Consider the following 57,671-nt stretch of genomic DNA (forward strand, 5'->3'; position numbering starts at 1 on the left):
TAATGATCGAAACAAGGTGTTGGCTTCTTGTAAATACCGAAACAACTTTAACACCCGAAAAATGCGCAGCACCCTAAGGATCCGGATGATCATTAAATAGTTGGCACCCGGGAACAGCAAAGAGATAAAGGCGGGTAAAATGGAGAGTAAATCAATCACGCCGTAAAAGCTGAAAGCATAAACGCGGGGTTTAGGTGACACATACAAGCGCAATAAATACTCTGCGGTGAACAAGATGGTGAAACCCCATTCAGCCATATAAAAGTAGTCGTGATATTGGTTGGATAACGAGGTAACAGAGTCCAGTAACACCACGAGCACGCTGGCGAAAATCATAATGATGAGAAAGATATCGAAGTTTTGAGCTGCACGATTGTGGGTACCAAAGATAATTTCGAAAATTTGCTGCTTATTCATTGTTTTCCTGAGCGGGGTTGATTTTGCTACGCTTGTATCAGGTCTGCAGGCGCGTCATCCGATGGGACTCACGGTGATAGCAGACAAAATGAACAAGTTTGATAAATATTTTGCCTCGAGGCAAGTATTTACTGAATCTTGGATGATGATATGACTAAGCATCTGTAATATATGATTTTTACTTTCTTGCTGAAAAAGTTTTTAGCTTCTTTATGTCAAACTTTGTGAGGTTAACCGGCATCCGTAAAAGCAAAAATTATGAGTTTCATCATAAACGACCACTTAGTGCCTTGTAACTTAAGGGCAGTTAGAGTCACACTAGTACTATATACCCAATCAAGCTGTATTTTTGCTGAAATCATGCATATCTAAGTTGATTGGGTATAAAGCTTGCTATCCACGTCAATAAATGGAGTAAATTGAGTGAAAATCATCTTGATGCTAGCGGCATTGTTTACCTCTTTGGTCTCGCTTCAACTTTGGGCTACCCCTAGTAAAAGCGAACAATTGATCATTGTATTGCCAGCTGACGTAAAAAAGGACTATGAAATCTATATTGATGGCCGCGACCCGTTGACCATGACCACCTATGAAGGTGTTGGTGCAAGGCGTGATGTGGTGGAAGTGGTATTAGTACAACAAGCATTGCATTTTGGCGGTATCGATACGCCGATCCGATTTATTACCGCCGATTCTCATGCTCGAATCATCAAGCAAGTGTTGGCTGGACGTGCGGTGTTAGCAGGTAACTCCATCTGGTTGGATCTACTCACCAGCAGTGAAGAGCTCTTGTATGTATCAACGCCAATTATTGAAAATGGTCAGTTTGAAGCGGGCTTGTATACCATTGAAAGTAATAAAGAAGCGCTCAAAGCGAAAAGCATGGATGAAATTCGCAGTTTGATCGCGGTGTCGAGTAAGGCTTGGATAATCGACTGGCAAACCCTAAATGCCATGAAGATGCGTAAATTGATCAACACCGTAAAATGGTCTTCGATGGTCAAAATGGTTAACATTGGTCGAGCGGACTTTTTACTCGCCCCGTTTCAACCTACGCCAGATTTATCTTTTGAACCAGAAGGGGTACGCCTGATCCCCATTCCAAACCTAAAGATTGGTTTGCAGGGCTCGCGTCACTTTGCCATCTCTAAACGCCACCCACAGGGTAAATCCGTTGCTCAGGCATTAGACAAAGGCATCGCTATCATGAAAGAGAAAGGGCTAGTTGAACAAGCTTACGAAGATTCGGGCTTCTTTAATACTAAGGTCAAAGACTGGCAAAAGTTACTGTAAATCTTTCCTTGCTAAGTTAAAAAAAAGCCAGCGCAGTGCTGGCTTTTTCGCTTTTTCATCCATTCAATCCCGCTTTAGCCCCTCAAAAGCTAACGAAATGTAACAGAGTTGTTCTGCTTGACCTGTTTATTTCGCGATCTAGCTAACACAAAATTGCATCGCAAACCAATAAATGGCTGAAAATTAACGCTTTCTACTAAAGTCTAAGTTTCTTATCTCAATTTTAGATTTAATGTTAACAGTGCAACAACCTATTAACATTTAAGGAGAGCGCAATGGCTTTCGAAAATCAAGACATGGCAAAACGCTATTGGAGCGAAAACCTCAAGATCATGGGCGTCCTGCTAGCTATCTGGTTCGCAGTCTCTTATGGCTTCGGTATTTTATTGGTTGAGCCTCTTAACCAAATTTCTCTAGGTGGCTTTAAGCTCGGCTTTTGGTTTGCCCAGCAGGGAGCAATTTATACCTTTGTGGTTCTTATTTTTGTCTACGTAGTCAAAATGAACCAACTCGACAAAAAATACAACGTAGAAGAGTAGGAGTTAAGAAATGGATATTCAAACTTGGACCTTTATCCTCGTCGGCCTTACCTTCGCTTTGTATATCGGTATTGCTGTGTGGGCCCGTGCGGCCTCAACGGGTGAGTTCTATGTGGCTGGTGGTGGTGTACACCCAGTAGCCAATGGTATGGCAACGGCAGCCGACTGGATGTCAGCGGCTTCGTTTATCTCAATGGCAGGTATCATTTCGTTTATTGGTTACGATGGCGGGGTGTATCTAATGGGGTGGACCGGTGGTTATGTACTGCTTGCCCTTTGTTTAGCCCCTTACTTACGTAAATTTGGCAAATTCACGGTGCCAGATTTCATAGGTGACCGTTACTATTCACAAACTGCACGTATGGTAGCTGTTTTCTGTGCAATCTTTGTGTCGTTCACTTACGTGGCAGGCCAAATGCGCGGTGTGGGCGTGGTATTTTCACGTTTCCTCGAAGTTGATATCAACATGGGTATCATCATAGGCATGTGTATCGTGTTTTTCTACGCTGTAATGGGCGGCATGAAAGGCATTACCTATACTCAAGTAGCGCAATACTGTGTGTTAATTTTTGCCTTTATGGTACCGGCTATTTTCACTTCAATCATGATGACAGGAAACCCTGTTCCACAACTTGGTTTTGGTGGCACCGTTGCTGACGGTTCGGGAATGTATCTACTCGACAAGCTTGACGGTTTATCCGCTGAGCTCGGGTTTAATCAATACACCGATGGCTCCAAATCCATGGTAGACGTGTTCTTTATTACTGCTGCACTCATGGTGGGAACAGCAGGCTTACCTCACGTTATCATTCGTTTCTTCACGGTACCTAAAGTGAAAGATGCGCGTATCTCTGCAGGTTGGGCACTTATCTTTATCGCCATCCTATACACCACAGCACCAGCGGTTGCAGCATTTGCTCGCGTAAACATGATTGATTCGATTAACGGCCCTGAGCTTAAAGGTGTGCCTGCGGAGCAAGCACCAAGCTGGGTAACAAACTGGGAGAAAACGGGCCTAGTTAAATGGGAAGATAAAAACGGTGATGGTCGTATGTTCTACTCAGGCGATGCGCGCAATGAGATGGACATTAACCGCGATATCATTGTATTGGCTTCACCTGAATTAGCGAACTTACCAAACTGGGTGGTGGCATTACTGGCTGCAGGTGGTTTAGCGGCGGCGCTATCAACCGCAGCAGGTCTGCTACTGGTGATTTCAACCTCGGTCGCCCATGATTTACTGAAAAAAGGTCTCAAACCCGACATGACCGAGAAGCAAGAGCTACTGGCAGCGCGTTTAAGTGCCGTTGGTGCGGTGATTGCAGCCGGCTACATGGGCATTAACCCACCGGGCTTTGTGGCTCAGGTGGTGGCATTCGCCTTTGGCCTGGCGGCGTCATCTTTCTTCCCAGCGATTATCTTGGGTATCTTCTATAAGAAGATGAACAAAGAAGGGGCGATTGCCGGTATGATTGCAGGTATTGTTTTCACTACCGCTTACATTGTGTTCTTCAAGTTTATCAACCCAGAAATGAACACGCCTGAGAACTGGTGGTTTGGTATTTCACCGGAAGGTATCGGTACCTTAGGTATGATCTTGAACTTCGTGGTTGCCATTGCGGTTAACAAGGTTACGGCCGAAACCCCACAAGAAGTACAAGAAATGGTTGAAAGCATCCGTTATCCAAAAGGAGCGGGCGCGGCTATCGACCACTAACAGAGAGATAATTCTGATACAGTCAAAACCCAGCGAAAGCTGGGTTTTTTTGTATGCCGCCTATTTAGCTATGTGATCATCACTCTGGTAGGTTAAGTCTTTCTTGCTCGCTGTCAAATTGACGTTTTACACGTCCTACATCGTGTTTTAGAACGTACTAAATCAGGTTTTGCGTCTCTTTTTACTTCGCTAAGCAGCAAAATTAATTTGAATTAAATACTTAACGGAGTAAAAAATGAAAATAAGAAATTTGCTAATGTTGGCGTTAGCGTTCCACTTAATGATAAATAATGCGCATGCTAACTCGGTTGGCTTTACCCAGTTTAGTTTTTTAACCGATGCAACGCGCAAGGCTAAGGCGTCGGTTTGGTTTCCGACTTTAGATAATGCCCCCAAAATATGGATTGGTGAAAATCTGGCTTTTGTGGGCACCGAAGTGGTTGAAAATGCATCTCTAGATGTGGAGCAATCTCCACTCGTTTTGTTATCTCATGGCTATGGTGGTAATTGGCGTAACTTGAACTGGCTTGCTACTGCGCTAGCCCAGCAAGGCATGATAGTCGCGGCCGTGGATCATCCTGGGACAACCAGCCTTGATAGATCGCCCTTATCCGCATCAAAATGGTGGCTTCGCGCCGCAGATATTTCGGCCTTACTTGATCTACTGCTCGCCGACGAAAAATGGAGAATAGCTATAAATCCAAAGGATATTTCTGTAATAGGTCACTCATTAGGTGGCTGGACGGCAATGTTATTGGTCGGCGCGAAGTTTGATCGAGATACATTTCAAGTCCAATGCAAGCACTACGCCAATCCTCGCACCTGTGGCTTAGCAACAGAGCTCGGCTTAGATAAGCGCCAACCCAATGAGCCTGCTGATGTTGTATTGCTGGATAAACGAATCAAAAAAGCCATTACTTTGGATTTAGGGTTAGCAAGAAGCCTATCGATTCAAAGCCTTAATCAAGTTACCACGCCTACCTTAATTCTAGCAGCAGGGGTGGATATCGGCGATCTACCACAAGCCTTTGAGTCTGGGTACTTAGCTGAGCATATTGCGCTAGCGCAACGCCGCTACAAGGTTTATGAGCAAGCGGCCCATTTTAGCTTTATACAACTGTGTAAGCCCCAAGCTGGTCAGATTTTGGAACAAGAGCAAGTAGGTGATGGCATCATCTGTGTTGATGCTAAAGGTGCACACCGAGAACAGCTACATACTCGATTTTTTAAGGACATAACCGACTTCCTTAAACAGACGCTTTAGCTGACTGTTGCCGGTAAGCACTAGGAGTGGTAGAAGTGATCCGGCTAAACTCGCGGTTAAAATTAGATTTAGTGTAAAAGCCGGACTGGAGAAAATATCGGTAATACTCAGTTTTGTGCTACTGAGTAAATGCTGCGCATGCTTAATTCGATACTCGTTGATCACTTTGGATACATTGCGTTGATAGACTTGGTTCACTGCCATTGAAAGTTGTCGGCTGGGCAGTGAAAGTTTTCGAGCTAATCGTTCTAAGGTTAAATCTGGATCCAGATAGCTCTGATTATGGGCTAATAAATGGCATAATTGCTCAATTATCTCATTGGCTTGCTCTATTTCTAAATTGTTCGAGCCAACGCCAGTCTCTTCTAATGATATAGGCTCATTGATTGTGGTCAAGGAGCCTACCATGACGACAGCGATGGCGAGTAGGGGGAGCAGGATCAAATAACTGATGGATAAAATAGATGTCGTGTTGATGCCGTTAAAAAAGGCAAAATCCAGCGATAAGGCGGCATCTATGAGAGCAGAAAACAGCAACATACCGCCCGCGATATACCTTAGATGTTTAACACTGGCGACATCAATAAGACGCACCCGCTGTGGCTCTAGCCGAGCCGAAACGATGAGCTTGATACCATAAAAGACCAAGAGGCTTACTAGCATTACATCAATCGGGGCTGCCCACCAAGGGTAGATGAGGGAACAAAATAAAATGATGCAGGGAGCTGCTGCGTGTTTAAGGGAAAATGCGTTAGCATTTTGGGTTAATTCAAAGCAATACCAAGCGATCACCGGCAAGGTCGCCGCGAGCACGGGTTGAATAAATCGAATCAGCTGAATATCGAAGCTCCAGCGAAGTCCCACCACAAATGTGGTCGCACTGCACAAGAACAAAAAGCTGACAATGCGTTTTACACCGGCTCCTTGTTTAACCCAGACCAGGCAGGCAAGGAGGAGAAAAAGCAGAGCAGCGATAAAAGGAAGCGGAACACTTAACATCGAGTTAGTGATTCCCATACAAGCTTTGATATAAACCGGGCTGATTAACTAAGGCGGCATGTTGGCCGGTTTGACTTATCTTGCCGTCTTCAAATACAAAAATGCGGTCGGCTTGTTTTACCGACGATAACCGGTGAGCCACAATAATAGTGGTGCGGTCCTTTAAAAAATCCGTCAAGGCTAAGTGCAAATTAGCTTCGGTTTGGGTGTCTAAGGCAGACGTCGCTTCATCCATGATTACCAGTTTAGGATCTGATAACACCATTCGGGCAATGGCGATGCGCTGTTTTTGTCCGCCAGATAATTTAACCCCGCGCTGACCCACTTGTGTGTCTAATTGCTCATCTAATGCGCGCACAAAGTCGTCCAATTGGGCAATTTTTAGGGCCTGCCAGATACGATCGTCTGTGACTTCTTCACCTAGAGTGAGGTTGTTACGTATATTGTCGTTAAATAAGCATGGGCTTTGTAACACGGTGGCTGTGTGGCTGCGGATAAGCTCAAAACCACATTGATTCACATTAACGCCATTAAATAAGATTTCCCCGTGGTTGAGCGGATATAAACCGAGTAATAATTGAACCAAGGTAGACTTACCGCCACCGCTGGCTCCAACAAAGGCGACTTTTTCACCGGGTTGAATATCCAGGGAAATACCGCGAATCACCTCTACTTCTTCGTTATATGAAAAGTGTAAGTCACGTAGGCTTAAGGCGAGCTCTGACGTTTGGGTGAAAGGCGATTGCTGAGCGGGCAGGTCGGGCTCAACGGATAAGGCGAGTACCGAATTTAAGCGCTTTAATGATGCCGATGCAGCAAAATAGGAGTATTGCATATTCAGTAGCTCTTGCACCGGTCCCATCATAAACCACAGATACCCGAACACAGCAAATATCTCGCCCACGGTTAAATCAGTGAATAGCACCATGATCATGGCAACGGCGCGAAATACCTCAAACCCAATCAAGAAGATCAAAAAGCTGGCTCGACCAGCGGCTTCGCTGCGCCACGAGTAATCGATGGCGCTGTTACGCAGCCCTTTAGCGCGATCAATGATGCGATTAATGTAATGGCGCTCTTTGTTAGCCGCGCGGATTTCATATATGCCATCTAAGGTTTCAACGACCGCTTGTTGAAACAACTCAAAGGCACTATTTTCGTTGCGTTTAAGGTGCTTGACCTTACTACCCAGCTTGGTCGAGAAAAAAATCACCACTGGGTTTAGCAGCAGAATAAACAAGCCTAATTGCCAGTTAAGCCAAAGCAAGATCGCGGCCGTACCTAACACCGCAAGCAAGCTTACCAAAAAACGGCTCAAGGTATCGCCAATAAACTTATCTAGGGTTTCAACATCGGTCACAAAATGCGAGCTTAAGCTGCCCGAGCCCAGGTTTTCGTATTCACGAATAGCGATAAGACGCATTTGTTTAACCAGTACCTGGCGGATTAAAAAAGTGATGTGTTTGGCAATAATGGTAAATTGACGAGACTGTAATACCGTTAGGGCCACGCTCAAGGTACGCAAAAAAACGGTAAATAACAGCACACAAACAATATAGCCAACAGGGCCTTGCCATTGCGCTGGTAAGATTTGATCCATTACCTCAATAGCCGTGCCTGGTGTGTTTAGCAGCACTTCATCAACCATCAAGGGCATTAACAGTGGCACCGGAACCGACGCCAAGGTGGCGAGAATAGCGACCACATTGGCAATGATAATTTCTTTTTTATAGGCTTTGGCGGCGTTAAAAATACTCTGCCATGAAAATTGCGAAGAAGCGTTTAAAACCATGGATAACTACTAGTTAACAAAAGCGCGTATTTTAGCGCTTGACCCATAGGGTGCAACCGGAAACTTCAAAGGACTTGAACTGGCTTGATATTTGAGGCGTATTAACCAATAAATGAGCTGATACAAACCGTCATTAGTGCCGTCTACGCTAATACCGCTGAACAGGCTTTTTCAGGTGGGGGGGCAATAAAGGGGAATGGGTGTCTTAAAGATGCCAAAAGTTGCCTAAAATTGAGGCAACCAGAACAAAATCAGTCATACAAGTCTAATTATTGTTCGATTTACGCAGCGGGATCGGGTAGGGTTAGCGAACTTTCGCGCAAGCATGGTCGAATGAGAATAATTTTGTTAGCATTCGGTTAAACTGGCTAGGCAGAAGAATAGCCAACAGCTAATATCCAAACGTAGTGAGATTTAGGTTTTACATGGAAAACTCTGAAAAATTGACAAACAACAAGCAAATTATCGCTTACCTAGTAGAAATGTTCCCTCTTTGTTTTATCGCCGAAGGTGAAGCAAAGCCCCTTAAAATTGGTATTTTCCAAGACTTAGCAGAACGTTTAGGCGATGATGAAAAAGTCAGTAAAACCCAATTACGCTCAGCACTACGTCAATACACCTCAAGCTGGCGTTACCTACATGGCATCAAACCCGGCGCTAAACGTGTAGACCTAGACGGTGTTGAAGGTGAAGAGCTACAAGCTGAACACATTGAACATGCGCAAAAAGCGTTAAAAGAAAGCAAGGCTAAAGTATTTGCTGAGCGTAAAGCTGCCGCTAAAGATAAGCCAGCTAAAGGCCCTAAAGCCGCTGCTAACAAAGCAAAACCGGCCCGCACCAGCAAGCCAAAAGCAAAAGCTGAAAAGCCAGCAGAAAAAGTAAACTACGTTCCTGCAGAGATTGATCAACTAAAAGTGGCTCAAGAAGTCAAAGTGATAGTCGGAAAAGCACCAGTGCCTGCTACTATTGTAGATATCAACAAAGATGAGGTGCAGGTTCAATTAATGTCGGGTATGACATTGAAAGTAAAAGCACAACACCTGATTCTTTAATTCAAGGATGCCTTTATGAAGAAAGTTTTTCGTTTAACGCTTCTTACCACTAGCTTATGTGTGGCAAGCTTAGGTTTTGCCGTTCAACCCGCCATTAAGGTTGAAGACCTACCTAAACTGGAACAAGAGCCACAACACGCCACCGTAAGTAAGCGGGTAACTCAGCTGTTTAGTCGCAACCACTACAAGCCGATGTTACTTGACGATGCACTTTCTTCAGAAGTGTTTGATCTATACGTTAAGCAGTTAGATTATAACCGCAATATCTTTATCGAATCGGATATCACTCAGTTTGAAAAATACCGATTACAGCTCGATGAAGATCTCAGCAAAGGCCGTCTTGCGCCCTTATATGACATGTTTGCCCTTAATCTTCAGCGCCGTTACGAGCGTTTTCAGTATGCACTGACCTTGCTCGACGAAGAAATCACGTTTGATACACCGGACGAATATACCTTTGATCGCAGTGAAGCGCCGTGGGCAAAAAATACCGCAGAGCTGAATGAAATCTGGCGTCAAAAAGTAAAATATGATGCGCTGAACCTTAAGTTAGCAGGCAAAAAGTGGCCAGAAATTAAAAAAGTGCTCACCAAACGATACGATTATGCCATTAAGCGCTTAACGCAATCGCAAAGTGAAGACGTGTTTCAAACCATCATGAACGCCTATGCGCGTACCATTGAGCCTCACACGAGCTATTTATCCCCCCGTAATGCCGACCGTTTTAACATGGAAATGAACCTATCCCTAGAGGGCATAGGTGCCGTGTTACAAGGTGAAGACGATTACACGGTTGTGCGCAGTTTAGTGCCGGGCGGCCCAGCGGATAAAACCAAAAACCTTGCCGCTGACGACAAAATTGTCGGTGTAGCACAAGGCGATGAAAAAATGGTGGATGTCATCGGTTGGCGTTTAGACGATGTGGTTGATCTGATCAAAGGCCCCAAAGGCACCACCGTTCGTTTAGAAGTACTGCCCGCTAAAGCAGGCAGCGATGCGGGCACTAAAATTGTTCACATAGTGCGTGAGAAAGTTCACTTAGAAGATCGCGCCGCCAAATCTGAAGTCATTGAGATTGATGGTAACAAAATTGGCGTAATCGATATACCGAGTTTTTACGTCAATCTAAGCCAAGATGTTGATAAAGAAATCACCAAGTTAAAACAAGACAAGGTCAAGGGCATCATTATCGACCTACGTGGCAATGGTGGTGGAGCATTGACGGAAGCAAGCCTACTTACGGGTTTGTTTATCAAGTCTGGCCCTGTGGTTCAGGTGCGTAATAATCGCAATCGCATCGAAGTCAATGGCGACGAAGATGGAAAAATTAGCTACGACGGCCCTTTGACGGTACTTGTTGACCGCTACAGCGCCTCTGCCTCTGAAATCTTTGCGGCAGCACTGCAAGATTATGGCCGCGCCTTGATCTTAGGTGAAAACACCTTTGGTAAAGGCACGGTACAGCAGCATCGCAAGTTGTCTCGCATTTACGACTTCTATGAAAAACCCATGGGTAACGTGCAGTACACCATCGCTAAGTTTTACCGTATCGACGGCGGCAGCACTCAAAATAAAGGGGTAGTGCCTGATATCTTGTTCCCGACGCCCATCGAAGCCAGTGAAACGGGCGAAAGCGTGGAAGAAAATGCACTGCCTTGGGATCAAATCAAGCCAGCCAATTATAACCGCTTAGGTGATTTTAGCTCGTTAGTGGCCAAGTTGGATGAGGCGCACAAACAAAGAATGCAGGCATCGCCAGAATTTGCTTACATCTATCAAGACATAGAAACATACAAAAAAGAAAAAGATCGTAAAACCATTAGTTTGGTCGAATCTGAGCGCATTCGTCTACGCGAAGAGAAAGAAGCATTAGAGCTAAAGCGCACCAACGAACGCTTACAACGTTTAGGTAAAAATCCGATAACCAAGCTCGATGAGTTACCTGACGACTTTGAAGAGCCAGATGTTTACCTCGAAGAGGCGGCAGCCGTGACCTTAGATCTCGCTAAGTCATAGCCTCAAGTCATAACCTCATCAATGCCATCATACTAAGCCCAGTTTTCACTGGGCTTTTCTTTGCCTCACGCTTCCCAACCGCTATCGCTCTGTTATGACAAGCTAAGTTCAATAGGGCGATGGATACGCCTCACTGCCACCAAAAAGAGACAAGGTGTTATGGGTTAAATCAGCAAAAACACAGTGATAGCTACTGCAATATTTAATTCATGCATGATTTCTAAGTGTTGTTAACTGAATTAACAATATTTCACAAATAAGCAATGTAAAATATATCTCATTTTTAAACATTTCGAGCTGTGAGCATAATTGCATGAAAGTGCGAGGCAATCAGTCAAAAATCAACCAATGCAATATATTGTAAAGAAATTCGAATTCAGTGATAAACACTGCTTTTTCGATTAAGTAGTGAATTAAATAAAGATAAAGTTCGGCTTAGTAGAGCCATAATTGTAGCTGGTAAGAATAAATAGTCATATTGGATGACTATTTAGTCGCATTTATCGGCTGTGGCCAGCATAATTACCTAAAAATATGCATTATTATGATCTCTATCTGTTGTCAGACGTTTGTTTTTTATGATTATATTGCGCTGGCAAACACAACTATACCCATACTCAGACGATATAACCCTGCAACGTTAAGCCGACATCGACAAGGACTTTAGTCGAAGACGAGCAAGAGGTATGCATGGAGTTAATTGCTGAGTATGGAACAAAAACAAAACAATAAGAGTTATTAATAATGAGTACAAACACAAGTGTCACAGGAAGGTGGTCCAGCCGCTTTGCCTATATATTGGCAGCAACAGGGGCAGCGGTTGGCTTAGGAAACATTTGGAAGTTCCCTTACATCATGGGTGAAAACGGCGGCGGTGCATTCGTTATCGTTTATCTGTTATGTATTTTGTTTATCGGTATCCCAGTCATGATGGCGGAAACCTTCATCGGTAAACGCGGGCGTTCAACGCCAGCCAATGCCGCGGCGAAGGTGTCCCAAGAATCAGGCCATAGCACCCATTGGTCTTTACTGGGCACGTCTGGCGTATTAGCAGGCTTTTTGATCCTAAGTTTCTACGTGGTGATCGCAGGCTGGGCATTGGCTTATGTATTCTATGCGGGTACGGGCGAATTCTCGACCATGGCTGCGGCGGCGGTTGAAGGCACGACAGGGCATGCTGATGCGGTCGGCGCACTCTTCGGCGGATTGTTATCTGACCCGTTCAAATTGATCCTATGTACCACAGTCATGGTAGTTGCCACGGTCTTAGTACTAGGTAAAGGCTTAAACAAAGGGTTAGAAGCGGCAGTGACGTCGTTAATGCCAGCACTGTTTATTTTACTGGCTATTATCATGGTTTACTCAGCCATCGAAGGTCACTTTGGTGAAGCGGCTGCATTTATGTTTGCTCCCGATTTCAGCAAACTCACTGTGCACAGCGTATTAGAAGCACTGGGCCATGCGTTTTTCACTTTAAGCTTATCATCTGGCATCATGATGATTTACGGTGCTTACCTACCTGAAGGCGTGTCAATTGCACGCACCTCTATCTGGATTGCGATCTGTGACACTGTGGTTGCATTAATGGCAGGCCTTGCTATTTACCCCATCGTTTTTGCAAACGGCATGGAGCCAAGTGCAGGTCCAGGTCTGTTATTCCAAACCCTGCCAATCGCCTTTGGTAAGATGCCGATGGGTGACTTATTCGGTACCGTGTTCTTCGTGATGATCGTTTTTGCTGCCTTTACCTCAGCCATTGCCTTACTTGAATCCGCTACGGCGTACTTGGTAGAGCGTAAAGGATTGAACCGTTGGCCGGCGGCTATCGTTTCTGGCGTGGGCATTTGGCTATTAAGCCTGGGTTCTATTTACTCATTTACCGGTGCAGAATGGACTAAAATGTCATTCTTTGGCCACGGTGAGAACTTCTTTGACGTATTAGACTACATTACCTCTAAGCTCATGTTGCCATTGGCAGGTCTGTTCACGGCTATATTTGTGGGCTGGCGAGTCAAGCGTCACATTGTTGAACAAGAGATTCAATTGAACGGCGGTGCGTTTACAGCATTCTTCTTCTGCTTAAAATACGTTGCTCCTGTGGCGATCACCATCGTTTTCGCTCAGTTAGTTGGCATAATTAACCTCTAACAAAACGCGATCTGTATAACACTAATAGGGCCATTTGTTGGCCCTTTTTTATTTGCTAGTAATTATCATTGACCCATGTCTAAATATTTGTCAGCCTTATCGAACTTTTCAATTGATAGGCATGATTATGGAACAGCAACCACAGGCTAAGCATCTAAAAGATTATCAATCTCCCGAATACACCATCACCCACATTGATCTTGATTTTCAGCTGCAAGACCAGGCCACCATAGTCACGGCGACATCCCATTTTGTACGTCAAGCCGACACCGATCAGGTCTTTCTCAACGGTGAGCACCTTAAACTATTGAATGTAGCCATCAACGGTGAAGCCTTTAGCAATTATGAGCAAACCGATACAGGGTTAACTCTCAAGCAAGTTCCGGCTGAATTTGATTTAACCATCACCACCCAAATCGACCCACAAGCCAACCTGTCGGGTGAAGGCTTATATAAGTCAGGTGACGCGCTTTGTACCCAGTGTGAAGCAGAAGGGTTTAGGCGTATTACCTATTACCTAGACCGCCCAGACGTACTGGCTAAATTCACCACTAAAATTACCGCTGATAAAAGCCAATATCCGTTTTTACTTTCAAATGGTAACAAGATTGCCGAAGGTGAGCTTGACGGCAATCAGCACTTTGTTCAGTGGCAAGACCCGTTTCCTAAGCCGTGTTATTTGTTTGCTCTCGTCGCGGGTGATTTTGATCTATTACAAGATCACTACCAAACCGTGTCTGGCCGCAATGTGACGCTAGAAATCTTCGTTGATAAAGGCAACTTAGATCGCGCTGAATACGCCATGGGCGCATTGAAACGTTCAATGGAATGGGACGAGCAGCGCTTTGGCCTTGAGTATGATCTCGACATCTACATGATAGTGGCGGTTGACTTCTTCAACATGGGCGCGATGGAAAACAAAGGCCTAAACGTGTTTAACTCTAAATACGTCCTTGCCAACAGCCAAACTGCCACCGATGCCGATTACGACGGTGTAGAAGCGGTGATCGGTCATGAATATTTCCACAACTGGACGGGTAACCGCATTACTTGTCGTGATTGGTTCCAATTAAGCTTGAAAGAAGGCTTAACCGTATTCCGTGACCAAGAATTTAGCAGTGACTTAGGCAGCCGCGTGGTTAACCGCATTAACAATGTGAAAATCATCCGCAACCATCAGTTTGCCGAAGACGCTGGTCCGATGTCTCATCCAATCCGCCCTGAAAGCGTGATTGAAATGAACAACTTCTACACCGTGACCGTGTATAACAAGGGTTCAGAAGTCATTCGCATGATCCATACGCTGCTGGGTGAAGAAAAATTCCAAGCGGGTATGAAGCTATACGTTGAGCGCTTTGACGGTCAAGCCGTGACTTGTGAAGACTTTGTAAAGGCGATGGAAGATGCTTCTGGCGTTGACTTAGGGCAATTCCGTCTTTGGTACAGCCAATCGGGAACGCCGATTGTTGATGTGACCGACGAATACGACGGCGCGGCGCAAGTTTACCGCTTGCACCTGAAGCAGCGCACTGAGCCTACGGCAGATCAAGACGCTAAACAGCCGCAACATATTCCAGTGGATCTTGAGCTGGTTTCACAAACAGGTGAAAACCTCTTGATTGATGGCCAAGTCAGTCAAGTACTTAACTTTACTCAAGCCGAGCAAACCTTTGAGTTTAACGGTATCAGCAGCCAGCCCGTGCCAGCGCTATTTAGAGATTTCTCGGCGCCGGTTAAATACAGCTATGACTACAGCGATGAACAACTCGCACTGTTACTTAAAACCGCCAGCAATGCCTTTGCGCGCTGGGATGCATCGCAAAACCTGTTCAACAAATACCTAGTCAGTAATGTAGCGCGCGTCCAACAAGGTGAAGCTGTTGAGGTCCCAACCTTTGTGGTGGATGCGTATCGTAGCTTGTTATTGGCCGAGCAGCCTGATCTGGCATTAATTGCCGAGGTACTGGCGTTCCCATCACAAAGCTCACTATGGCAACTATTTGATAAGGTGGACGTTGACGCCATCGCTGATGCCCGTAACGGCATGATCAATTTATTGGCCAATGCGCTGAGCGACGAGCTGTTATGCTTGTATCTAGCTAACCGTAGCCAAGCTGACTATGAGCTAAGCCAAACCGCAGTGGAAAAACGTAAATTAGCGGGCATTTGTTTAGCCTTATATGCCAAAGTGTCACCTGAGCATGCCAGCGAGTTAACGCAACAGCATTACCAGCAAAGCGACAACATGACGGATACCTTCAGCGCCCTAAACGCCGCCAATATTGGCCAGCTGGCTTGTCGTGATGTCCTGATGGCCGACTTTGATGGCAAATGGCGCCACGATGGCTTGGTGATGGACAAGTGGTTTGCCCTAGCGGCAACCAGCCCAGCTAAAGACTGTTTAAATCAAGTGAAGCAATTGCTTGATCACCCAAGCTTTAGCATTAAAAACCCTAACCGTACACGCTCCCTCATTGGCGCTTTTGTGTCAGCGAATACCTCGCTGTTCCATGCTAAAGATGGCTCAGGTTATGCCTTCTTAGGGGATATGCTGCTCAAGCTGAACAAGATCAACCCACAAGTGGCGTCGCGCTTGATCACGCCATTGATCCAATTTAAACAGCTAGATCAAGGCCGCCAAGACTTGATGGTTGCACAACTTAACCGTTTATTGGCCGAGCCAGAATTAGCTAAGGATCTCTACGAGAAAGTGACTCGTGGTTTAGAGCAACTAAAATAAACAACATGTGCGCGCGGGCAATGGGCTCGCGCGCCTTAACAGGCTGCGCCATGCAAACCTATTATTTTTCCATGTTTATCAGTTATCAAGACTTTGAGTTACTGTATCGCGGTGCGGTGCGTAACGTGCAAGTCACCGACGATAATGGCAAAACCATCCGTTTGCCCGCCGTCAAATTCATTCCTTGGCTCAGCCGAATTGGCATTCGCGGCCGCTTTAAACTCACCTTAGGCGACGATAACAAGTTTATTTCCCTAGAAAAAATCTCCTGACATCAAATACCACTGCTTTTTTTCGCTTTTACGCTTAATCTCACTATATTTGTTCTCTCATTACGATAAGTTTGGCTATTCTATGGTAATAAGTTCCTGACTCTATTTGTATCTCGAGGTTTATTATGGCGAAATCTGACTCCCCCAGCTCGGTCATACTGCAAAATGTGTTAGCCCTCATCAAAACAAAATTGAACAACGACAAAGTAGCGTTAGCACAAGAGTTTGTGCTGTATTTGTATCAGCAAATTTCTGAGCAGGATCTTGCCCAGCGTAACGACAGCGACATGTATGGGGCAGGGATCGGACTATGGAACTCCCTTAATCAAAGAAATAGCCATGAGCCTTACATCAAGGTGTATAACCCCTCACTGGATAAGCATGGCTGGCAATCTACCCACAGTGTCATTGAAATCATTGTTGATGATATGCCCTTCTTGGTGGATTCGGTGCAAATGACACTACAACGCCTGAACATAGGCTCCCACTTAGTATTACATCAGCCCATGGGGCTAGGGCGAGACAAGCAAGGCAAAGTCAGCCAAATCAGCATCAAAACCGACGATCTGGTGACAGGTAAATTAAGCAACGAAACGGTATTTTTAATTGAAATCGACCGACAAGCCGACGAGGCCAATTTAAAACAATTACAAGATGAGCTCAGCAAAGTCTTAAAAGACGTTGATCTCGTGGTCAGCGACTGGCGGCCATTAAAAGCAAAACTAGAGTCGGTTATCAAGCAAATTGAACAGTCAAAATACCGAGGTGAAGAGGCGCATAAAGAGCAAGTTGTTGCCTTTTTAACTTGGCTGGCTAACCATAATTTAACCTTAATGGGATACCGTGAGTATCAGATTGAGCCGGTCGCGGGGGATCACAAGATAAATCCCGTGATGGACACCAGCCTTGGGTTAATGCGAAAAGGGCAAGGGCAAGAATTAAGCTTATTATCACAGCTGCCCAAAGAAGCCCAAGCAGAAGCCGCCAGCCAAGAGCTGTTGATCTTAACCAAAACCAATGTAAAAAGCAGTGTTCATCGACCCGCCTACATCGACCATATCGGCATTAAACAATTTAACAAACAAGGTCGAGTGATTGGCGAACATCGTTTTATCGGCCTTTACGCCTCATCCTTATATAACAGTAGCGCAACCCAGATCCCCATGGTGCGACAAAAAGTTGAGCGGATCATGGACGGCTCGGGTTTATTAAAAGGCTCCCATGCTTATAAAGCCTTGGTGAATGTACTTGAAACCTTCCCCCGTGATGAACTATTACAAGCCAAAGAAGCCGAGCTATTGCAAATTGGCACTGGGGTGCTGCAAATGCAAGAGCGCGACATGACCCGTTTGTTTGTGCGCAAAGATGCATTTGGCCGCTACATCTCTTGTATCGTGTTTGTGACCAAAGAGCGCTTTAACACCGCATTGCGGGTCAAAACCCAACAAATATTGGCGCGTTATTTCAAAACACAGCACCAAGTGGAATTTAACACTTACTTTACCGAAGGGGTGTTGGCCCGCACCCATTATTTAGTCAGGGTGGATGATATTGAGATGACAGTGGACGTCAAAGAAATCGAGAATAACCTGATAGAGGCGGCGCGCTCGTGGGACGATAAAGTGCAGGCAGCCTTGTTTACCCACTTTGGCGAAGCCAAAGGCAATGCGCTGGCCAAGCGCTACGTTACTGGCTTTCCGCGTGCATACAAAGCCGATATGCTCGCCGGTAGCGCCCTGGCTGATATTCAAGCACTAGAAGCATTAAACGACTGCCATACCTTAGGCATGCAATTCTATCGGGCGCAAGAAGAGCAATCTGACTCGCAAAATGTCAAACTCAAACTGTTCCATAAAAACCAGCCCATTCATTTATCCGATGTATTACCCATGCTAGAAAACATGGGATTGCGGGTGATTGGTGAGACTCCCTATGCGGTAAAAATAAGCGATGGGTCGGTAGGGTGGATCTTAGATTTTTCCATGACCTATACCGGCAGTGTGAATTTTAAAATCGAGCAGCGTCAACACGACTTTCAACAAGCGTTTGCCAACGTTTGGTCCGGCGAATTAGAAGACGACGGTTTTAACCGCTTGGTGCTTGGCGCCGAGTTAACGGGTCACGAAACCGTCATTTTGCGTGCCTATGCCAAATACATGCGCCAAACCGGCACCACCTTTAGCCAAAGCTATATTGAAGCGGCCCTCAACCGGTATCCGAATTTAGCCCGATTGTTGGTAGAAATATTTGATGCCAGATTTAACCCACACAAAGATAAAGGGCGTCAGCAAAGTAAGCTCAAAGACGCCATTTTGGCGCAGTTAGACGAGGTCGCTAATTTAGATGATGACAGGATCATCCGCCATTTCTTAGAGATGATCTTAGCCACCATCCGGACCAATTATTATCAGGTAAATAGTCAGGGGGTAGCCAAGTCCTATCTATCCCTTAAAATCAAACCAAACAAAATCAGCGATATGCCAAGGCCACGCCCGGCATTCGAAATCTTTGTTTATGCGCCTGACGTAGAAGGGGTGCACTTGCGCGGCGGTAAAGTGGCGCGCGGCGGCTTACGCTGGTCTGATCGCCGAGAAGATTTTCGTACCGAGGTGCTTGGCTTAGTTAAAGCACAACAGGTAAAAAATACCGTGATCGTGCCAGTGGGCGCTAAAGGTGGTTTTGTTTGTAAAAAGCAGCCTGAAGGGGACCGCGCAGCGATTTTTGCTGAAGGGCAACGTTGTTATCGTATCTTTATTCGTGCCTTGCTCGACATTACCGACAACATAGTTAATGGTGAGATAGTGCCTCCTTTGAATGTGGTGCGCCACGATGAAGACGACCCCTACCTTGTGGTGGCCGCCGACAAAGGCACCGCCACCTTCTCGGATATCGCCAATGAGATCAGCGCCGAATATAATTTTTGGTTAGGCGACGCCTTTGCTTCTGGCGGTAGCCAAGGCTACGACCACAAAAAAATGGGCATTACCGCCAAAGGTGCGTGGGAGTCGGTTAAACGCCACTTCAAAGAAATGGGGATAGATTGTCAAACCACCGATTTTACTTGTGTTGGTATCGGTGACATGGCGGGGGATGTGTTTGGTAATGGCATGCTGTTATCGAAACATATTCGCTTACAAGCCGCTTTTAACCACATGCACATTTTTATTGATCCCTCCCCCGATGCCGCCAGTACTTGGCAAGAGCGCAAGCGCTTGTTTGATTTACCCGGATCAAGTTGGGCCGACTACAACAGTGAATTGATTTCAAAAGGCGGTGGCATCTTTTTGCGCAGTGCCAAATCCATTACCCTAACCCCAGAAATCAAAGCCATGATTGGCTCTAAACGTAAAACCATGGCGCCCAATGAGTTGATCCGAGAGCTGCTGCAAATGCAGGTTGACCTATTATGGAACGGCGGGATCGGCACCTATATCAAGTCGAAACAAGAAACCGATGCTCAGGTTGGGGATCGCGCCAATGATGCGGTGCGTGTGAACGGCCATGAGGTGAACGCTAAAATAGTGGGAGAGGGCGGTAATTTGGGCTGTACCCAGCTTGGCCGGATTGAATTTGCGGCGAGCGGTGGGCGCATCGACACCGACTTTATTGATAACGTCGGCGGCGTGGATTGCTCTGACAATGAAGTGAACATTAAGATCTTACTTAATGGCTTGGTTAACGATGGTGAATTGACCATCAAACAGCGTAATAAACTGTTAGTGGATATGACCAGTAATGTCAGTGACATAGTGCTCACCAATGCGTATCGTCAGGCGCAATCCATTTCGGTTACGCAAAACTTGGGGGCCGAAAGCTTAAAAGAGCAAATCCGCTTTATCCATGGGTTAGAGAAAGAAAAGCGCCTTGATCGCGCGCTGGAATACCTGCCCAGTGACGACGAACTATCGGAGCGTTTAGCCCAAAATCAAGGGTTAACACGGCCGGAGCTTTGTGTGTTATTGGCCTATGGCAAAATGGTGCTTAAACAAACCCTTAACTGTCCCGAGATCACCGACGATGGCTATTTAGCGCAAAGTCTGGTTAACTCGTTCCCTCGTGTATTGCAGCAAAAATACGCCGCGCAAATGGCTAAGCACCCCCTACGTGGCGAGATCATTGCTACCCAAATTGCGAACCAGATCGTCAATGATATGGGGCTGAATTTTGTAGCACGCTTGAGCGATGAAACCGGTGCAACGGATGGCGAAATTGCCAAATGCTATGTGATGGCGCGTGAAGTGTTTGATCTTGATAGCATCTGGCGACAAGTTGAAGCCCTAGATAATCAGGTGTCGGCGCAAACGCAATTAGCCATTATGAGTCAAACCCGACGCACCATTCGCCGTGCCACACGCTGGTTTTTACGCTTGCGGAATCGTAGCTGGACCATTAGCGAAAATATTGAGTTCTACAAGCCTGCTTACCAGCAGCTGCACGAAAACTTACTTAATATTTTAGTGCCAGAAGAAGTGAAGGTGATCGAGCAGCAAAGCCAAGCCTTGGTTGAACAAGGCCTGCCCGAGGCACTGGCAAGCACCATTTGTCAACAAGACTTGCTATTCTCGGCGCTGGACTTGGCTCAGATATCAGAGCAGCAACAGCGCACCATCATGATTTGCGCCGAAATTTACTTTAACTTGGGTTCCAAATTGGAGCTGCATTGGTTCCTAGATCAAATCAACGGCCTCGCGGTGGATAACCACTGGCAGGCATTGGCCCGCGCATCATTTCGAGAAGAACTTGATTGGCAACAAAGATCACTGGCATCTGGCGTATTATCTGCCTGTCATGAAACAGATTTCTGCGGTAATATACTCGACACTTGGTTGCAACGCCACGAAGGGCTGTTGGCACGCTGGCATCATATGCTGGCAGACTTTAAAACCAGCTCGACTCATGAATTTGCCAAGTTCTCCGTTGCGTTGCGAGAATTAAACCTACTAAACCTAAACTGCCTTGCCAATACCGAACAAGAATAGTGAAAGGTAACGGCAGGTCGCCAAGCAGCTTATACATAAAGGGGCGAATAGCCCCTTTATTGTGCTTGGTCTAAACGAATGCCCCGTGGCGTTGAAAGTGCCTATACTTAAACGCCGCGAATGTTTAATAAGAAAATTGAGGTCAACATGTTATACCGTCTTGCTAGAGAAGCGTTTTTTAAATTGGATGCGGAAAAAGCGCATGATCTTGCGATTAATAACTTCAAAAGAACGCAAAACACACCATTAGAAATGGTTTATCGTCAAAACCTAAGAAAGCGTCCGGTTGAAGTCATGGGTATTACCTTTGACAACCCAGTCGGTCTAGCCGCGGGTTTAGATAAAAACGGTGAATGTATTGATGCCTTTGCCGCCATGGGCTTTGGTTTTGTTGAGGTGGGCACGGTCACTCCAAGAGCACAAGACGGTAATCCAAAGCCGAGATTATTTAGAATTATTGAAGCCGAAGGCATTATCAACCGCATGGGGTTTAATAACCGCGGTGTTGATTATTTAATTGAAAATGTAAAAGCAACCAAATACCAAGGTGTGATTGGGATTAATATTGGTAAAAACTTTGATACCCCAGTTGAAAAAGGTAAAGATGATTACCTTATTTGTATGGATAAAGTGTACCAACATGCGTCTTATATTGCGGTTAATATTTCATCACCTAACACGCCGGGATTAAGAACACTGCAATACGGTGAAGCGTTAGATGATCTATTAAAAGATCTAAAAGATCGCCAAGCTGAATTAGCACAAAAGCATAATAAATATGTTCCGCTTACGGTTAAAATTGCGCCTGATTTAACGGTAGAAGAAATTGTCCAAATTTCAGATTCGTTTGTGCGCCATAACATAGATGGGGTGATCGCAACTAACACCACCTTAGCTCGTGATATGGTGAAAGGCATGCCACACGCAGGTGAAGCCGGAGGTTTGAGCGGTCGCCCAGTGCAAACCAAGAGCACCGAGGTTATCCGCATGCTGAATAAAGAAATAAATGGCGCGATGCCAATTATTGGTGTGGGCGGCATCGATTCAGTTGTATCGGCTAAAGAAAAAATGCAAGCGGGGGCAAAATTAATTCAGGTCTATTCTGGATTTATTTACCATGGCCCAGGCTTAATTAAGAACATTGTCGAAAATTACTAATTCTTTTTGCGGATTTTAAACTCAACACTTGATTTATTATGACATTTATTTTATAGCTATAGGCGTTTAATAAATTTGAGTGGATTATGATTTTAAAACCTGACGACAATTGGCTTTGGAAAATTGATAATAAAAGCTCCCAACTGACTTTAGAGTTGGGAGACGATTTGGTTTTCCAGCCTTATCTCAACCGCAAAAAAATGGTGCCGTTTTATCAAACCGAGCAACCCTTTAGTGTTGATGATGCGGCGATTTACTACCAATTGTTAGATCAGCTGAGTCCTCAGGATCTGGCCAGTGCGGTAAAAGTATATTGGATCTTAAACGCCATCACCGCCATTCGTTTTCACAAACCCATGATGCCACAAAGCTGGTTTTTTAAAACCCAGCCTCAGTTCTATCAAGCCTCCCAGGGAGAGCTGATAAGCTTAACTTGTAATGCAGGCCACAGCGCTCGCTATTTGGTATTAGAATCCAACTCGCAAATAACCCTGTGTATGCTGGTAGAGCCGCAGCACATTTTCAGTCAGCACAAAACACTGCAACAATTTGACGTGATCAAAGTGATGAACGACAGGGTGGCTTGTTTACACGCTAGCGATGCCGACCTTGAAGATCGTGCCAGCGCCTAATACTTTGTTTGAAGCATGCTGAATTCCACTTCGCCTAAATCGCTATTTGTAGCCATAATAGAAGCAATGGCAACTCAAATTAGATCAAACATCCCGAATGCTGATAGAAAAAACACTGGCTGAGCTGGAAATAGGTCACTACATAGTGGACATATTACAACAGCAAAGAAATATTCAACTTAGTCACCCTTGTTATGTCGAGTCGGCGCAAACCATCGCGGTTTTGCATAATAAGGGGATACAAAGCGTGATGATCGACACCAGCCGCACCCGCAGTGTTGATCAAAGCGATGAATCAACCCCTAACAATAGCGCACCACAGCAAATTGAAGCTGGCTTTATTAAACGAATGGGCAAGGCCAGTCGTATTTTTAAAGAGTCGAAGCAATTACAGAAAAAGATCTTTGAAGATGCGCAAAGTGGTCGTGAATTAGACTTGGCGCCCGTTATTGAAGCCACCAACGCGGTGATAGACGAAATATTTAATAACTCAGACGCCTTAGCCAGTGTTATTAATATTCGCAAAAAAGATCTGTATTTATTAGAGCATTCGGTTGCGGTCTCGGTATTGATCTCTATTTTTGCCAAATATTTAAAACTAGAGCGTGACGTGATCCATCAACTGGCTATTGGCGCATTTTTGCACGATGTGGGTAAGATCATGGTGCCCGATGCCATTTTAAACAAACCGGGTAAATTGACGGATAATGAATTCACCATCATGAAAACCCATGTTAATCACTCTATCCATGTGATTGAAAACACGCCAAGCATCACTAAATTAAGCTTAGAGGTCGCCGCACTGCATCATGAGAAGCTCGATGGCACAGGCTATCCCTATCGGGTCAAGGGTGAAAAAATTTCTCAATATGGCCGCATGATCGCCATTTGTGACATCTTCGATGCCTTAACCGCGAATCGCGTCTACAAAGACGGGTACGCCCATATTAAGGCGTTTAATATTTTGCGTCACATGGCCAATGACGGCCACCTTGATAGCCAATTAGTGGATCAGTTTATAAAGTGCATGGGGGTGTACCCTGTGGGCACCTTAGTCGAGTTGCACTCCAATCAGCTTGCCATTGTAGAAAGCAGTAACCCAGCCGATCCCATCAACCCAAAAGTACGCCCCTTTTATAGTGTTGAACAGCACATGTATCGTCCAAGCACGGCGGTTGATCTAAGCGATGGCGAAGACTACATCATTAAAGGCGTGCGCCCCGATGATTTTGAGCTGGACATGGAGCAAGTGATCGAATACCTCATCAAACAAGGTTAACCCGTTCCCGAGCTAGCTCGCCTCCCACAGAGGAGGGCTATATTTACCCGTGGGAGCGGTTTTTAAACCGCGAATAAACTAGCCCAGTGCGGCCTCGGTATAATCACAAAATGGGTAATGAGAGCAGCCCATAAACGCACCGTATTTGCCTTGTTTACTTTGTAAGGTGCCACTTTTACAACGGGGGCAAGTTTCAACATGGGTTAGCTGCTGATCCAGGCCAACCTCAAATTCATCCAGCTCAACATCATACTCCCCCTCTAATAACTCAAGCACAAACGGGCTAGGGCGCTGCATATTGGTAACAAGGTACACCCGTTGCTTAGCCCGGGTTAGGGCAACATAAAACAAGCGACGCTCTTCGCTATGGCGAAAGCGCTCTGCTGGCGGCAACAAGGCATCCAATAAAAACGGTGTGGCTTTTTGGGCCGGAAAACCATGGCCACCTTGCTCTAAACCTAACACCACCACAAAATCAGCTTCTTTGCCTTTACTGGCATGCACGCTCATCGCACTAATCGATAAGCCAGGGTAAGCTTGATTTAACCGGCTAAGCTGCTCGTGCGATGGCAGTAAATGATGATACCGGGCCAGCAGTAATACCTTATTTTGGCTCGGTTGCGTGGCAATGCGTGGCTCTATTTGGGCTAATACCGAGTTAAGGGCATGTGGCGTGCTGGTACGTAAAATCGATACGGCAGGGGCATCAACCTGTTGGTGGGTGTTAAGGGACTTACTCAGCTGGGCCGGGTTTTGGCACACAAATTGGCTACTCACATCGGCAATGCTGTTATTAAAGCGAAACGTTTTATCAAGGGCCAACACCGCAGACTCGCCTTTGCCCGCGCCGAAATAGGTATCAAAATCCGTGGTTAAATTGACATCCGAGCCCGCAAAGCGATAAATGGCTTGCCAATCATCGCCGACACAAAATAGCGTATTATCTGGGTGTCGATCCCGCAAGGCGCGTATTAATCGCGCTCTAGGCTCGGAAATATCCTGAAACTCATCCACTAAAATATGCCGCCAGGGTGATTGAAAACGCCCATCCATCACATAATTAATGGCGCGACCTATCATGTCATCAAAATCAATTTCATTGCGGCTGGCTAAATAACCTTGATAAGCCATCAGTAAGGGTTGCAGTAAATTCACCGCGGCGCGCATTTGCTCAGCATTCACCAAGGCCCCCAAGCGAACATTTAGGGATTGCTGATCAAGCCAGCAGGCTTTATAAGCCCCCACCATTTGGCACAGTAGCGCGCCGAGCTCGCCAATCATGCCTTTTGCCTGACAATGTTCAAAAATTTGCGCGTCAGAGAGCGGGCGCATCAGCACACCAAGGGAGGTTAACTGCGCCGCCAAATTATCAAAAAAGGTGTCTTTTTCCAGATCGCACACATAATGCTCAATCAGCTTAAAGGTTTGCTGGCTGATCTGCTGCTTACGCGCCATGTAGGCCTGTTCATCTAAATAGCGGGGCACTTGGTTATGCTTGTCGAGCAACCAAGTGATCAAGGTGATCTGATATTCCGGTAAAAAAATCCGTGCCGGCTCGGCTAATACATGCTCGCCGTTGCTGCTAGGAGGCAGATACTCATACACTATCCCTTGCCTAAACAGCCAATTAGCAATACATAAATCGCTATGATGTAGCATCATTTCGCCATTTAAACTGGCCACCCCGTGTTGATGCATGTAATTGAGGTAATCGCCGCCATCATCAAAATCAAAGGGGGTAAGACAAGGCGCACCATGCTGCAGCAAAAACGCCAACACTTGCTGCTGGTAGTCTGCCTGCGTCATTAATTGTTCAAACTGGTGCATGAGCCAAGCCAGCTTAGCGTCATTGTCTTCAACAAACGGGGTTAAATTAGGCGCTTGGCCTTCCACCTCGGTGATGATATGCAAACCCAGCGCATGAAACGTGGTGCTTTTAATGGTTTCATCGGGCAAACAAAAAGCCAAACGTTGGTCCATTTCTTGCGCCGCTTGGCGACCAAATGCCAACAACAATATTTGCTGCGCACGGGCCTGACCACTGGCTAATAAAAATCCCGCGCGGCCAACCATGGTGCTGGTTTTGCCTGTACCGGCACCGGCCAACACCAAGTTGCTGCGCTCATTGATCACACAGGCCTTTTGCTGCAGGGGCGTTAACGGGTTAGATTCAACGGTATTAAAATAATGACGGTGCAAAATCATTTGTTGATCTATGTACTTTTGCTGATGCTGTTCTATCTCAGCTTCAGACCAACGCGCGATGACTTGTAATAAGGTAAGGGCACTGGCAACGGACTTTCCCTGCTGTGCGAGTAGTGTTGCACTGCTGTGAAGGGGGTGGGCATGGCCCGATGGGGCGGCCGTTTCGTCGTTAACCATAAGTAACGGCGCTAATACCCCTTGTGCTCGCTGGATCAAGGCTAACATGGTGCTTTTGCGTACATAACCTTGCTTTAATGCGCTGTGGCATTCCTGTGCAGCGGCCAACACTTGCGCAGAATGAAATCGTGCCCAATGTTGCATTGCTTGGGGCAACAAGCGCTGCAGAGGGCGTTTGGCCAGCCAAGGCACGTAATGGATTTCGTTATCTAGTGGAACGCACAAGGTATCAAACAAGGTGCCTTGCTCCACACTTAAGGGGGCAACAATATCTTGCCAGCGATACAGCTGCTTTTGAACGGTCAAGCCTTCGGGGCAGAACACCAGCTTAGTTAGCTTACTGCCGAAAAATCCACCAAACCAATGGCTATCAAAATGAACAGTAGAGGGTGAAGTTGGCAAGTCGTTCAAAAGTCATATCCAAGTAAGGTAATACATGCAAGTAGCCCAATTCTGGCTACGCCTCCGAAAACTGATGTTCTATGTTACTGATATGGCCTAGTGAAGTCTCGAATATTTTTATTTAGTCTGGCTTTTTTTGTTTCGAATCAGCGCTATTCCACCAGTCAATGCACAGCTTAATAGGGGATTTCCGCTATATGGGTTCACGGCAATGAGATCTATCATTTAAAACGTGATCTTAATCATGTTTTTCAGAGTGAGGAGCGGTGATGAGTTGGGTTGATGTACTAGCAAGCTATTTATTTGTCTTAAAGTATCTCGTTTATGGATTAGCGATTATTTTAGTTATCAGTGGACTTGATGACTTATTTATTGATTTGGCTTATTGGTTTCGCCGTCTTTACCGCGCTCTGTTTGTTTACAGTAAACACCCTCGTCACGAATACCGAGATCTCCATCTAGCCGATGAAAAGCCGTTTGCCATCATGGTGCCAGCCTGGCAAGAGCATGGTGTGGTGGGACCGATGGCTGAATTAGCCGCTAAAACGTTAGATTATGAAAACTATCATATTTTTGTGGGAACTTACCCCAACGATGAAAAAACACAAGCCGATGTCGATGCGGTTTGCGCGCGTTTTCCCAATGTACATAAAGTCGTTTGTGCCAAGCCCGGGCCAACCAGTAAGGCCGATTGTTTAAACAACATCATAGGTGCCATCACCTTATTTGAACAGCAAGCTAAATTCGAATTTAGTGGCTTTATCTTACATGACGCAGAAGATGTTATCAGCGCGATGGAATTAAGACTGTTTAACCACCTAGTGGACAGGAAAGACTTGATCCAGTTGCCTGTTTACCCATTTGCACGAAAACTAACGGATTTTACCAGTGGCCATTATCTGGATGAGTTTGCCGAGCTACATGGCAAAGATGTTCCTGTGCGTGAAGCGTTAGTGGGGCAAGTGCCCAGCGCGGGCGTGGGTACCTGTTTTAGCCGCCGTGCAATCAACATCTTATTAGAGGAAGGCCAAGGTATTGCCTTTGATGTGCAAAGTTTGACTGAAGATTACGACATCGGGATCCGGCTGCGACAGCATGGACTGGAGGAGATCTTTGTTCGCTATCCCGTGGTTACCAGCGAACACCAAAATAAACATAAGTTATGGACCGGCAAAAGCCTAACCCAGAGTAGCGTTGTGTGCATACGCGAATACTTCCCTGACACATTTCATACCGCGGTTAGACAAAAATCACGTTGGATCATTGGCATCGTGTTCCAAGGGTTCAAAAACCATGCGTGGAGCAGCGACTGGCGACTTAATTACTTTTTATGGCGTGATCGCAAGGGCGGCATTACCAATTTAGTGGGATTTCTCGCCGTGTTGATATTTTCACAGCTAGGCCTGTTGTGGCTGGTGCAGCATCTGGTTAACGACAGTTACAACTTTTTATCTATCTATGGTGATGAAAAATGGTTAGCAGTGTTACTCACCATCAATGCGGGCTTACTGATCAATCGCATGTTGCAGCGGTTTATCTTTGTCACCAGCTATTACGGTTGGGTACAAGGCTTGGTTTCACTGCCGCGTATGGTGTGGGGCAATATTATTAACTTTTTTGCCAATGTCCGCGCTCTGCGTCAAGTATTAGCCATGGGGGATGCAAGACGGGTTGCATGGGACAAAACCTCTCATGATTTTCCTCATATAGGAGAGCAAACCTCACGTCAAAGGTTGGGTGAAATATTAGTTCAACAACACGTATTAACCGCGTCACAGATAGAGCTAGCATTGCAAAATAAACCGGCGAGTCAAAAATTAGGCCGTTATTTATTTAGCCAATCACAAATAACCCCAATGCAGTTAGCTACCGCCCTAGCGGCGCAGGCACATGTTCCGGTTGAACGATTTGATTTATTTGCTATTGCCCCGAGCTGCTGGCAAATACTCAACAAGCAACTGGCTTATCGATATCAAGTGGTTGTTATCGAAAATGAAAAAGATGAACTGCTGCTGGCCAGTGAAAGCTATTTATCGCCGGTGACCTTAGCGGCCATATCCAGAAAGCTAGGTAAAAAAACTCGCTATGTGATTGCCCTGCCAGGCACAGTCACGCAAGCGCTAGAATATGGTTATAGCATGAATGCTACCGAGCAAGAGCAGCTAAAACAACAATATGCGCTACGCAGTCGCGATTTATTGGATGAGGAAATCGCGCAGCAGTATTCCGTGATTGAAATTGTCGCGGAGCAGCAACACCTGAGCAATAGCATTGTTAACCAATTGCTGATTGGCTTTGAAAAAACGGATATTTCATTGGCACAATACTTTGTCGATAAAGAAGTCATTGATTGGACCACATTAGGTCAACTGAACATGACATTTAGTGAAACAAACGCGCTTAGCTATAACCATCCAACGCTTGAGGCAACACGTTATGCGCACAGTTAATCTCCTTTTTGCCTTGCTGATATCGGGCAGCGTTTTGGCCAAAACCGATTTTCCAGCCGGAGATGGGCTGTCTGAATTTACCCAATTTCGACTCTATCCTTTTGTGGATAAAGCATACCAATACATGCACAAAGGCCAATATGGTGAAGCGGTAAAGGAATGGCAACACGCCTTAGCTATATCACCAAACAATTTGGTGATTGAAAAAGAATTGTTTAAATCCTACTTGGCATTAGGCCAAGATGCGTCGGCAATTCAATTGTTAGCGGATTTCGACAAACGAACCATCACCACTCAAGCCCAGCTTTTGCTGTTGAGTGATATTTACATATTGGGATTACAAGCCAAGCTCTCGCCATTACAAGACAAAACCAATGACTTGCTAAATCACCCTTTGTGGCAGCCTCAAACAGCGGCCAGCGAGGCAAAACTTAACCAATTGTTATTGACTAGCGTTAACTTAAGCAAACAGGGCGCCCATTACGAACGCGCCATGAGCCAACTACAACGCCGTCTGAAAATAGATAAAGAGCCGTTTAATCTGCATCGAGAATACGGCTATTTACTGCTGAAAGTCGGCCGTAATGAGGCGTTAGAAGCGCTACTAGCGAGCCAACCATTTGGCCAAAGCAAGGCGGCATTTGCCCTTGCTGGTGAGTTAATTCAGGTTTATATCAACTCAGGTAATACCGCGGGCGCATTAAAATGGTTAGCCATGCGTGATAGCAGTCCAGTTGGCCAATTAACGCAACAAGAGCGCCAGCAGTGGCTAACCTTATTGCTGGAAGCGGGGCAAAAAGAACAGGCAAAGCGCTTGTTAGAACAATTACCGGCTGATTTTCACAACCAAACCCTACTCGCTCAATTAAATTCGGAAACAGGGGATATCCCACATACCCGAGATGCGATCTTTAAGGCATTGGCGCAAATTGAAAATGCCAAGCAAGAGCAAGAACTGCTTGATCTTGCAGCAGTACAAATCGCAAAACATCATGTTGGTTTAACTGATTTCGTTAATTATCCGGTTCGGTTCAAACAAAACACCAAGCAATGGCGAACCTTAGCACTTAACTTGGCGCAAGAAATGCGTCATTGGCCAAGCATCATTACCTTGCTAGAAGGCAAACAATCAACAGGCTCCTTGACGCAATCGGAGCAAGGTTTGCTTATGAGTGCTTATCAGCACCAAGGGATGGCTAAAAAAGCGCTTAACCTGATGCAGGCGCTATACAATAAAGACGCTAACTACCTTGATCAGTATAGTTATTTTCTGATGCAACAAGGCAACGTGCCATTAGCCCGGCGAGAACTGATCAAGCATTATCCGTATACATCATGGCCAGTAAAAAACCAGCAAGATTTAAAGGCAAGACTGCTGCTTACACTTAAGGCTCTGTCGCAAACAGAGCAGAGCCAAAAGGCGCTTATGCAATTACAAAAGCAAGCCATTAGCGATGCGGATAAACGGGTTATTGCACAGCAGTGGTTGGCCATAGGGCAATGTGAACAAGCGTGGCAGCTATCCCAACAATTAACGAAACCGCTAGCGCAATCAGACCTGATTAACTTGGCGTATTGTTTCCAAGCTAAGGATGCAGACAAAGCATACCAAGTGTTTAAATTAAGTGAGCAACAGGGTTACAACACTCAAGTACAACTTGCGCTGGCTTACCATGAAGCAAAGCAAGGCCAGCATGAATTGGCTTATCGTCGTTGGTTACAACTCAGTAAGCAACCGGATTTAGCGACCAAACACTTGTTGGCCATGGCGAGTACAGCAATGGCCTTATCCCATTGGTCACAAGCCCAGCAGTGGTTGACTCAATATCAGCAAAAAAATGGCGAACAAAATGCCGAATATTGGCAACAAAGCGCCCAATTAGCCAAGGCCTTACAGCAAGATGAGCAAGCCTTAAACAGCTTACAGCAAGTTTATCTGCTGCAACCCAGCGCCGACGTGCTGAGCCAAATAGCGCAATTACAACCGCCAGAGCAAGCCGCTGCAAGTTTAGATAAGGCCCTGCTACTGGAGCCAAACAACAGCCACCTGCAAGCACAGCGGGGTTATCTGGCCCAGCAATTAAAACAAGAGGATGCCAGTAAATACTTCGAGCAGGCCCTATTAGGCATGCCTGCGCATTATCCGTGGTATGAAGAATTGGCTTACCTCTATGTCAATCAAAATGAACCCGAACTGGCTCGCGAGCGATTAGCGGTCGCCGTTGAACATAAAGACGAATACATCACCACAGCAACAATAGATGGGATTTCAGCGCAGCAGCACAAATTCAATTTGACGCGGTTTAATGAACAATTAAATCGCGATTACAGTGTAAGGCTAGACTATTGGCAAGGTGAAAATAGTATCCCCGTTGACTTAGGGCTTGGTGCTGTGGACCTAACCGAACCGTTCGCCCATTATTGGAGCGCCGAAATCGAAGCCAAACCTCATCTCTTACACCTAGGACATCCGCGATTGAGTGCTTATGCGCGCCTCATCGGGCAACAGCAAACCGAGCAAAGATTTGACTCGTTAAGTGGCGTTACCCTCACAGGAATTGGCTTGAAATATCAACCAATGAAAACCCAATCATGGTACTTATACTTTGAACCCCAGTATAACTTTGAACAGCAACAGGCTGATCTGTTACTGCGCACCACGGCATCTATGTTAAATCAGGGTAAATATTCGGGTGATTGGCATGTTGATGGCAAGGGTTGGACCGAGCAGGAGTTGTATTTTGATGCTTCATACAGTGTAGAGCGCGATGAATATAGCTTGCTTTCAAAATACAAAATAGGGCAGCATATTAAATTAAAACAAAGTGTTAGTTATGCTGCATCTGTTATGCCTTATACTGGCGTGATAGCATCAACCAGTACCTATGGAAATGATGCGCGGGCATTCGCCGGTGTTTCCCTTAACCTCTGGCGAGAGGGCAGTGAACGTTATGCGTATCGTCAAAAACACAGTTTCGCCATTGAGTTTCATCATTCAGTCGATACCTATTTAGCCGATGATAATGGCATCACATTTAAGGTGAATTTAGCATGGTAAAAAACACACTGAGACATTGCTTGCTACTGGTTAGCTTAGGTTTGCTGGCCTGCGCGGCACACGCGCGCTCACCGCAACTTCCTTGGCAGCCGTTGCCGGATAATGCATGGGTAGTTTATCAGCCACAAACCAGAGACATGGCATTATCAGAAATAAAATGGCACCACATCTTTAAACAGTTACAGCAGCAAGGTGCAAAAGGGATCGTTTTTCAATGGAGCGCCTTTGGCACCGCGCATTTTAATCAAGGGTTACCAGAGACGCCCAACCTCAGTGGGGTTAACCTTGAGCGTTTATTTGAATTGGCAGCGCAGCGCGGCTTAAAAGTGAAAATTGGCCTATACAGTGATCCGGCTTTCTTTAAGCAGATCAAGCAGTCACCCGAAACATTGGATGACTATTTAGCACAGTTACAACGCCATTCACTGCAACAAGCCATGCGCTGGCAATCAGTTTGGCAACACTCAGCCTTTGCTGGTTGGTATATCCCAGAAGAAATTGACGATTATCATTGGCAAAGCCCACTGCAGCAGGAAATACTAATTAAGCATTTGCAGGAGTTTATAGGGAAATTAAAACAGTTGACGCCAGAGCAAGATACCTATCTGTCTGTGTACATAGGGGGCCATCAAGAGCCAACGAAAACCTCGGCCTTCTTTAAACGAATTGCTGAACAAACCGAGGTTAATCTGTGGTTGCAAGACGGCATGGGCACCCAAGCCTTGTCGCAAGTACAGCGCCAGAGCTACTTTAACGCCTTACTGTCTTGTAAAAAGCCGAGCAATACCGGATTGATTTACGAGGTATTTCGCCAGCAATCTGGCCCTGATGAAACCTTTACCGCGACTTATGTCGAGCCACAACAATGGCAACAGCAACTAAAGCAAGAGCAAATCTACTGCCCAACGCAGAACATCGTCTTCTCGCTGCGCTATTTGCCCTTGGCCAAAGGTTACCTACAACTCTAAAAGAAACTAAGCGTGGGGTGGTAAATCGAACACAATCGCTTCTACCGCCTCATCACAACTTGCAAACACAAGCTGTTCAATGCGCTGCACCGCGCCACCGTCGCCGGGCTTAAGTTCAATATCATTTAACTTGAGCTTGCCCTTAATTAACTGCACATAAGCGATACGCTGTTTGCCCAAAATCATTTCGGCTGTTTCATTGGGTTGCAGTAATAAATGCAGTAGGCGCGCATCCTGCTTAATCTTCAAGGTGCCATCTCGGCCATCGGGGGTGATCACCTCATGCAAACCATTACGCATGCCAAACGCCTTTTGCTGATATCCCGGCTTACCGCCAAATTGGTTCGGCTCAATCCAAATTTGTAATAAGGTAAGCTCTTGATCTTGGCGCGCGTTAAACTCGCTGTGGCGAATACCACTGCCCGCCGACATCAACTGAAATTCACCCGCTGGCAATTCAGTGACATTACCGACACTGTCTTTATGGGCAATCACGCCCGAGGTGACATAGGTAATGATCTCCATATCGCGATGACCATGGGTATCAAAGCCCGCCCCCGGCGCAATGATGTCATCATTAATCACCCTCAGCGCCGACACCCCCATAAAACGCGGATCATAATAATTAGCAAAGGAAAAAGAATAATGGGTATTAAGCCAACCATAATGGCCACGGCCGCGCTCTTCGGCTTTTCTCACGGTGATCATAAACAACTCCATCGCCCCAAAGGGCATGCAAATAAAGTGATGGGCCTAATATAGCGAGTAATTAAACGAATGAATAACGCCAAATATCTAATGTATTGTTCTAAAAAATAGAATCATCATCCCGCTCCAACTCCCCTGTTGGCGCCACTGCTTGTGGGAGGCGAGCTCGCTCGGCGAAAAACATCCTTAGAGTTGATTAGGCCCGGCTTTAGGGTGGCATTATTCAGGCTTAGTTCTTTAAATAAATGGTGATTAGAACTAGCTAGAGTCATGTCTCGTTATAGACTGATTCGCATAGAACATAGATGTAAGATAATGCAAAATAACGACTTTCAGTGCACAGATAAGCCACGCCATGAAGACGACTAACCAATATTACAATGACAATGCACAGAGCTTTTTCACTACAACTGTGAATGTAGATGTTCAGAAACTTTACGACCGTTTTCTTCCTCGAGTCGATAATCACGGAAAAATATTGGATGCAGGGTGTGGTTCCGGAAGAGATAGTAAAAACTTTATTAGTTTGGGCTACAAAGTCGTGGCATTTGATGCCAGTGAATCTCTTGTTGCAATGGCATCAGAATACATTGGACAACAGGTCATCCAAGCAACATTTAGTACTTTTAAATCAGCACCAGCCGACTTCGATGCTATTTGGGCATGCGCCTCACTACTTCACGTTGCTAAAAGAGACCTTAAGAAAACATTTTTGCATCTTAGTGACCATCTCAAAACAAATGGCATTTTCTATTGCTCATTTAAATACGGTAATACTGAGCAAGTGCGTAATGGTCGCTTCTTTGTTGATATGAATGAACAAAATCTTAAAGATACTCTCTTATCTACTCAACTTGAAATTGAAGAAACTTGGATAAGCTCGGATGCAAGGCCTGGACGAGAAGCCGAGCAATGGTTAAATGCCATCTTGGTCAAAAAAGATTAAGGAAAAGACACGGATGCCAACACAATCGCTGACCATTCGAGATAACTTGCTGACCACGGGTGGTGACGACCCTCTGTTACCGCAACTGGTTCATGCCATCAATCATGCAACCGAAATAGAGATAGCAGTTTCTTTTATTCAGCCGTCAGGGCTTGATCTATTATTGCCAAGTATTCATGAGGCCATTGAACGAAAAGCAAATCACAATCAGCCACTCAAGCTCAGAATATTAACGTCTGACTATCTTCATATTACTCACCCTATCGCGCTGCGCTCTTTGGTCGAGCTAGAAGGTGATGAGGTGATTGTGAAAATTTTTGAAGCAAACAATCACAGTTTTCATCTCAAGTCATACATTTTTGTGCGCACTGATGAGACTCATTCTTTCTTCAATGGAACCGCTTTTGTTGGCTCGAACAACATCAGTAAATCTGCCCTTACTGACGCCCATGAATGGAGCCTTCGATTAGATTACCGCCAGTCTGATGAGCCTTCGCAAGCGAAACAGTTCAACCATATTCGTGAACAGTTTAACAAGCTATTTCATCATCCATTGGCAATAGCACTGACTGATGAGTGGATTGAAGACTATATCAAAAGAAGAACACCACCCAAGCTCTCAGCGGTGGGAGACGCTTCGCTGTTAGATGATGATGATTACACGCCAAATTCAGCACAAATAGAAGCACTACAAGCGCTTGATGACACACGCGATAAAGGTAACGTGCGTGGATTGGTTGTGATGGGGACGGGCATGGGGAAAACTTGGCTGTCCGCTTTTGATGCCAAGCAAATTCAAGCTAAACGTGTCCTATTTGTTGCCCACAGAGAAGAAATATTAAATCAAGCATTGAATACGTTTGCCAAGCTATGGCCAGAAAAATCAGCAGGGCTTTATCATGGTAAGCGAAAAGAAAAACAAAAAAAGATGTTGTTTGCATCAGTACAGAGCTTGGGAAAAGAAGAGCATCTCAAGCACTTCGCTGCCGACTACTTTGACTACATCGTTGTGGATGAGTTTCACCATGCAAGCGCAAAAACATACCTCAATATTCTTAATCACTTTGAGCCAAAGTTTCTACTCGGGCTAACGGCGACGCCTGAGCGTACCGACCAAGCCAACATTCTCTCACTTTGCCACGATAACTTGGTATTCGAGCGCAACCTAGTACATGGTATTGATGGTGGCATTTTGGTGCCATTTCACTATTACGGTATTTGGGATGATTCAGTTGATTATCAAGCGATCCCTTGGCGCAATGGCAAGTTTGACCCTGCGGCGCTAGATGCTCAATTTGCTACCAAACAAAGAGCAAAGCATATTTTTAAGCATTGGGAAGCGAAGCAACAATCTCGTACGCTTGCTTTCTGCATTTCCCAAAAGCACGCTGATTTTATGGCAGTGCAATTTAACATGGCATATGCCGAACAAGGTTATAAAGCGCTGTCTGTTCACAGCCATTCATCCGTTCGGCGTAATGAAGCATTAACTATGCTCGACAAAGGTGAAATACAAGTTCTGTTCTCGGTAGATTTATTTAACGAGGGGACGGACTTACCATCGATCGATACTGTGCTCATGTTGCGTCCAACAGAATCAAATATTATCTTTATTCAGCAGTTGGGCCGAGGGCTGCGTCGACACATCAACAAGACACACTTAGTTGTTTTAGACTTCATCGGTAATCACCGTTCATTCTTGAATAAGCAGGAAGTGCTTGGCATAACTACATCAAGTGATCTATCAAAATACGATGGCATTAAAGCTACAAATCCCAAGTTAGGCAATGGGTGTTTCGTCAATCTCGAGCCACAAATCGTCGATTTTTGGCAAGCGCTTGTTAAACAATTACGACACACTGCTAAGGAAGAGTTTGAAAATCTGACTAATCATCTTGGGCACAGACCAAGAGCGGTGGAGTTTTATCGTGCAGGTTATGATTTCAATAAGGTCAACAAACAACATGGCAGTTGGCTAGAGCTAGTCGCCACAATGAGTAATGATGGAAACTTGCAACGAATTGTCGAAGACCACAAATCGTTTTTATTAAATGCGGTTCAGAAAATGAGCATGACCAAATGTTTCAAAGCCATTCTGCTTGAAGCCTACCTCGAACTTGATGGTTTCAATGTTCCGCCGACGATGGAAATGCTTTCAGCTAAGAGTTGGCAGGTTTTATCGAGATACCCTCGGTTAAAAGAGTCGGATCTCCCGCCAAAAATTCGACAATTAGACGCTAACTCACCAGCTTGGTTAAAGTACTGGCTAATTAATCCAATTAACGCTTTGGTTGGTGGAAATACAAAGCAAAAAAATGCTTGGTTTAATGATGCGGCTGGAAAATTGACGGCTAACTTCACTGTTTCCTCTTCGCTTTTACCAGACTTTAATCACTTTGTTAAAGAGTTGGTTGATTTACAGCTAGCAAAATATGCAGATAGAGAGCAAAAACAAGCCGAACCTGTGACAACGGTAAAGGCTGCTAACGATGGCATCATGCTGCCTTATTATCCAAACTTAAAAATCGCCTGCGGTCATTTTAAGACTGGTACAAGTGATGATGTAGAAATGATGCCTGTAGAAATAAGTAACCTAAGTCAAGATAAACACTTTTTAGCAAGAGCTTCTGGTCATTCAATGAACGGTGGAAAGTCACCAATATTTGACGGTGACTTGCTATTACTTGAATTTGTGACACCGACATCCGCGGGATCAATCACAGGAAAAACGATAGCGTTAGAAATACAAGATGACGTTGGTGACAGTCAGTACCTGCTTCGTGTTGTGCAAAAAGATAATCAGGGTCACTACTACCTAAAAGCTAACAATCCTGATTATGAGTTGATGCCAGCAAATGAATCGATGAGAACTTTTGCGAGATTGGTGAAAGTTTTACGCGAGTAAAAAACTAAAAGACAATAATATCAATCACTAAAGAATTGCGTGCCTTTTTGAGCATTAGATCACTGCGATCTTGCCTCCAAACGGATCTTTTGCGCGATGAAGACTCAAGATGTCAGGCCAACCGATTATGCTTTTTTCTCAAGTTTTGAATATGTAGCTTATCTGTCGCTTCATTGGGTGGCATACGATAAAAACTAAGGCGTCCTAAGCAAAACTGCACTCGATTAAGGCTGATCGTCATTTCCTGACGAGAGCTAAGATATTTGGATATTTCATCCGCATAAATAACTCCGGCAGGCATGGGCGTTTTAAATTTGGCATCGCCAGAGAAGACAACGAGTGAATGTATATCTTGAGCAGGTAAAAAATCAAAAAGTGCAGATATAGCTTTGATATGTGCATAATTTTGTCTTATTGGATTCTGAAAGCGAGTTTTTCTTCGATACAAAACCTGCGTCCACCTTGCTGACAGTGGGTCGCCAAATATCCAGCCACTATAATCTTTAGTTTCGATGACATAAATGCCGTATTGTGAAATCAATAGGTGGTCAATTTGCGTTGTTGAGCCATCATTGCAGGGTAAGGTTATGTTGTTAAGAAGTATTTCTTTTTGTGGATCGAGCTGCGCTTGGATTAATTCAGCGACCTTCCTTTCTCCTGCATTGGTTCGATAAAGTCGACTGCGTTTACCGAGTATGTAAGCGCAAATAATGGCAAGTAAAGTGATGATGACGGACATATATTAAACCCCTTTAGATGAGCGACTACGAACTTGCCACTTCACTAGTCTTAGCCTGTTCATACACGAGCATACTCGTTTCGCACTCTCCGCAGTTAAGGGTATAGCTAGCACGTTTTTTTGTTATTTTTGGTCTTTTATTGCCACACGTTGGGCAAGGAATGCGCATACTGGTGTTGGTTTCACAACTTGCACAGATAACGTAATAGCCGTGTTTACCATAGGCTGCAGTGAGCTGTGTATGGCCGCTACATTTTTTGCATTTGATTAAGGGGCTTTGGCTAGGGGATTGGGTGGAGGTAACATCATTCTCGTTTACTGTGGTATGAAATGACGAGGCCAAATCGTTCTTGCTCTGCACCGCCTTTTCAGTCTCACATTGTGCAGGCGATACTGATTCAGATTTTTCTGATCTAGCAAGGTCTACATTGTAGTTTTCAGGCGTTTGATCGGATAAAGCTAACAGGGAATTGCTGGCGAGCTTGTCTGTATCACCTTCGGTCTTTTCTTCAACTTGGCTGTTGCCTTGATGCTGCTCGAGTAGGAACGTTTCAATGGATTGTATTTCATCTTCATTGAATGCGGGCCGCGTCGTGAATGCTTTTCGCAATATGCTAGGTATATCCATCATCTCGATAACTTTGTCGGCAATAAACTCACTTTTGACGACCATTTTACTGATATCGCTTGGCATATCGTCGCGTTCAATGATGGCATTACTTGAAATGGCGCATAGGTTATCCCAGCTACGCTTGCCAAAGTTTTGTGGCACTTTGCCCATTATTATTTTTGGCAGGATTTCTTCTCTGTGTTTAAACAGCATCGCGCGAAGCAATTGTTGCTGTAATTCAACTTGTTTGATTGGGGAGCGCATGCCACTCCAGTTGCCTTGATAACTGCGCTGCCATTCACCAAGTTGATTTACTTTGACATGGCCTGTGATGCTTTTCGATTCGATTAATATAAAACCGTAGGAGTAGAGGATTAAATGGTCAATTTGAGCCGTTTCACCGTCATGGACAAATTTTAAGTCATTAAATACTCGAATATCTGGCTTGTCGGCAAACGCACGTTTAAGAAAAAATGCGACGTCTTGCTCTTGGCGGATGCCCGCTTGAAGCTTGGAATTAGCGGCAGATTTATTGTCGATATCTTTACAAATCAAAACGCACCTCAGTAGTGGGTTAAATAATTTGATTTTATTATGACATTTATGTTTTTTGAAAGGATTGAATCGATAGATGTGAGTTGAGGCTCCTTTTAAGGGAGCCATTACTGTTCTGTAGTACATAAATTATTAATGCATCTGTATGGGGCTGTGAAGTGTATGTTCGCTGAGCGAGCTCACCTCCCACCGTATTCTTATGGGGGGGTTGTACTTAGCGGATCAGGCGGTAGATTTTGCCGTTGTCGGTGGCAAATAGGATGTCGCCGGCTGGGGTGATTTCAAGATCGCGGATGCGCTCGTTGAGGTTTTCAAGTAGGCGTTGTTCGTCGATGGCTTGGTTTTGCTCGTTTAAGGTGATGACGTTGAGGTGCATGAGCTTTAATGCGCCGGCGATGAGTTTGCCATTGAGCTCGGGGAATTTGTCACCGCGATAAAGCACTAGGCTGCCGGGGGCGATGGAGGGCACATAAACTTTAACCGGCGATTCGATGCCGGGTTTTTCTTTGGCTTCGCCCACATCAAAAGGGCCCCAGTATTCTTGGCCGTGTGAGGTGATGGGCCAGCCGTAGTTGGCGCCGGCTTGGATCAAGTTGATTTCGTCGCCGCCGCGGGGGCCGTGCTCGATGGACCAAAGCTGTTTGGTTTGGCTGTCGTACCAGATGCCTTGCGGGTTGCGATGGCCATAGCTGTAGATTTCATCGCGTACCTTGGGGTTATTGATAAAGGGATTGGTTTTGGGAATGCTGCCGTCGGGATTGAGGCGCAATATGCTGCCCGCGTGGGTTTGGGTGTTTTGGCCGTTTTCACGCTCGCCGCGATCGCCTAGGGTGAAATACACACTGCTTTGGTCAAAGGTGATGCGCGAGCCAAAGTGGCGGGTGGTGTTTGAGCGTGAGTCGGTGACAAGCAAATCTTGCCATTGGCTAAATTTACCGTCTTGATAGCGAGCCATGGCCAGTGTGGTGGCACTTTGGCCTTGTTGGTTTTTGCTGTAGGTAAAGTAATACGTGCCCTTAGTAAAAGGCGATTTGGCGATGTCGAGTAAGCCGCCTTGGCCTTTGGCAACCACGTTTATTTCGGCCAGTGGCGTTTGTTTACCTGTGGTGAGATCGAGGCGTTTAATGATGCCTTCACGCTCGGTAACCAGTAAGGTTTGCTCATCAACATAGGCGATTGCCCAAGGTAGGGTGAAACCACTGGCGATTTTTTCCGCTTGCCATGCAAAAGCAGAAGGGATGACAAAGCCAGTGAAGATAAGGGTGGTGAGTTTAAGGTGTGATCCTTTTGCCTTGGGTTGGTTGAAAAGGTGAGCAAACATGTTGGCTCCTTTTGTTTGGTTGTGGTTTTTAACATAACAGATATTGGTGAAGTTTGGATTCTTTGTGTTTGTTTCACTGCAGAACAAAATCGCTGCATGACTGCAGCTCCCACAGGTCTGCAGCTCCCACAGGTCTGCAGTTCCCACAAGAATGCAGCTCTCATTAAGGTTAGGTAATGGTGACGCCGTGAGCGATGATGGGCAGTTGGTCTAGTTGCCAGTTGTTTTGTGCCATTAAATCCAGCAGGCATTGGGTGCGATAGCGGCTGGTGCGCAGTAGTGGGCGTTTGTGGTTGGCTAGCCAATGATGGCGGGTTTGGGTGTATTGCGTGATCCAAAGTTGTTCGCTGCCTTGATGCTTGGGGGTGGTGGCGGCAAAACGCTTGCGTAAAAACGCCATGATATGGCCCGAATGTATGTAGGAATCGTAGATCACCAACCAACTTAGGCCGTGCACAAAGCCTTCTCGTTGGGCCCAATTGAAGGCGGGTTGCCAATAGTGCTGTTCAAATAGGGTGTCTTGGCATTGCGCCATGATGGGGTCGGTTTGGCCTGCTTGGATCAGCCAATGTTTAAAGGCATGGTCTTGATGAAGTGGGCGTTGGGTTAACTGGCTTAAATAGGGGGCAAGTTGCTGGCTGTATTGGCCGCGGCGTTGGCAATAAAGGGTGATGAGGGTTTTTAAGTGGCCTTGCTCGGTGACTTGGCTGCGGCCGTAGCTAATTTGGCGGCTGCCGTGGCGGCCGTCTGCTTGCACGGTTAAGGCGTGGTATTGGCCATCACGGCTGCCTGTTTCAAAGGCGTTAACAATTTGCCAAATGCGTCGTTTTAACTCGGGTGTGATGGGCCTGGGTTGGCTAATTGTGTGGCTTGTGGTGTCGGAGTTTGGCTTGGCCTGTTCTGCTAGGGTGAGTTGAGGTTGTAGGCCTCGGGCATAATGTAAGCTCATGCTGTCACCTCGCCAACGGCGGCAGTGATCAGGTGTTGGTGTTGAGGGTCGGCTTGCACTCTTCCTGTTACTAGGGTGTTAAGGAGGTGCGCAAATACCGCGCCACTGGTTTGTTGCTCTAGGTTGATAAAGTAACTGTGGCCTTTGGGGTGGTCATATTGGGTGTTGATGTCGTCACAATCTATGCTAAATACGTTGTTGGCCACGGCGTCTCGGTGTTCGGGCCCGCTGTGGCCGAGGCGGCGTGAGGCAATGCCGTTCACTAGGTTTGAAACCTTGCTGGCACGCAGGGCTAAATCGTCACTGGCGTAATAAACACTGACGTTTCTGGCGGCTTGGCTGAGTAAGCGGCCCGGTTGATCAACCTCTAGGGTTTGATTGTTAAGATCCGCCGCCATTAAAAAGAGATGACGAAACAGTAAGGGGACGCCGCTGGGTAAATAATCATGCTGCCATTTAAACAGGGTTTCTCGCAATACGCGGTTACCCATGGAATGGGCCAGTACGTTGAGGCGCTTTAAACAGGGGGCTTGATGCTGCTGATTTTGTTGTTGCCATGCCAGCAGTTTTTGCAATGCGCGTGCAAAGGCGATGCCGCTGGCGTCGGCGGATTTTTGGTCGTCCCAGTAGTCCTTAACTATGCCCAGATCGTTATCGCACGGCCAAACAATGGGGATCACTTGCACTAGGTTTGGCTGGTGTTGATCAAAGTAGCTTTGTAGCTGGGCCACGCGCGGAAAGATATCAGGCTCGGGTTGATTGCTAAAACCATGGACATAAAACAGCAGTTGCTGATAGGCGCTATGTTTAAGCTGCTCCATAAAGGCGACGGAGCCGAGCTCTTGGTATTGATCTGGTTTGTCTCGTTGACAATAAAAAACTTCACAACTGGGCGCGTTACAGCGGGGATCAAATTGAAATGCGCGCGGAAACACAGGGCGGTGCTGGCGCTCGGATGAGCAGACGGGCTGAATATTAGTAATAAAAAGCATAATTAGGCCTCGATTAAATCATTAACCATAGGCAAGAATACAGGCTGCTGATGTTGTTTTTATCAATAGCGTGTGAGTGGCCGCTAAAATCCCCAATAAAACTAGGGGTAAATCGCAGTTTTACATTTACGGGCTTGGGTCGTTACGCATTAGCGCGCTATGTTGTTATGACAGCTGACAAGGTGTTGACTGTATTTTTATTTACAACTTTGTTTAAGGATGAACAATGAAACTGATCTTTCCATTAGGCTTGGTGGCGCTGCTGGGTGCTGGCCAAGTGAATGCGACATGTATGCTGATCCCCGAGGGGCCCATTGGACAGGCCGCTTACTTGACTGCCGAAGTGGCTAAACCCAATGTAGCCGCTCCCGAGTGGCAACCCGAGCAAATCTACCAAAAAGGCGATGTAGTGCGTTTTGCTGAAGAGCTTTACCAAGCTCGCTGGTGGACACAATTTGAATCGCCAGGGCCAGCATGGGCAAGTTGGGAGCGGATCAAGCATGATAACGAAGCTTGGCAGCAAGAGCAGGTTTACGAGCAAGGCGACAAGGTGTTGTTTGAAGGACAGTTATATCAAGCCCAATATTGGAATCAGGGCAATTCACCCGCGGTGAGTGGCGCTTGGGCGTTAGATCCTCAAGGTGAAAAAATGCTTGCCAGTGAGTTTTGGTTGTCGGGTTATAGTTGTGCTCGTCCACCGTCTGATTTTGGTGGCAATTACTGGGAAGAAAGTGGCCAGCGTTCGTTATGGCTTAAAGAGCAGATCACCGATGAAGTTTTATACGATTACGTGATCATTGAGCATGATGAAGACGTGAGTTTGGTGCCGTTTGAGGCGAATGTGGAAGGGGTGGCGTGTAGCGGTCAACAAGCGTGTAATGCATTGCTAGACGGTCAACCTAAGGCGGTGGTTTACCTGACGGGTTACAGTTATACCTATCATCGTAGCCATGGCACGTTAGAGCCGACATTGGAGCCGACACGTCCACCCCATGTGGTCGACCAAGCACAGGCTGTTGCAGACGAGAGCGCACCCGCCACAAGAAGTAATGACCAAGTGCTGGTGAAGTACTGTAATCAGGATCACGTTTGTCGCACCATTGATTTCTAGTTGTATTCACTGGGTATTCAAATTAGCGTTTTCTCAATTCGAGAAAGCGCTATTTTTTTGGCCTTTTTCTCAGTTTTATGAATTGTTGTTATCTTGATTTTTACTTTACCTATAATGGATATGCCTGTTTGTAGGCATTGATTTAGCTGACATGGTGTTGGCTGTAAATTTTAAGGATGAATGTATGAAAACCGCTTTATCTTTGGGCGCGGTTGCCCTGATTTTAGCCGGGTCGGCTAATGCAACCTGTGGCCCGATTATGGTGTCACCTGCACCCACTAATCCAAACATCGTTGTGGATCGCCCTTATGTTGATGTGTTTGCGCCTGCTTGGGAAGCTGACAGGGTTTATCAGAAAGGCGAAATTGTTCTTCATACCGATGGTGTGTATCAAGCGCGTTGGTGGACACAAAATGAAGAGCCAGGGCCGACTTGGGCAAGTTGGGAGAAACTAAAACGTGACTATGACCAGTGGAGCTATGACGACGTATATTATCAAGACGATCTGGTTTTATACCAAGGTAAAGCGTATCAAGCGCAATACTGGACTCAAGGTCATATCCCAGCCAATGGCACGCCATGGTTAGAAACCGAGGCCAGTAAACAATTGCGAGCGGCCAATTTTATTCAAGAAAGTTATGACTGTGGCGCGCCGCCGCAAATCAATCCCGATGGCAGTTATTACTACACTCGTCATTATGTGCGCAGTATTAGTTTAGCCACGGAAGTGACCGACGAGGTGATCTTTGATACGGTGCGTTTCTCAAACAATTTCACTGGACGCGTAGAGATGATCACCGCCGTGATTGATGGCCAAACCTGTCATGGTCAAGCCGCTTGTAATGCGTTGCTTAACGGTGAAGAAAAACAAGTGAGCTACTATTCTTTGGCCACTAAATCTTGGTCTAAAACCTATGGCAGTGTGATGCCGACACCGACACCTCAGCCAACGTATGAACCTACGCCAAGTTATGTGCCAAGGATCGAAACAGGTGAGCTTGGTGAGCGTACAGTTGAGCCGCCTACCTATGAGCCAACGCCGCCACCAGAAATGATTTTAGTGTGTAACAATCAAGATATGTGTCGTGAGGTGAAAATCAACTAGGTTGCTTAACCCTGTGGGAGGCGAGCTTGCTCGGCGAAAGTGCACTTGCTGTTAGGTGCTTCCCTGAGCGAGCTCAGGTCCCACAGGTGATCTTTTCAACGAATGTTATATATCGCTGGCGCTCTCATTTCTGTGGGAGGCGAGCTTGGTCGGCGAAAGTGCACTTGCTGTTAGGTGCTTCCCTGAGCGAGCTCAGGTCCCACAGGTGATCTTTTCAACGAATGTTATATATCGCTGGCGCGCTCATTTCTGTGGGAGGCGAGCTGGCTCGGCGAAATTGCGCTTGCTGTTAGGTACTTCCCTGAGCGAGTTCAGGTCCCACAGGTGATCTTTTTAAATGGATGCAATATATCCCTTGCGCGCTCATCCTAGAACAAACCCAGCGGGTAAAGGCGTTAAAATTTGTACTCCTCGTGTATATCTGCTAAATATCATTCCCATCGATAATACTGAAATATAATAGGTTTTTCATGAAGGTGCTGGTAGTTGAAGACGAACAGGCCATAGCTGATAACATCGTTTATTCCCTTAAACTTGAGGGCTTTGCGGTGCAGCACTGCATGCTAGGCAATGACGCCTTATCCTTGTTAAAGCAGCAACCTTTTGACCTGATGATTTTAGATGTTGGCTTACCTGATATTAATGGTTTTGAAGTGTGCAAATTGGTGCGCCAATTTAGCGAGCTGCCTATCATTTTTTTAACCGCGCGCGATCACGAAATTGATCGCGTTGTTGGCCTAGAGATTGGTGGCGATGATTACGTGACTAAGCCTTTTAGTCCGCGCGAGCTGGTGGCAAGAGTGAAAGTAATTTTAAAGCGCGTTAGGCCAACACAGCCCGCGTCAGGCGAGGTCAATCAAGCTGCCATTCTGCTATGCGATGATGTCAAAAAACAGTGGCTTTATTACGGCCAGCCCCTTGATTTAACGCGTTATGAATATGGCTTATTGGCCACTTTATTTAGTCAGCCGGAGCGGGTATTTAGCCGCGATCAATTAATGGCTGAGGTTTGGCCCGATGCGTGTGGCAGTTTTGATCGCGCCGTTGATACCCATATTAAAGGGTTAAGAGCCAAGCTGAAAAAAGTCGCTGAACATGATCTTATTAAGACCCATCGTGGATTAGGTTATAGCCTAGTACTGCCTTGCTCGTAAGCGGAACGTTAATCATGAAGTTGCCCAAAATTAGTTTTCGCTTACGTTTGTTTTTGTTTTTCTTCTTGCTAATTGGTGTTGGCTTGTCGCTGCAATTAAACGTGCTGCTCAGCGAGTTAAAGCCCGGATTACGCCAAGCTACCGAAGAAAGCATGGTGGATGCGGCCAATTTACTGGCAGAAATAGCCACGCCTGAATTTGTGCGTGGTGAGCTAATAAACGGCGAATTTGATCGTGCTTTTAACGCATTTAAGCAACGTGAGCTCAATGCGAAAATTTGGACCAAAGCTAAAACCGAAAGCTTGCTTCGGGTCTACATTACCGATAGTCAGGGCGTGGTGGTCTATCACAGTGAAGGGCGAGATATTGGCAAAAGTTATTACCGCTGGAACGATGTCCATCGCACCTTACATGGTCAATACGGTGCGCGCAGCACCGAAGCGGTGAAAGGGGATCCGTTAACTTCTGAGATGTATGTGGCGGCGCCTATTATGGTGGGCGAACAAGTAATAGGCGTGCTGACCTTAGTCAAACCTAATCTCTCATTACAGCCTTTTTTAGAGGTCTCGCGGGATAAAGTAGAGCGCTTTGGCATGGTGTTAATCTTACTGGCGGTGATATTGGGCTTAGCCGTCAGTTATTGGTTAACGGGCTCCATCAGAAAGTTACGCGACTATGCCGTGTCGGTAAGCCAAGGCACAGAAGCGGCCTCTGTACCGCAGTTTTCCGACATTGAACTTGAGCACTTAGCACAAGCCATGGCGCACATGCGGGTGCAGTTAGAAGGTAAAAATTACGTTGAGCAATATATTCACAGTTTAACCCATGAAATGAAAAGCCCTGTTGCTGCCATCAAAGGGGCGGCCGAGTTGTTAGAGCAGGGATTACCTGTGGCTGATCAGGCGCATTTTATCGCCAATATTAAAAATGAAAGTGTGCGTATCGAAACCTTGATTAACCAGCTATTGGCTTTAGCTGCGCTGGAAAACCAGCAGGGGCTACAAAACATTGTACAAGTGGACTTACGCCAACTAGCGCAAGTTGTGGTTGAGCGCTTAGATCTCGCCCTCAAGGAAAAGCAACTCACAGTGAACATTGAAGGCGTTGGGAGCGTTCAAGGGGATGGCTTTCTGCTAGGTCAAGGGATTGAAAACCTAGTGACCAATGCCATTGATTTTAGCCCGATTGGGACTGAGATAGGCATGATTCTCAACGCTGATAAAGAGCGCGTTATCATTGACGTGACCGACCAAGGCCCGGGCTTACCTGATTACGCACTGCCACGAGTGTTTGAACGTTTTTATTCTTTACCGCGTCCTGATACGGGGAAAAAGAGCTCGGGCTTGGGCTTAAGCTTTGTTCAGCAAATCTGTTATTTACATCAAGCGCAATGCCGTTTGCAAAATGGTGAACAAGGCGCCATCGCGCAGCTGATCTTGCCGTTAACTCAGCCCAAAAAATCATGATAGGGTTGCGCATTTACACATAAAACACATCAAAGCCACATCGTTTACACAAATCCCTTGGTTACGCTTTTGCTAAATCAAAAGGGAGAGCCAATATGAAATCGATGTTAGGAAAAAAAATAGTTTTCTTAGTCATTAGCGGGTTACTTGCCGCTTTTGCACTAACTGTTATCGAAGACCTGATTCAAGAGCGTTTGTACTATCAAGATGAAGCCAAGCGCAGTGTCGCCCATGCATGGAGTGGTCAGCAGCAGGTCTTTGGGCCTATCTTGGTAGTGCCGCACCATTACCGAGAAGTGAAATCAGTTTGGGACAGTAAACTTGAAAAATACACAGATCGCACGGTCGAACACCGCAGTGTGTTGTACATCATCCCAGATCAGCTTAAATTAAATTCACAGATGATCACCCAACAACGTGCGCGAGGGATCTTCTCGTTTCCTGTCTTTACCAGTGAAATGACCTTAGCAGGCGAGTTTGATTTAACCGAGTACAACCGCCTCAAAAACATGCCCAATGTGTTTAAGATTGAAACGCCGTATTTGGCCGTGACCTTATCCGATATGCGCGGCATTAATAATAAGCCGGTGTTGAACTGGCAAGCAGGTCAGCACAGTTTTGCTGCTGGCAGCAATTTAAACTTTAGTCCACAAGGCATCCACGCACCGATAAAGAGCTTAATGGGAACCCGTGCTGAGTTTGCTTTTGAGCTTAACCTGCGTGGCATGGACACCCTGTGGTTTACGCCCATTGCCAAAGACACTAAGGTCGATTTAGCCGCGACTTGGCCGCACCCTAATTTTGTTGGCCAGTTTTTACCCGCAGAGCGTGAAATCAATCAAGAGCAGTTTCAAGCTAAATGGCAAGTGTCGGAATTTAGCAGCAATATTACGCAGCATGTAGCGCAGTGCCAAACAGGGGATTGTTCAAGCTTAATGAACAACCGGTTTGGCGTGAGCTTAAACACGCCGGTGGATATATATCGTCAATCGATTCGCAGTGCGAAATACGGTTTGCTGTTTGTGGGCTTAACATTTATTAGCTTCTTTATGTTTGAAGTACTTAAGCGTTTGCAAATTCACCCTGTGCAATACACCTTAGTGGCGCTAGCATTATCAGTGTTTTATTTACTGTTAATTGCATTGTCTGAGCACCTTGGCTTTTTAATGGCCTATGGCTTAGCCACCAGCGCTTGTGTGTTATTGCTGACCTTCTATGTGGCCTCTATACTTGGCAACATCAAATGGGGGCTAGGATTTGGCGGCTTTATTTCCTTGTTGTACGTGCTTTTATATGTGATTTTAAGCTCGGAAGACCATGCGTTATTACTGGGCGCAGGCCTCGTATTTAGCGCTCTTGTGTTAGTGATGGCTGCCACGCGTAATTTAGATTGGTATCAAGTGAGCCATTGGGCCAGTGAAAAAGCCAAAGCGCAGCTATACCGCAACAAAGACGAAAGTGAATGGGATGAAGCCTTGTTAGACGAGCCCGAAGCCCCAACAAATACGGCAAATAACTAGCCTTTGTTCGCGATTTGAAATCGCCCTACAGTGGAATAAAGGCGAATTCCACTAATGTAAGATATCACGTTGGAGTAAATGGTCGGGGGTATGTTTACCCGGTGCAAGTTGCCACTTTTGGTAAATGGCATCAAAACCTTGATTGGCATACATGTTGAGAATGGCTTGATTAAAGCGCCGCACTAATTGTGGATCGACATGGGCTTTTGCAAATCCAACGTGATAGTCAACTTGACTACTGGTGCCTATGTATTCAACACCCTCGATATTAAATGTGGTGATCAGGTATTGGCCCACGTGTCGGTTGACGAAATAAAGGTCGTAGCGATCCCTTATTAGCTTTTCTAAGCCTTGTTCATTCGCATTGGGCATCACTTCAATTTCAATGGGGTATAGGCCGTGTACGTGCATCGATGTTTGCAGTTTTTCTAAGGCCACTTGGGTGTTAGAAGGCCCAAATACGCCCACTTTGAGGCCCGTTAAATCGGCTATATTGCGAAAGGTTTTGTTATTGCTTGTTTTACTATAAAAGCCATATTCCGTTTGTAGCAGGGGGACCGAAAACCACAAGGTTTCAGCTCGGGTTGCATTCCAACCTAACGGGATATTGCCATGGACAATCCCGGCGGCCATGTAGTTTTTTGCGCGTCGATTAGGGAAGTACTGAAACTCACAGCTTAATTTGGCTTGTTTACATACTTCGCTAACTAATTCGACCATGATGCCTTGAGCCTGTCCGCCATGTTGAAAGCTAAAAGGGGGAAAATTATGGTAGGAGACGCTGAGATTGGCACTGTTTACGTGCCAAGAGAGCAACCAAAGAAAAAGGAATATACGTGCCATAACCACACCTCACTGAGTTTCACTTCAGTATAGCTGGGTTAATCATGAGTGAGGGTACCCTGCCAAATCAACTTGGCTGACTTGGCAGGTCGGGCTCAGATCTGGTAGCGATTAATTTCTTGTTGCAACTGTTCAGCCAGTTCAGCCAATTGCAAACTCGCCGCGCTGCCTTGCTCTGCGCCGGTCGCGGTTTGATTTGAAATATCGCTGATGGTGGTGATGTTGCGATTGATTTCCTCGGTTACGGAGCTTTGTTCTTCCGCTGCAGTGGCAATTTGGGTATTCATGGCACTGATTTGATCCACATTGTGGCTAATTTCGGCCAAGGCTTCACCGGCTTTTTTCGCTTCGCTGGCTGTGGACACAGCGTGCTCGGCGCCGGTGACTAAACGCTGGCTTGATTCGCGGCTGCCTTGTTGTAAACGAGATATGGTGTCTTGTATTTCCTTAGTGGAACTTTGGGTGCGACTGGCGAGGGTTCGCACTTCATCGGCGACCACAGCAAAGCCGCGGCCTTGTTCACCAGCGCGGGCCGCTTCGATGGCTGCATTTAGCGCTAATAAATTGGTTTGTTCGGAAATGCCTTGGATCACGTCAACAACACTGCCAATTTCTTCGGCGTGCTTGGCTAAGGTTTGCATGGCGTCAACGGATTGCTGCATTTCACGGCTCAGGTTTTCTATCATTTCGATGCTGGTATTGACGATGCCCAAGCCATGATTGGCAGATTGATCGGCTTGTTCTGACGCACTGGCGGCGGATTGAGCACTTTGAGCCACATCGTGTACGGTGGCGGTAAATTGATGGATCGCGGTGGCAATCAGCTGAGTTTGCATTTGCTGATCCAATACATTTTGCTTGGTTTGTAGCGACACGGCGGAGTTTTCTTCGGCCGATTGAGCCAGTAAGTTAGTTGATTGATTAACCGTGGTCACCAAGCGGTGAAAGCTATTGACTATGCTATTGACGTAGTCTGCTATGTGGGCGAATTCATCATTACCTTCTAAGGTCAAACGCTGAGTGAGATCGCCCTTGGCAATATCATTGACGGTACTTTCAAGTTGATTTGATGCTGATTGGAGCCGTTTGATGATTATGTAGGAAATACTGGCGATCAAGGCGGCACTGATGAGTACGGTCACTAAAACCAAGCGTAGAAACTGTTCGCTATTTTGCTTAGCGACTTGATGGTTGGCGCGAGCCTCATCGACTTGGATCTGCAAAAAGTTTTGCGCATGCTCGCTCACTTGGCTAAACAAGGGGTTGATTTGGTTAAGTAAAATGAGGTTAGCTTGATTAAAGTCACCTTGCTGCATTGCCTTAACCGCAGGCGTGAACCCTTTATCTGAAATCAGATCCAGTTTGGCTGCTAACTCGTGAATTTGCGATTGCTCTTGTGCGTTAAGGGATGAGGCCAGGATTTCGTTGTCGATAATATGGTGTAACGCTTTTAAATCACTGTTAATTTTGTCGATGTGTAACCCAGTGGCATGATTATGTAATTGGGCATAGTCCGAGTTGGGCGCATGTTGAAACGCCAGTAACAGTTGGCTGCGTGCGTCCCCCAATAAATGCAGAATTTTTCCCGACCGAATCGTATGCTGCATGCCTTGGCTGTAAAGCTCTTCAAAGCCTTGCGTGGCTAGCTGTAAGCCACTGACCCCTTGATAGGCAATAAATATCAGTGCGACTAAGGTGACGGTGATACTGGCTTTTAATTTAAAACTAATGGTTTGGATTTTGGCTTTGAGTGGACTCATTGAGACCTTAGTGACATGGGGCTGGCTTGGGTGTTCACTGGCAATGATCATAGGGGATCTCCATGGGATTTATTGATTAATTTTAGGTGGGCTGGGGCCGCGCTACGGTTGGGTTTACTTTTATTTGCTGCTAGCTTGATATAAATCAAGTGCAGAGGTTTACATTACAAATAAACCACTCAAACCGATAAAGATAAAATCAATATAACCCTTTTATCGTGTGGTTATGTTCTCTATGCTTATTACTTGCTCATTGCTCGTCCGTAAGATGAATTAAGGTGGAAATATGGCCAGTTGCGTCAAGGTGTTGCTGTTTTGTTTGTTAACTTGCATTAGTTTTATCACCCAAGCGGTGAAACTCGATTATGTGGGCGCATATAGCCATCTGGGTAAGCCGGCTATTATTGTTGAATTTGACGCTAATGGTCAGGTCGAACCCGACCAACTTGCCCTTTATCGGGTTGGTGATACGTCGCCAATAGCTGTGACGTGGTTTTATAACAGTACTCACAGCGCCCTGATCACCACAGATGTTCAGGTCGGCCAGCGCTATGAAGTGAAAACCGTGAGTGGCGATCAGGCGTTTAGTCAGCAGGTGGATATTGCTGAGCTTCAGCCCAGTGTTAAATTATTGGGTAATGGGCCTTTTGTACTTGCCTCGGGCAGCCGTACCTTACCTGTTGCAACGGTGAACTTAGACAAGGTGACCGTTGAGATCTTAGCCGTTAAGCAAAGCGCCGATTTACTGAGTCAGTTTTATTATCCCGAGCAAGTTTCCACCTGGCGAATGGAGCAGCTGGGCAAATACCTCACGCCCGTGACCACCTTGCAGTTTGACTTAAACTCAGGTGAGCCTAACCAAACGCAACAAGCGAATTTACGCATTCCAGATGAAATCAAGCCCGGCTGGTATGTAATGGCAATCAAAGGGGCGGGGCAATTTTCCAGTGAACACGTTACCTTAGCTCAGCTACTTCTGACCGACATAGGTTTACAGGCCAAGGTATATGTGAATCATTTAAGCCTAGATGCGATGGATCTGACTACCCAGAAGGGGCTTTCTCGGGGCGACGTGATCTTATTGCGCAAAGGCGGTAAGCAACAAAAATTAGGCCCGTTAACAGACGGCAGTGCGCAGTTTGATGTGTCGGTGCAAGGCGGCGATGTGCTGCTGGTTGAGTCTAATCGGGGCATAGGCTACTTGCCTTTGCGTGAAGTGCCATTGGATCTGTCTGATTTTGAGGTCACCGGGCGCGATTATCGTGCGGTTGAGGTATTTAGTTACTCCAACCGAGATTTGTTTAAGCCGGGTGAAACCGTGCCGCTGAATATGCTGCTGCGAGATGCTGACGGCGAGGCCATTGCTCAGCAGCAGCTTTACTTAGAGCTGGTCAAACCCGATGGCAAAGTGGTGACCAGTACCTTAGTTAATGAACAAGCGGTCGGCTTTTTTAGCCATGACTTTATGATCCCTTCGAGTGCACCTTTAGGGCGCTGGTCTGTGGTGATAAAATCCAACAAGGCCGCACATTATTCCCTTGGCCAGTTTTCGTTCTTAGTCAGTGAGTTTGTGCCTGAGCGGATGGATCTTAAGGTCGATTTAGGCCAAGGCAGTACAACCACCCCCTTGTTTATTGCTCAGCAAAGTCTGCCCGTCACCACCCATGGCCATTATCTATTTGGTGCACCCGCGGCGGGTAATGAGTTAAAACTGGATGTTCGCTATCAAAGCGTCAATTACCTCACAGGCCCTTACCAAGATTTCTTTGTGGGTGAGGCATTTCGCGTTGACCCTTATCAGGGTGCACCGGAGCTGCCTAAGGTGAAACTTGATAACGAGGGTAAAGCACAATTTGATTTACCTGTGTTGCCTTCAACGCAATTAAAGTCGCCGGTGAAGGCCCTTATCAATCTTGAGCTATTAGAAACAGGTGGGGCGTCAATATCACGTAAACGCCAAGCCTTATTATGGCAAGACAAGCCGCTACCCGGAGTGGCAAGTAGCGCCAGCACGGTTTCGGCTTACAGTGAGGTGGAGTTTACCTTGGCGAATATCAGCGCTGATGGTCAAGGGTTACTGGCGGGTGAGCTCACTTATAAACTTGAGCGCAATCGGGGTGGCTATTATTGGACCTACAGCGAAAGCTATGGTTGGGACTTGCTGCGTGATAACGAGTGGCGGCCGGTGACCATGGATAAACTAAGCTTAGTCGAAGGGGCGAGTAGTCAGGTTGGTTTTAAGGTGGAATGGGGCGATTATCGGCTTCGTGTGGTGAACGCAAAAGGCGTGACCACCTTATATCCCTTTTATGCGGGCTGGCGTGATGGCGCCGAGCAGTTACCTGCTAAACCCGACCATTTATCCCTGATCTTAGATAAGCCTGCTTATCAAAACGGCGATGAAATCAAGGTGAAGGTAAGCAGTGAAGTGGATGGCGAATTGGTGTTAGCCCTTGAAGCGGGCAAGGTGGTTAGCCAGCAAAGGCTGATCATCTCAGGTGGTGAAGGCCAAGCTAAGGTGAAGATCCCAGCCGAGCTTAAACGTCATGATATTTACCTGACGGCCACGCAAGTGATCACCGAACAAGCCATGCCAAGAAGGCTGTTTAGTATTATGCCGGTTAAGCTTGAACGCCAGCATCGCCGCGCCCAAGTAACAATAAACGCCCCCGACAAGTTACAGCCCTTAAGCCAAGCGGTGTTTAATGTTTCGGCCCCCGAATTAGCCGGCAAAGCGGGTTGGGTGACCTTGTCGTTAATGGACTTAGGCATCACCCAATTATCTCGTTATCAAGTGCCACAAATTCATGATTGGTTTTTTGCTCAGCGCCGCTATGGCGGTGACGTGATTGACTTGTATTCGCGCCAATACCTGCAGCGTCCCGACTCCTTTGCCGTTCATCGCTATGGCGGGGACATGGCGGCGAATGCGCATCTGGGCGATCTAGTCGAGGCTAAAACCATTACCATTATGAGTGAACTTGTGACGTTGGATGAGCAAGGAAATGGCCAGATCACGGTATCGTTACCTGACTACAACGGCGCCGCTCAGGTGGTGGCCACGGTATTTGGCCAACGCTTATTTGGCCAAGCGCAACAAGACGTTATCATCAAAGCGCCGGTGGTTGCAGAGCTAACGGTGCCACACTTTATTGCACCGGGGGATCGCACCCAAGTTTTGATGGAAGTGTTTAACCAATCGGGTGAGCCACTCTCCATTAACGCCGAGTTGTTGGCAAGTGAAGGGGTAAGTTTAATCGGTGAAACCCAGTTAGCTGTTGAGCTAGCCGATGGTGAGCGCCGCCATTTACCGGTTCAAGTCCAAGTAGAACAAGGCCACGGCTTTGCACAATTTAAGTTAAACCTAGCGAGTCAGGTTTATAATCAAACGCGCAGTTGGCAGGTACCGGTGCGCGCACCCGAGCCCATCTTAACCCATCAGTTAAGTAAAACCTTAGGGCCCGGCGAGTCATTATGGTTAAGCGAAAAGCGGGCTTGGCCTGGGATGTTGCCCTTGGCCGAGCAAGCAGGGTGGTTGAGTTTTGGCCATGGGCCGGCGTTAAACATCGGTCAGTACGCGCAAAATCTATTTGCCTACCCTTATGGCTGCGCCGAACAAACCACGAGTCGCGCCATGCCATGGCTACTTGACGACGCCAGCTTAACGCCGTTTAAAACGCCCTTATTAGAAAAACGGTCACAGCAGCAAATTTTGGCCCAAGCGGTGCATCGTTTATCTGGCATGCAAAAAGCCGATGGCAGTTTTGCCATGTGGAGTAAACACGGCGACAGCCAAGCTTGGCTGAGTGCGTATGTAACGGACTTTTTGTATCAGGCTAATGAGGCAGATAGCGCGGTGGTGCCACAAGATGTGTTGGCCAAAAGCGGTTCGCATTTGCGCCGTTTATTAAACAGCACGGGGCCCGCTGCGTTTTACAGTGCTTGGCTACTGGCGCGTAATGGCCAAATCGCGGTATCGGATTTGTGGCGTTTAGAGCAGCAGCCCATTAACTCCCCGTTAGATGCAGGACACTTAGGCGCAGCCTTTTTACTGGCAGGGGATGAAGCCAAGGGGCAGCAATACTTGCTTGCGGCTAATACCACAAACCGAACTGAACGCGATTGGCGTCAATTTGATTATGGCTCCCTAGTGCGCGACCGCGCGCAAGTGGTCGCGATCATGGGGCAAATCGCGGATCGTATTACCCTAAATTCAGCCCTGCTTAAATTACGTAATCAATTGGCAGAAAAGGTGATCGAGCAAGCCCATCGTCAGCGTTATCTCAGCACCCAAGAAAAGCAGGCTTTAATCGCCGCGGGCATTAGCTTGAAACAAGGTGATACTCGTCCTGTTTCGCTGCAATTAGATGGTAAACCTGTCACCGCCAAGGGGCAGGGCGGCTCTGCCATTTGGCCTGAGTTAGTGATCGAAAACAGCGGCACCGAGGCGGTGTATCTGATGGCGTCGGCCCGCGGTAGCGCAGACCCAACCCAACCATTAGAGTCAACCATCAAGGCCAAGCAACTTGACCGAGCGGTATATACCAGTGACGGTCAAGGACTGGCAGTGGATGAGCAAGGCGAAGCTAAGGTGAAGGTGGGTGATAAGCTGATTGTTGTGCTCAAGATCAACTTGGATGAATACCTGACCAGTGGTTTGTGGGTAGAGCACATTCCAACGGGGTTTGTGCTTGAAGATCCGCAGTTTACTAACAGTGATGCGTTGATAAGCTCCATTTTAGCTGAGCATGATAATGCCAAAGCCATTAACCTTGAATATCGCCAAGACCGCTTTGTGCTGGCGTTACCTAAGCTTAATGCAGGTCAAACCCTGACCTTTGCCTACGTACTACGCGCCCAAAGTACTGGTCAAGGACGCATGCCCGCCAGCTTTGTCGAAGACATGTATCAGCCGGCGCGGTTTATATATCAGCCTAGTGCCCTTAAATCTGTGTTAATTGAGTAGGAGGCTTGATTGCAAAGGGCGGTTAGCAAAAGGGGGATCAAGGTTAAACTGGCTTGGCTAGGGGGAATATCTTTGGCTACCGGTGCGGCCTTGATGGCCTTATTTGCCCTTTGTCATTGGTTAATGCCCTTTGATTTTGCCGCTAAGGGGCAAGTGTCGACCACTGTGTATACTGAGCAGGGGCAAATATTGCGTCAGTTTACCAATCAAGCCGGTGTGTATCGTATTGCCACCCAAGTTGATCAGGTCAGTCCGTTTTATACTCAAGCCTTGTTGGCGTATGAAGATAGGTACTTCTATCAGCATGTCGGTGTGAACCCTGTGTCATTAGTACGGGCTTTGTTTCAGCACGCTTATTATGGGCGGGTTATTTCAGGTGGCTCGACCATCACCATGCAGGTGGCGCGGATGTTTTACCCTCATCAACGTACTTACTTGGGTAAAATCAGCCAGATATTTCGCGC

At 46.3% G+C, this 57,671-nt stretch carries 37 protein-coding genes (2 of these 37 cut by a window edge); 25 read left to right on the top strand and 12 right to left on the bottom strand.

The annotated features are described in order from the left end of the window. Positions 1-417, bottom strand: partial view of an ion transporter gene (locus tag K6Y21_RS10705; protein WP_233071839.1) — the 5' portion only. The gene continues 390 nt to the left of window position 1, outside the view; only the first 417 of its 807 coding nucleotides appear in the window; it begins with the start codon at positions 415-417; the stop codon falls past the left edge of the window. Positions 418-840: 423 nt separating this feature from the next. Here K6Y21_RS10705 and K6Y21_RS10710 point away from each other — a divergent pair, with 423 nt between their 5' ends. The 4 genes from K6Y21_RS10710 to K6Y21_RS10725 all read left to right on the top strand — a co-directional run bounded on the left by K6Y21_RS10710 (position 841) and on the right by K6Y21_RS10725 (position 5,230). Continuing rightward, positions 841-1,710 (top strand): hypothetical protein, encoded by an 870-nt coding sequence (locus K6Y21_RS10710; RefSeq protein ID WP_233071840.1) that lies wholly within the window; start codon positions 841-843, stop codon positions 1,708-1,710. A 275-nt stretch (positions 1,711-1,985) separates the two neighbouring features. Further along, entirely contained in the window at positions 1,986-2,249 is a 264-nt protein-coding gene (locus K6Y21_RS10715) for a DUF4212 domain-containing protein (protein WP_233071841.1), read from the top strand. 10 nt (positions 2,250-2,259) lie between these two features. Further along, positions 2,260-3,966, top strand: a complete 1,707-nt coding sequence (locus K6Y21_RS10720; RefSeq protein WP_233071842.1) for a sodium:solute symporter family protein — start codon at positions 2,260-2,262, stop codon at positions 3,964-3,966. Positions 3,967-4,201: 235 nt separating this feature from the next. Continuing rightward, the gene (locus K6Y21_RS10725) at positions 4,202-5,230 is read left to right on the top strand and encodes an alpha/beta hydrolase family protein (protein WP_233071843.1); all 1,029 of its coding nucleotides are present in this window, start codon (positions 4,202-4,204) and stop codon (positions 5,228-5,230) included. Here the strand turns inward: K6Y21_RS10725 and K6Y21_RS10730 are convergent. Continuing rightward, positions 5,177-6,229 (bottom strand): helix-turn-helix domain-containing protein, encoded by a 1,053-nt coding sequence (locus K6Y21_RS10730; RefSeq protein WP_233071844.1) that lies wholly within the window; start codon positions 6,227-6,229, stop codon positions 5,177-5,179. The two genes, K6Y21_RS10725 and K6Y21_RS10730, sit on opposite strands and share 54 nt — an antisense overlap. Before the next feature lie 4 nt (positions 6,230-6,233). Further along, on the bottom strand, positions 6,234-8,021 hold the full coding sequence (locus K6Y21_RS10735; protein WP_233071845.1) for an ABC transporter ATP-binding protein: 1,788 nt from the start codon (positions 8,019-8,021) through the stop codon (positions 6,234-6,236). A 425-nt stretch (positions 8,022-8,446) separates the two neighbouring features. Between K6Y21_RS10735 and proQ the strand changes: the two genes are divergently transcribed. From proQ to K6Y21_RS10780, 9 genes are all read left to right on the top strand, one after another. Next, a complete protein-coding gene (gene proQ / locus K6Y21_RS10740) occupies positions 8,447-9,073 on the top strand; it encodes an RNA chaperone ProQ (protein ID WP_233071846.1) in 627 nt (208 codons plus the stop codon). Positions 9,074-9,088: 15 nt separating this feature from the next. Next, positions 9,089-11,089, top strand: coding sequence for a carboxy terminal-processing peptidase (gene prc / locus K6Y21_RS10745; protein ID WP_233071847.1), 2,001 nt, complete (start codon positions 9,089-9,091; stop codon positions 11,087-11,089). Positions 11,090-11,833: 744 nt separating this feature from the next. Then, complete coding sequence (locus K6Y21_RS10750) at positions 11,834-13,237, top strand: sodium-dependent transporter (protein ID WP_233071848.1); 1,404 nt, start codon at positions 11,834-11,836, stop codon at positions 13,235-13,237. A gap of 127 nt (positions 13,238-13,364) precedes the next feature. Then, entirely contained in the window at positions 13,365-15,977 is a 2,613-nt protein-coding gene (pepN, locus tag K6Y21_RS10755) for an aminopeptidase N (RefSeq protein WP_233071849.1), read from the top strand. A 50-nt stretch (positions 15,978-16,027) separates the two neighbouring features. Next, positions 16,028-16,249, top strand: a complete 222-nt coding sequence (locus K6Y21_RS10760) for a DUF2835 domain-containing protein (RefSeq protein ID WP_233071850.1) — start codon at positions 16,028-16,030, stop codon at positions 16,247-16,249. 125 nt (positions 16,250-16,374) lie between these two features. Further along, positions 16,375-21,228: an NAD-glutamate dehydrogenase gene (locus K6Y21_RS10765; protein ID WP_233071851.1), complete on the top strand. Its 4,854-nt coding sequence runs from the start codon at positions 16,375-16,377 to the stop codon at positions 21,226-21,228. Positions 21,229-21,375: 147 nt separating this feature from the next. Then, positions 21,376-22,386 carry a quinone-dependent dihydroorotate dehydrogenase gene (gene pyrD, locus K6Y21_RS10770; RefSeq protein ID WP_233071925.1) on the top strand — a complete coding sequence of 337 codons (1,011 nt, stop codon included), beginning with the start codon at positions 21,376-21,378 and terminating at the stop codon, positions 22,384-22,386. 86 nt (positions 22,387-22,472) lie between these two features. Further along, a complete protein-coding gene (locus K6Y21_RS10775; RefSeq protein ID WP_233071852.1) occupies positions 22,473-23,018 on the top strand; it encodes a cell division protein ZapC domain-containing protein in 546 nt (181 codons plus the stop codon). Positions 23,019-23,115: 97 nt separating this feature from the next. Next, positions 23,116-24,297, top strand: coding sequence for an HD-GYP domain-containing protein (locus K6Y21_RS10780; RefSeq protein WP_233071853.1), 1,182 nt, complete (start codon positions 23,116-23,118; stop codon positions 24,295-24,297). 78 nt (positions 24,298-24,375) lie between these two features. On the opposite strand, the gene K6Y21_RS10785 is transcribed toward K6Y21_RS10780, so the two are convergent. Beyond that, the gene (locus K6Y21_RS10785; RefSeq protein ID WP_233071854.1) at positions 24,376-27,090 is read right to left on the bottom strand and encodes a UvrD-helicase domain-containing protein; all 2,715 of its coding nucleotides are present in this window, start codon (positions 27,088-27,090) and stop codon (positions 24,376-24,378) included. Between the two features lie 260 nt (positions 27,091-27,350). Here K6Y21_RS10785 and K6Y21_RS10790 point away from each other — a divergent pair, with 260 nt between their 5' ends. From K6Y21_RS10790 to K6Y21_RS10800, 3 genes are read left to right on the top strand one after another with little or no spacing between them, the layout of a single operon-like run. Continuing rightward, positions 27,351-29,531: a glycosyl transferase family protein gene (locus K6Y21_RS10790; protein ID WP_233071855.1), complete on the top strand. Its 2,181-nt coding sequence runs from the start codon at positions 27,351-27,353 to the stop codon at positions 29,529-29,531. Then, a complete protein-coding gene (locus K6Y21_RS10795) occupies positions 29,518-32,589 on the top strand; it encodes an NfrA family protein (protein WP_233071856.1) in 3,072 nt (1,023 codons plus the stop codon). The genes K6Y21_RS10790 and K6Y21_RS10795 overlap by 14 nt, the downstream gene beginning before the upstream one ends. Further along, entirely contained in the window at positions 32,583-33,557 is a 975-nt protein-coding gene (locus K6Y21_RS10800; RefSeq protein ID WP_233071857.1) for a DUF4434 domain-containing protein, read from the top strand. Before K6Y21_RS10795 ends, K6Y21_RS10800 begins: the two co-directional genes overlap by 7 nt. A gap of 6 nt (positions 33,558-33,563) precedes the next feature. Here the strand turns inward: K6Y21_RS10800 and K6Y21_RS10805 are convergent, their stop codons facing one another. Continuing rightward, on the bottom strand, positions 33,564-34,265 hold the full coding sequence (locus K6Y21_RS10805) for a pirin family protein (RefSeq protein WP_233071858.1): 702 nt from the start codon (positions 34,263-34,265) through the stop codon (positions 33,564-33,566). Positions 34,266-34,620: 355 nt separating this feature from the next. Here K6Y21_RS10805 and K6Y21_RS10810 point away from each other — a divergent pair, with 355 nt between their 5' ends. Continuing rightward, positions 34,621-35,211 carry a class I SAM-dependent methyltransferase gene (locus tag K6Y21_RS10810; protein WP_233071859.1) on the top strand — a complete coding sequence of 197 codons (591 nt, stop codon included), beginning with the start codon at positions 34,621-34,623 and terminating at the stop codon, positions 35,209-35,211. A 13-nt stretch (positions 35,212-35,224) separates the two neighbouring features. Continuing rightward, a complete protein-coding gene (locus K6Y21_RS10815) occupies positions 35,225-38,116 on the top strand; it encodes a DEAD/DEAH box helicase family protein (RefSeq protein WP_233071860.1) in 2,892 nt (963 codons plus the stop codon). Positions 38,117-38,228: 112 nt separating this feature from the next. Here K6Y21_RS10815 and K6Y21_RS10820 read toward each other — a convergent pair whose 3' ends face one another. The 5 genes from K6Y21_RS10820 to K6Y21_RS10840 form a co-directional block, all read right to left on the bottom strand. Continuing rightward, positions 38,229-38,855 carry a nuclease-related domain-containing protein gene (locus K6Y21_RS10820; RefSeq protein ID WP_233071861.1) on the bottom strand — a complete coding sequence of 209 codons (627 nt, stop codon included), beginning with the start codon at positions 38,853-38,855 and terminating at the stop codon, positions 38,229-38,231. Positions 38,856-38,880: 25 nt separating this feature from the next. Continuing rightward, on the bottom strand, positions 38,881-40,020 hold the full coding sequence (locus tag K6Y21_RS10825) for a nuclease-related domain-containing protein (RefSeq protein WP_233071862.1): 1,140 nt from the start codon (positions 40,018-40,020) through the stop codon (positions 38,881-38,883). Positions 40,021-40,234: 214 nt separating this feature from the next. Beyond that, positions 40,235-41,341 carry a PQQ-dependent sugar dehydrogenase gene (locus tag K6Y21_RS10830; protein ID WP_233071863.1) on the bottom strand — a complete coding sequence of 369 codons (1,107 nt, stop codon included), beginning with the start codon at positions 41,339-41,341 and terminating at the stop codon, positions 40,235-40,237. A gap of 169 nt (positions 41,342-41,510) precedes the next feature. Continuing rightward, positions 41,511-42,290 carry a chitosanase gene (locus K6Y21_RS10835; protein WP_233071864.1) on the bottom strand — a complete coding sequence of 260 codons (780 nt, stop codon included), beginning with the start codon at positions 42,288-42,290 and terminating at the stop codon, positions 41,511-41,513. After that, a complete protein-coding gene (locus K6Y21_RS10840; protein ID WP_233071865.1) occupies positions 42,287-43,282 on the bottom strand; it encodes an alpha/beta hydrolase in 996 nt (331 codons plus the stop codon). Before K6Y21_RS10840 ends, K6Y21_RS10835 begins: the two co-directional genes overlap by 4 nt. Positions 43,283-43,508: 226 nt before the next feature. Here K6Y21_RS10840 and K6Y21_RS10845 point away from each other — a divergent pair, with 226 nt between their 5' ends. From K6Y21_RS10845 to creD, 5 genes are all read left to right on the top strand, one after another. Beyond that, the gene (locus tag K6Y21_RS10845) at positions 43,509-44,393 is read left to right on the top strand and encodes a carbohydrate-binding protein (protein WP_233071866.1); all 885 of its coding nucleotides are present in this window, start codon (positions 43,509-43,511) and stop codon (positions 44,391-44,393) included. Between the two features lie 184 nt (positions 44,394-44,577). Next, the gene (locus K6Y21_RS10850) at positions 44,578-45,498 is read left to right on the top strand and encodes a carbohydrate-binding protein (protein ID WP_233071867.1); all 921 of its coding nucleotides are present in this window, start codon (positions 44,578-44,580) and stop codon (positions 45,496-45,498) included. A 470-nt stretch (positions 45,499-45,968) separates the two neighbouring features. Continuing rightward, on the top strand, positions 45,969-46,652 hold the full coding sequence (gene creB, locus K6Y21_RS10855; protein ID WP_233071868.1) for a two-component system response regulator CreB: 684 nt from the start codon (positions 45,969-45,971) through the stop codon (positions 46,650-46,652). A gap of 14 nt (positions 46,653-46,666) precedes the next feature. Continuing rightward, positions 46,667-48,118, top strand: coding sequence for a two-component system sensor histidine kinase CreC (gene creC / locus K6Y21_RS10860; RefSeq protein WP_233071869.1), 1,452 nt, complete (start codon positions 46,667-46,669; stop codon positions 48,116-48,118). 95 nt (positions 48,119-48,213) lie between these two features. Continuing rightward, on the top strand, positions 48,214-49,638 hold the full coding sequence (gene creD, locus K6Y21_RS10865; protein WP_233071870.1) for a cell envelope integrity protein CreD: 1,425 nt from the start codon (positions 48,214-48,216) through the stop codon (positions 49,636-49,638). 51 nt (positions 49,639-49,689) lie between these two features. Here the strand turns inward: creD and K6Y21_RS10870 are convergent, their stop codons facing one another. Next, positions 49,690-50,481, bottom strand: a complete 792-nt coding sequence (locus K6Y21_RS10870) for a substrate-binding periplasmic protein (protein ID WP_233071871.1) — start codon at positions 50,479-50,481, stop codon at positions 49,690-49,692. 95 nt (positions 50,482-50,576) lie between these two features. After that, positions 50,577-52,292 (bottom strand): methyl-accepting chemotaxis protein, encoded by a 1,716-nt coding sequence (locus K6Y21_RS10875; protein WP_233071872.1) that lies wholly within the window; start codon positions 52,290-52,292, stop codon positions 50,577-50,579. Positions 52,293-52,527: 235 nt separating this feature from the next. Here K6Y21_RS10875 and K6Y21_RS10880 point away from each other — a divergent pair, with 235 nt between their 5' ends. Together K6Y21_RS10880 and pbpC are read left to right on the top strand one after the other, a co-directional pair. Continuing rightward, complete coding sequence (locus K6Y21_RS10880) at positions 52,528-57,207, top strand: alpha-2-macroglobulin family protein (RefSeq protein WP_233071873.1); 4,680 nt, start codon at positions 52,528-52,530, stop codon at positions 57,205-57,207. A 9-nt stretch (positions 57,208-57,216) separates the two neighbouring features. Next, positions 57,217-57,671, top strand: partial view of a penicillin-binding protein 1C gene (pbpC, locus tag K6Y21_RS10885; RefSeq protein ID WP_233071874.1) — the 5' portion only. It continues 1,747 nt past the right edge of the window; the window shows 455 of its 2,202 coding nt (coding positions 1-455); the start codon lies at positions 57,217-57,219; its stop codon lies off the right edge, out of view.

Source organism: Motilimonas eburnea, from assembly GCF_021295345.1.
GTDB lineage: Bacteria > Pseudomonadota > Gammaproteobacteria > Enterobacterales > CBDFNC01 > Motilimonas > Motilimonas eburnea.

Coding starts and splice junctions, on each gene's coding strand:
- K6Y21_RS10715 (WP_233071841.1), top strand. CDS start 1,986: ATGGCTTTCGAAAATCAAGACATGGCAAAACGCTATTGGAGCGAAAAC.
- K6Y21_RS10720 (WP_233071842.1), top strand. CDS start 2,260: ATGGATATTCAAACTTGGACCTTTATCCTCGTCGGCCTTACCTTCGCT.
- K6Y21_RS10725 (WP_233071843.1), top strand. CDS start 4,202: ATGAAAATAAGAAATTTGCTAATGTTGGCGTTAGCGTTCCACTTAATG.
- K6Y21_RS10730 (WP_233071844.1), bottom strand. CDS start 6,229: ATGTTAAGTGTTCCGCTTCCTTTTATCGCTGCTCTGCTTTTTCTCCTC.
- K6Y21_RS10735 (WP_233071845.1), bottom strand. CDS start 8,021: ATGGTTTTAAACGCTTCTTCGCAATTTTCATGGCAGAGTATTTTTAAC.
- proQ (WP_233071846.1), top strand. CDS start 8,447: ATGGAAAACTCTGAAAAATTGACAAACAACAAGCAAATTATCGCTTAC.
- prc (WP_233071847.1), top strand. CDS start 9,089: ATGAAGAAAGTTTTTCGTTTAACGCTTCTTACCACTAGCTTATGTGTG.
- K6Y21_RS10750 (WP_233071848.1), top strand. CDS start 11,834: ATGAGTACAAACACAAGTGTCACAGGAAGGTGGTCCAGCCGCTTTGCC.
- pepN (WP_233071849.1), top strand. CDS start 13,365: ATGGAACAGCAACCACAGGCTAAGCATCTAAAAGATTATCAATCTCCC.
- K6Y21_RS10760 (WP_233071850.1), top strand. CDS start 16,028: ATGCAAACCTATTATTTTTCCATGTTTATCAGTTATCAAGACTTTGAG.
- K6Y21_RS10765 (WP_233071851.1), top strand. CDS start 16,375: ATGGCGAAATCTGACTCCCCCAGCTCGGTCATACTGCAAAATGTGTTA.
- pyrD (WP_233071925.1), top strand. CDS start 21,376: ATGTTATACCGTCTTGCTAGAGAAGCGTTTTTTAAATTGGATGCGGAA.
- K6Y21_RS10775 (WP_233071852.1), top strand. CDS start 22,473: ATGATTTTAAAACCTGACGACAATTGGCTTTGGAAAATTGATAATAAA.
- K6Y21_RS10780 (WP_233071853.1), top strand. CDS start 23,116: ATGCTGATAGAAAAAACACTGGCTGAGCTGGAAATAGGTCACTACATA.
- K6Y21_RS10790 (WP_233071855.1), top strand. CDS start 27,351: ATGAGTTGGGTTGATGTACTAGCAAGCTATTTATTTGTCTTAAAGTAT.
- K6Y21_RS10795 (WP_233071856.1), top strand. CDS start 29,518: ATGCGCACAGTTAATCTCCTTTTTGCCTTGCTGATATCGGGCAGCGTT.
- K6Y21_RS10800 (WP_233071857.1), top strand. CDS start 32,583: ATGGTAAAAAACACACTGAGACATTGCTTGCTACTGGTTAGCTTAGGT.
- K6Y21_RS10805 (WP_233071858.1), bottom strand. CDS start 34,265: ATGATCACCGTGAGAAAAGCCGAAGAGCGCGGCCGTGGCCATTATGGT.
- K6Y21_RS10810 (WP_233071859.1), top strand. CDS start 34,621: ATGAAGACGACTAACCAATATTACAATGACAATGCACAGAGCTTTTTC.
- K6Y21_RS10815 (WP_233071860.1), top strand. CDS start 35,225: ATGCCAACACAATCGCTGACCATTCGAGATAACTTGCTGACCACGGGT.
- K6Y21_RS10820 (WP_233071861.1), bottom strand. CDS start 38,855: ATGTCCGTCATCATCACTTTACTTGCCATTATTTGCGCTTACATACTC.
- K6Y21_RS10830 (WP_233071863.1), bottom strand. CDS start 41,341: ATGTTTGCTCACCTTTTCAACCAACCCAAGGCAAAAGGATCACACCTT.
- K6Y21_RS10835 (WP_233071864.1), bottom strand. CDS start 42,290: ATGAGCTTACATTATGCCCGAGGCCTACAACCTCAACTCACCCTAGCA.
- K6Y21_RS10840 (WP_233071865.1), bottom strand. CDS start 43,282: ATGCTTTTTATTACTAATATTCAGCCCGTCTGCTCATCCGAGCGCCAG.
- K6Y21_RS10845 (WP_233071866.1), top strand. CDS start 43,509: ATGAAACTGATCTTTCCATTAGGCTTGGTGGCGCTGCTGGGTGCTGGC.
- K6Y21_RS10850 (WP_233071867.1), top strand. CDS start 44,578: ATGAAAACCGCTTTATCTTTGGGCGCGGTTGCCCTGATTTTAGCCGGG.
- creB (WP_233071868.1), top strand. CDS start 45,969: ATGAAGGTGCTGGTAGTTGAAGACGAACAGGCCATAGCTGATAACATC.
- creC (WP_233071869.1), top strand. CDS start 46,667: ATGAAGTTGCCCAAAATTAGTTTTCGCTTACGTTTGTTTTTGTTTTTC.
- creD (WP_233071870.1), top strand. CDS start 48,214: ATGAAATCGATGTTAGGAAAAAAAATAGTTTTCTTAGTCATTAGCGGG.
- K6Y21_RS10870 (WP_233071871.1), bottom strand. CDS start 50,481: ATGGCACGTATATTCCTTTTTCTTTGGTTGCTCTCTTGGCACGTAAAC.
- K6Y21_RS10875 (WP_233071872.1), bottom strand. CDS start 52,292: ATGATCATTGCCAGTGAACACCCAAGCCAGCCCCATGTCACTAAGGTC.
- K6Y21_RS10880 (WP_233071873.1), top strand. CDS start 52,528: ATGGCCAGTTGCGTCAAGGTGTTGCTGTTTTGTTTGTTAACTTGCATT.